At 44.0% G+C, this 57671-nt stretch carries 51 protein-coding genes, 1 tRNA gene and 1 pseudogene (1 of these 53 running past the window's edge); 28 read left to right on the top strand and 25 right to left on the bottom strand.

Translation table 11 applies throughout. The annotated features are described in order from the left end of the window. Both ABFW99_RS04395 and ABFW99_RS04390 read right to left on the bottom strand, forming a co-directional pair. A protein-coding gene (locus ABFW99_RS04395) for an oxidoreductase family protein (RefSeq protein ID WP_349353332.1) crosses the window boundary here: on the bottom strand, window positions 1–761 show its 5' portion. 208 nt of this gene lie to the left of the window's left edge; only the first 761 of its 969 coding nucleotides appear in the window; its start codon is at window positions 759–761; its stop codon lies off the left edge, out of view. A 49-nt stretch (window positions 762–810) separates the two neighbouring features. Next, complete coding sequence (locus ABFW99_RS04390; protein WP_349353232.1) at window positions 811–1248, bottom strand: hotdog fold thioesterase; 438 nt, start codon at window positions 1246–1248, stop codon at window positions 811–813. Between the two features lie 114 nt (window positions 1249–1362). Between ABFW99_RS04390 and ABFW99_RS04385 the strand changes: the two genes are divergently transcribed. From ABFW99_RS04385 to ABFW99_RS04370, 4 genes and pseudogenes are all read left to right on the top strand, one after another. After that, entirely contained in the window at window positions 1363–3156 is a 1794-nt protein-coding gene (locus ABFW99_RS04385) for an AMP-dependent synthetase/ligase (protein ID WP_349353233.1), read from the top strand. Window positions 3157–3167: 11 nt separating this feature from the next. After that, a complete protein-coding gene (locus ABFW99_RS04380; RefSeq protein ID WP_349353234.1) occupies window positions 3168–5513 on the top strand; it encodes a 3-hydroxyacyl-CoA dehydrogenase/enoyl-CoA hydratase family protein in 2346 nt (781 codons plus the stop codon). Between the two features lie 27 nt (window positions 5514–5540). Next, complete coding sequence (locus ABFW99_RS04375) at window positions 5541–6725, top strand: thiolase family protein (RefSeq protein WP_440707432.1); 1185 nt, start codon at window positions 5541–5543, stop codon at window positions 6723–6725. A 79-nt stretch (window positions 6726–6804) separates the two neighbouring features. Continuing rightward, a pseudogene (locus ABFW99_RS04370) lies at window positions 6805–7656 on the top strand (SDR family oxidoreductase). Window positions 7657–7673: 17 nt separating this feature from the next. Here the strand turns inward: ABFW99_RS04370 and ABFW99_RS04365 are convergent. The 7 genes from ABFW99_RS04365 to ABFW99_RS04335 all read right to left on the bottom strand — a co-directional run bounded on the left by ABFW99_RS04365 (window position 7674) and on the right by ABFW99_RS04335 (window position 12389). Continuing rightward, a complete protein-coding gene (locus ABFW99_RS04365; protein WP_349353235.1) occupies window positions 7674–7829 on the bottom strand; it encodes a hypothetical protein in 156 nt (51 codons plus the stop codon). Between the two features lie 41 nt (window positions 7830–7870). Next, on the bottom strand, window positions 7871–8272 hold the full coding sequence (locus ABFW99_RS04360) for a hypothetical protein (RefSeq protein ID WP_349353236.1): 402 nt from the start codon (window positions 8270–8272) through the stop codon (window positions 7871–7873). 97 nt (window positions 8273–8369) lie between these two features. Next, window positions 8370–9224: a hypothetical protein gene (locus tag ABFW99_RS04355; protein ID WP_349353237.1), complete on the bottom strand. Its 855-nt coding sequence runs from the start codon at window positions 9222–9224 to the stop codon at window positions 8370–8372. Between the two features lie 107 nt (window positions 9225–9331). Next, the gene (locus ABFW99_RS04350; protein WP_349353238.1) at window positions 9332–9514 is read right to left on the bottom strand and encodes a PspC domain-containing protein; all 183 of its coding nucleotides are present in this window, start codon (window positions 9512–9514) and stop codon (window positions 9332–9334) included. Window positions 9515–9658: 144 nt separating this feature from the next. Further along, window positions 9659–11455: a M56 family metallopeptidase gene (locus ABFW99_RS04345; protein ID WP_349353239.1), complete on the bottom strand. Its 1797-nt coding sequence runs from the start codon at window positions 11453–11455 to the stop codon at window positions 9659–9661. Between the two features lies 1 nt (window position 11456). Next, window positions 11457–11837, bottom strand: coding sequence for a BlaI/MecI/CopY family transcriptional regulator (locus ABFW99_RS04340; protein WP_349353240.1), 381 nt, complete (start codon window positions 11835–11837; stop codon window positions 11457–11459). A 69-nt stretch (window positions 11838–11906) separates the two neighbouring features. Continuing rightward, entirely contained in the window at window positions 11907–12389 is a 483-nt protein-coding gene (locus ABFW99_RS04335) for a cytochrome (protein ID WP_349353241.1), read from the bottom strand. 73 nt (window positions 12390–12462) lie between these two features. Here ABFW99_RS04335 and ABFW99_RS04330 point away from each other — a divergent pair, with 73 nt between their 5' ends. The 6 genes from ABFW99_RS04330 (at window position 12463) to ABFW99_RS04305 (ending at window position 19244) form a co-directional block, all read left to right on the top strand. Further along, window positions 12463–14028 (top strand): cryptochrome/photolyase family protein, encoded by a 1566-nt coding sequence (locus ABFW99_RS04330; RefSeq protein ID WP_349353242.1) that lies wholly within the window; start codon window positions 12463–12465, stop codon window positions 14026–14028. A gap of 59 nt (window positions 14029–14087) precedes the next feature. Further along, the gene (locus tag ABFW99_RS04325) at window positions 14088–14771 is read left to right on the top strand and encodes a hypothetical protein (RefSeq protein ID WP_349353243.1); all 684 of its coding nucleotides are present in this window, start codon (window positions 14088–14090) and stop codon (window positions 14769–14771) included. Then, complete coding sequence (locus ABFW99_RS04320) at window positions 14755–15459, top strand: hypothetical protein (RefSeq protein WP_349353244.1); 705 nt, start codon at window positions 14755–14757, stop codon at window positions 15457–15459. The genes ABFW99_RS04325 and ABFW99_RS04320 overlap by 17 nt, the downstream gene beginning before the upstream one ends. Window positions 15460–15502: 43 nt before the next feature. After that, complete coding sequence (locus tag ABFW99_RS04315; protein ID WP_349353245.1) at window positions 15503–16981, top strand: hypothetical protein; 1479 nt, start codon at window positions 15503–15505, stop codon at window positions 16979–16981. 113 nt (window positions 16982–17094) lie between these two features. Beyond that, the gene (locus tag ABFW99_RS04310) at window positions 17095–18459 is read left to right on the top strand and encodes a replication-associated recombination protein A (protein ID WP_349353246.1); all 1365 of its coding nucleotides are present in this window, start codon (window positions 17095–17097) and stop codon (window positions 18457–18459) included. 221 nt (window positions 18460–18680) lie between these two features. Further along, window positions 18681–19244, top strand: a complete 564-nt coding sequence (locus ABFW99_RS04305) for an NADPH-dependent FMN reductase (RefSeq protein ID WP_349353247.1) — start codon at window positions 18681–18683, stop codon at window positions 19242–19244. Between the two features lie 4 nt (window positions 19245–19248). Here ABFW99_RS04305 and ABFW99_RS04300 read toward each other — a convergent pair whose 3' ends face one another. From ABFW99_RS04300 to ABFW99_RS04280, 5 genes are all read right to left on the bottom strand, one after another. Beyond that, window positions 19249–19953 (bottom strand): response regulator transcription factor, encoded by a 705-nt coding sequence (locus ABFW99_RS04300; protein ID WP_349353248.1) that lies wholly within the window; start codon window positions 19951–19953, stop codon window positions 19249–19251. Beyond that, window positions 19943–21670 (bottom strand): sensor histidine kinase, encoded by a 1728-nt coding sequence (locus ABFW99_RS04295; RefSeq protein WP_349353249.1) that lies wholly within the window; start codon window positions 21668–21670, stop codon window positions 19943–19945. The genes ABFW99_RS04300 and ABFW99_RS04295 overlap by 11 nt, the downstream gene beginning before the upstream one ends. Before the next feature lie 152 nt (window positions 21671–21822). Next, window positions 21823–23832 (bottom strand): M1 family metallopeptidase, encoded by a 2010-nt coding sequence (locus ABFW99_RS04290; protein ID WP_349353250.1) that lies wholly within the window; start codon window positions 23830–23832, stop codon window positions 21823–21825. 54 nt (window positions 23833–23886) lie between these two features. After that, entirely contained in the window at window positions 23887–24273 is a 387-nt protein-coding gene (locus ABFW99_RS04285; RefSeq protein ID WP_349353251.1) for a response regulator, read from the bottom strand. Window positions 24274–24455: 182 nt separating this feature from the next. Next, window positions 24456–24543: transfer RNA gene (locus ABFW99_RS04280), tRNA-Leu, on the bottom strand. Between the two features lie 120 nt (window positions 24544–24663). On the opposite strand from ABFW99_RS04280, the gene ABFW99_RS04275 reads away from it, so the two are divergent. The 7 genes from ABFW99_RS04275 to ABFW99_RS04245 all read left to right on the top strand — a co-directional run bounded on the left by ABFW99_RS04275 (window position 24664) and on the right by ABFW99_RS04245 (window position 30806). Then, window positions 24664–25233 carry an outer membrane beta-barrel protein gene (locus ABFW99_RS04275; RefSeq protein ID WP_349353252.1) on the top strand — a complete coding sequence of 190 codons (570 nt, stop codon included), beginning with the start codon at window positions 24664–24666 and terminating at the stop codon, window positions 25231–25233. Between the two features lie 129 nt (window positions 25234–25362). Next, a complete protein-coding gene (locus tag ABFW99_RS04270; protein WP_349353253.1) occupies window positions 25363–27609 on the top strand; it encodes a RelA/SpoT family protein in 2247 nt (748 codons plus the stop codon). A gap of 166 nt (window positions 27610–27775) precedes the next feature. Continuing rightward, the gene (locus ABFW99_RS04265) at window positions 27776–28099 is read left to right on the top strand and encodes an HU family DNA-binding protein (RefSeq protein ID WP_255133106.1); all 324 of its coding nucleotides are present in this window, start codon (window positions 27776–27778) and stop codon (window positions 28097–28099) included. A gap of 19 nt (window positions 28100–28118) precedes the next feature. After that, the gene (gene ruvX, locus ABFW99_RS04260) at window positions 28119–28541 is read left to right on the top strand and encodes a Holliday junction resolvase RuvX (RefSeq protein WP_349353254.1); all 423 of its coding nucleotides are present in this window, start codon (window positions 28119–28121) and stop codon (window positions 28539–28541) included. 8 nt (window positions 28542–28549) lie between these two features. Continuing rightward, on the top strand, window positions 28550–29113 hold the full coding sequence (gene def / locus ABFW99_RS04255; RefSeq protein ID WP_255133102.1) for a peptide deformylase: 564 nt from the start codon (window positions 28550–28552) through the stop codon (window positions 29111–29113). A 2-nt stretch (window positions 29114–29115) separates the two neighbouring features. Continuing rightward, on the top strand, window positions 29116–30030 hold the full coding sequence (gene fmt, locus ABFW99_RS04250) for a methionyl-tRNA formyltransferase (protein ID WP_349353255.1): 915 nt from the start codon (window positions 29116–29118) through the stop codon (window positions 30028–30030). 80 nt (window positions 30031–30110) lie between these two features. Further along, a complete protein-coding gene (locus ABFW99_RS04245; RefSeq protein ID WP_349353256.1) occupies window positions 30111–30806 on the top strand; it encodes an ankyrin repeat domain-containing protein in 696 nt (231 codons plus the stop codon). 152 nt (window positions 30807–30958) lie between these two features. Here ABFW99_RS04245 and pruA read toward each other — a convergent pair whose 3' ends face one another. Then, window positions 30959–32575 carry an L-glutamate gamma-semialdehyde dehydrogenase gene (gene pruA, locus ABFW99_RS04240; protein ID WP_349353257.1) on the bottom strand — a complete coding sequence of 539 codons (1617 nt, stop codon included), beginning with the start codon at window positions 32573–32575 and terminating at the stop codon, window positions 30959–30961. Between the two features lie 236 nt (window positions 32576–32811). Here pruA and gap point away from each other — a divergent pair, with 236 nt between their 5' ends. The 3 genes from gap to ABFW99_RS04225 all read left to right on the top strand — a co-directional run bounded on the left by gap (window position 32812) and on the right by ABFW99_RS04225 (window position 35892). Next, on the top strand, window positions 32812–33810 hold the full coding sequence (gap, locus tag ABFW99_RS04235) for a type I glyceraldehyde-3-phosphate dehydrogenase (RefSeq protein ID WP_349353258.1): 999 nt from the start codon (window positions 32812–32814) through the stop codon (window positions 33808–33810). A gap of 150 nt (window positions 33811–33960) precedes the next feature. After that, window positions 33961–34968, top strand: coding sequence for an acetamidase/formamidase family protein (locus ABFW99_RS04230; RefSeq protein ID WP_349353259.1), 1008 nt, complete (start codon window positions 33961–33963; stop codon window positions 34966–34968). Window positions 34969–34998: 30 nt separating this feature from the next. After that, a complete protein-coding gene (locus tag ABFW99_RS04225; RefSeq protein ID WP_349353260.1) occupies window positions 34999–35892 on the top strand; it encodes a M28 family peptidase in 894 nt (297 codons plus the stop codon). A gap of 66 nt (window positions 35893–35958) precedes the next feature. Here ABFW99_RS04225 and ABFW99_RS04220 read toward each other — a convergent pair whose 3' ends face one another. Beyond that, on the bottom strand, window positions 35959–36129 hold the full coding sequence (locus ABFW99_RS04220) for a hypothetical protein (RefSeq protein WP_349353261.1): 171 nt from the start codon (window positions 36127–36129) through the stop codon (window positions 35959–35961). 106 nt (window positions 36130–36235) lie between these two features. Then, window positions 36236–36652 (bottom strand): OsmC family protein, encoded by a 417-nt coding sequence (locus ABFW99_RS04215; protein WP_349353262.1) that lies wholly within the window; start codon window positions 36650–36652, stop codon window positions 36236–36238. 406 nt (window positions 36653–37058) lie between these two features. On the opposite strand from ABFW99_RS04215, the gene hisG reads away from it, so the two are divergent. From hisG to ABFW99_RS04180, 7 genes are all read left to right on the top strand, one after another. Then, entirely contained in the window at window positions 37059–37940 is an 882-nt protein-coding gene (gene hisG, locus ABFW99_RS04210) for an ATP phosphoribosyltransferase (RefSeq protein WP_349353263.1), read from the top strand. 62 nt (window positions 37941–38002) lie between these two features. Beyond that, window positions 38003–39289 carry a histidinol dehydrogenase gene (hisD, locus tag ABFW99_RS04205; protein WP_349353264.1) on the top strand — a complete coding sequence of 429 codons (1287 nt, stop codon included), beginning with the start codon at window positions 38003–38005 and terminating at the stop codon, window positions 39287–39289. 129 nt (window positions 39290–39418) lie between these two features. Beyond that, window positions 39419–40462 (top strand): histidinol-phosphate transaminase, encoded by a 1044-nt coding sequence (gene hisC, locus ABFW99_RS04200; RefSeq protein WP_349353265.1) that lies wholly within the window; start codon window positions 39419–39421, stop codon window positions 40460–40462. 54 nt (window positions 40463–40516) lie between these two features. Next, window positions 40517–41401 carry an imidazoleglycerol-phosphate dehydratase HisB gene (gene hisB, locus ABFW99_RS04195; RefSeq protein ID WP_349353266.1) on the top strand — a complete coding sequence of 295 codons (885 nt, stop codon included), beginning with the start codon at window positions 40517–40519 and terminating at the stop codon, window positions 41399–41401. A 7-nt stretch (window positions 41402–41408) separates the two neighbouring features. After that, window positions 41409–42008, top strand: coding sequence for an imidazole glycerol phosphate synthase subunit HisH (gene hisH / locus ABFW99_RS04190; protein ID WP_349353267.1), 600 nt, complete (start codon window positions 41409–41411; stop codon window positions 42006–42008). Between the two features lie 261 nt (window positions 42009–42269). Beyond that, the gene (locus tag ABFW99_RS04185) at window positions 42270–44501 is read left to right on the top strand and encodes a TonB-dependent receptor (RefSeq protein WP_349353268.1); all 2232 of its coding nucleotides are present in this window, start codon (window positions 42270–42272) and stop codon (window positions 44499–44501) included. 3 nt (window positions 44502–44504) lie between these two features. Next, the gene (locus tag ABFW99_RS04180) at window positions 44505–44981 is read left to right on the top strand and encodes a thioredoxin family protein (protein ID WP_349353269.1); all 477 of its coding nucleotides are present in this window, start codon (window positions 44505–44507) and stop codon (window positions 44979–44981) included. A gap of 75 nt (window positions 44982–45056) precedes the next feature. Here ABFW99_RS04180 and ABFW99_RS04175 read toward each other — a convergent pair whose 3' ends face one another. The 5 genes from ABFW99_RS04175 to ABFW99_RS04155 form a co-directional block, all read right to left on the bottom strand. Then, complete coding sequence (locus ABFW99_RS04175; protein ID WP_349353270.1) at window positions 45057–45632, bottom strand: YdeI/OmpD-associated family protein; 576 nt, start codon at window positions 45630–45632, stop codon at window positions 45057–45059. Between the two features lie 162 nt (window positions 45633–45794). Beyond that, the gene (locus ABFW99_RS04170) at window positions 45795–49460 is read right to left on the bottom strand and encodes an ABC transporter permease/M1 family aminopeptidase (protein WP_349353271.1); all 3666 of its coding nucleotides are present in this window, start codon (window positions 49458–49460) and stop codon (window positions 45795–45797) included. Window positions 49461–49478: 18 nt separating this feature from the next. Continuing rightward, window positions 49479–50369 carry an ABC transporter ATP-binding protein gene (locus ABFW99_RS04165; protein WP_349353272.1) on the bottom strand — a complete coding sequence of 297 codons (891 nt, stop codon included), beginning with the start codon at window positions 50367–50369 and terminating at the stop codon, window positions 49479–49481. 82 nt (window positions 50370–50451) lie between these two features. Further along, window positions 50452–51090: a hypothetical protein gene (locus tag ABFW99_RS04160; protein WP_349353273.1), complete on the bottom strand. Its 639-nt coding sequence runs from the start codon at window positions 51088–51090 to the stop codon at window positions 50452–50454. Between the two features lie 117 nt (window positions 51091–51207). Further along, window positions 51208–52293 carry a TolB family protein gene (locus ABFW99_RS04155; RefSeq protein ID WP_349353274.1) on the bottom strand — a complete coding sequence of 362 codons (1086 nt, stop codon included), beginning with the start codon at window positions 52291–52293 and terminating at the stop codon, window positions 51208–51210. Window positions 52294–52420: 127 nt separating this feature from the next. On the opposite strand from ABFW99_RS04155, the gene ABFW99_RS04150 reads away from it, so the two are divergent. Further along, the gene (locus ABFW99_RS04150) at window positions 52421–52954 is read left to right on the top strand and encodes a transposase (RefSeq protein ID WP_349353275.1); all 534 of its coding nucleotides are present in this window, start codon (window positions 52421–52423) and stop codon (window positions 52952–52954) included. 1 nt (window position 52955) lies between these two features. Here the strand turns inward: ABFW99_RS04150 and ABFW99_RS04145 are convergent, their stop codons facing one another. From ABFW99_RS04145 to ABFW99_RS04135, 3 genes are all read right to left on the bottom strand, one after another. After that, window positions 52956–55442: a TonB-dependent receptor domain-containing protein gene (locus tag ABFW99_RS04145; protein WP_349353276.1), complete on the bottom strand. Its 2487-nt coding sequence runs from the start codon at window positions 55440–55442 to the stop codon at window positions 52956–52958. Further along, window positions 55420–56793 carry an HTTM domain-containing protein gene (locus tag ABFW99_RS04140; protein WP_349353277.1) on the bottom strand — a complete coding sequence of 458 codons (1374 nt, stop codon included), beginning with the start codon at window positions 56791–56793 and terminating at the stop codon, window positions 55420–55422. The genes ABFW99_RS04145 and ABFW99_RS04140 overlap by 23 nt, the downstream gene beginning before the upstream one ends. Before the next feature lie 3 nt (window positions 56794–56796). Continuing rightward, on the bottom strand, window positions 56797–57671 hold an 875-nt coding region (locus ABFW99_RS04135), incomplete at its 5' end, for an imelysin family protein (protein ID WP_440707431.1).

Genomic DNA, 57671 nt, shown 5'->3' with positions numbered 1-57671 from the left:
TCCAGAATTTTTTCCTCGAGAGCTTCACACTCATCCTCATCCAGGCAGCTTCCGATAAAATAGGCCAGATCTTTCATCCCACAGCCTCCGCCCACATACTGAAAGTCGACAGCTGCAACCTCGCTTTGCTCTGAAAAACAAAAATTGGCCAGTTTTGCATCTCCGTGGATAAAGGTTTTAAATTTGCAGGTCTTCAGTTTTTCGTCTATTAATGGTGCTGCCTTTTTCAGGCGTTCATCCTTTAGTGCTTCCAGCTCCTGAGGGCGGGTTTTCAAATGCCAGTAAGTCCCCTGATCCCATAAGCCTTTAGGTATCTCACCCAGAAAGCTGCCATGAAAATCCGCCAGCCATTTTAAAATAGGAGTGATTTCTTGCCAGCTTACAGAACTTTTTCGGAGCGGGTAACCGGAAGCATTCAGGTCTTCAAGAACCATGAGTACCTCATCGTCCAGATGTTCAATGGTAAGGCAGCGGGGAAGCCGGGCTTTGGATTGATGGCTGTACTGTTCATACCAGTTGGTTTCCACTTCGTATGATTTGAGCTTGCGCTGATGGCCGATATCGGTGTTCCAGCCCCGGGGATGGCCTTGGGCTTTCTCTGCCTGAACGTGTTTGACAACCACGCTGGAAAATGAGGCCCCTTCCAGATATACGCGAAGGATCTTGCCGTAGCCACTCCATAGTTCCTGTATGACTTCCTGATCACATATGGAGGTGGCACCGGTACACTCTAAGATGACAGCCTTAAACATTTCATTCATAGAACGGAAAGATAGCAAAGATTTAGCTGTGGATTGAAGGGGAGATAGGTCAATCCCGCGGCCGGTTAATCACTGCCAGGGTACACCTCGATGTACATACCAGCTTATCACGCTCATCCCTGAGTTCACATTCCCATACCTGAATCTTCCGCCCAACATTTACCGGCTGTGCAGTACCGGTTACTTTGCCTCCCATTTTCACAGATCGAATATGATTTGCATTTATCTCAACCCCAACAACCGTTTTTTGTATGTCATCAAGATTAAACCAGCCGCCTACTGAACACAAAGTCTCGGCCAATGCTACTGAAGCTCCGCCATGCAATACTCCGAAAGGCTGAACTGAATTCTCATCAACGGGCATGGTTGCCACTATTTTATTTTTGGCCACATGCTGAAACTCAATCCCCAAAGCATCACCCATATGTTTATGGGAGTAGTTGAAGTAGATTTTAGCTTTCTCTTTTAATTCCTCTTCGATGAACATAGAGTTGAATTTGATTAACAGTGTTAAGTTATTAAAATAGTAAGTGGAACCGCTTTCAAATGAACAGTGAAAGTGTATATTAGAAAATACACGCAAACATGATAGGAAAATAATATGAAATACGAACCTACCACGATTTTGTCTGTCGTCTCTGAGGGAATTGAAAAGAATAAAACAGGGATTTATTCAGCTGTGAAGCGGGATGGGGAATGGATTGAAACAAGTATTGATGATTTTAACCAGATGGTGCACGATCTGGCCATGGGTTTGTATGAGCTGGGTGTTCGCAAAGGAGATAAGGTTTCGTTGCATGCGGAAAACAGTACCGAGTGGCTGGTGATTGATCAGGCTATTCTATCTTTGGGAGCAATTGTGGTACCTATCTATACCACCCAGCCCGGCGAGCAGATCAAATACATCCTGGAGAATTCCGAGGCGAAAGTTCATTTTGTATCGAACGACGAGGTGTTTGCAGAAACCAAGCCGCTGATTAAGGGTGTCGAAAGCGTGAAGGCGATCATCTCCATCCTCGGTTCAAACCATAACAAGCTCAAGACTTTTGAAGATATCCTGGAAATGGGTCATAAGAAGGGGGAAGAAGACCCGAATCTGTTTGATAAGCTACGCAGCGATGTGCAACCCGATGATCTTGCCACGCTGATTTATACATCAGGGACCACAGGTGTTCCCAAAGGAGTGATGCTGACCCATAACAACATAGCCGGAAATGCCCTGGCTTCACACGAGATCTTTCCTTTCAACCCCGCAGAACACGATGAACCCAAAGTGCTTTCCTATCTTCCTTTAGCTCATATGTTTGAACGAACGGCTTCTTATATATTTGCCTACGTAGGTGTGCCTCCTTATTACATTGATCAGGTGGAAGATATTCGGGAAGATTTTCAGGCTATAAAGCCGATCTACATGGTTACTGTGCCACGGCTTTTGGAAAAGATTGTCACAGGAATAAAAGTAAAGGGACAGGAGTTCAGCGGACTGAAGAAACAGCTGTATTACTGGGCGGTTAATTTAGCGGAAGAGTATGATCCGGAAGATCCACCGGCTTCCTGGAAGTGGAAGATTGCGGATAAGCTGGTGTATGCTAAAATCCGGGAGATGTTTGGTGGTAACCTGGTTGGCCTGAATGTAGGCGGTGCTGCACTTTCACCCAATATTGCCCGCTTTATGAATGGAATCGGAATTTACTGCGGACTCGGTTATGGGTTAACCGAAACTTCCCCGGTACTAACCGGCCCGCCGGTAGGTGAACTCAGAATTGGTTCCTCCGGGAAGCCCCTGGTAGACGTGGAAATTAAAATTGCCGAAGATGGTGAGATTTTGGCGAAAGGCCCGAATATCATGAAAGGCTATTACAAAATGCCGGAAAAAACGGATGAAGCTATCGATGAAGATGGTTGGTTTCACACCGGGGATATTGGCCACCTGGATGAGGATGGTTGGTTATTTGTGACTGATCGGAAGAAGTCCCTTTTCAAACTTTCGACGGGTAAGTATGTAGCTCCTCAACCCATAGAAAATGCACTGGTTAATAGTGGGTTCATTGAACAAGCTGTGGTTGTGGGAAGTGAGCATAAATTTTGTGGTGCTCTGATCGTCCCGAACTGGGAAAACATGAAAAAGCGATTTAAGTCAAAGGGATACGATTTTCCTGAAGAGAATCTCACAGAGAATAAATATGTCATCAACCGAATTCAGAAGGAAATTGATAAGGTGAACGAGGAGCTTTCTAAATGGGAGCAAGTGAAGAAGTTCAAGTTGCTGAAAGATCAGTTCACGATTGATGACGGCGAGATCACACCTACACTTAAAATTAAAAGAAATGTGATCAACAAAAAATATAAAGAGCAAATTGACAGTATTTACGCAGAAGAAGAGGAAGAATCTTAGGATCTAAATTTATGAGCAATAGAAAATATTCAATCAGGAAAGTAGCTGTATTAGGGTCAGGAGTGATGGGAAGTCAGATTGCTGCACATTGCGTAAATGCCGGGCTGGATGTGATTTTACTGGATCTGAAAAGTGATGACCCGAACCGCCCTGACAAAGCCGCAGAAGAGAGCTTGAAAAAAGCATCCAAAATGAAGCCTGCTCCATTCGGAAAGCCGGAATTTGCGAACCGGATTGAAGTTGGAAACTTCGAAGATGATTTCGACAAGCTGAAAGAAGCCGACTGGATTTGTGAAGTTATCATCGAAAAGATGGACATCAAGAAAGACATGATGTCTCGCATAGAAAAGATTCGCAAGCCGGAAACCATTGTCAGTTCCAACACCTCCGGGCTACCAATAAGTGAGATTTCTGAAGATTGCAGCGATGAATTCAAAGCTCATTTCCTTGGCACTCATTTCTTTAATCCTCCCCGGTATATGAAGCTGCTGGAGGTCATTCCAACTTCAACGACTTCAGGTGATGTCACCGAATTCATGCATCGCTTTTGTGAGAAGACACTCGGCAAAGGCGTGGTAATTTGCAAAGACACACCAAATTTCATTGCCAACCGGATTGGGATTTTCTCCATTGCCAACATCATGCCTTACTTCTTTGACGGCGATTTCCGTGCCGAAGAAATTGACGTACTGACAGGGACCCTTACCGGTTATTCCAAAGCGGCTACTTTCAGAACAGCAGACATGGCAGGGCTTGATGTAACCAATCATGTGGCTAAAAACCTGTATCCGTCTATTCCCCGCGATGAAATGAGGGAAACCTTTAACCTGCCCGAAGAGTTTTCAACGATGGTGGATGAAGGGATGATCGGAAACAAAGCGGGAAAAGGGTTTTACACTAAGAAGGATGGGGAATATTTGGTTCTCAATTCAAAGACGTTTGAGTATGAGTCGCAGCAAAATCTGGAAGATCCGGTTTTGGATGAAGCCGGAAAAATTAAAGACACAGCTGAAAGACTAAAGTTCTTGGTGTTCTCCGGGGAGAAAATCGGCGACTTCCTCTGGAATGTGCATCGGGATTTACTGCTTTATGCTGCCAATAGAATTCCTGAAATAACCGACTCACCACTTTCTATCGACCGTGCCATGCAATGGGGTTTTAACTGGGAGATGGGCCCTTTTGAGCGATGGGATGCCTTAGGACTTGAAGATATGGTAGAGCGGCTTGAGAAGGAAGGGGCTGACATCCCTGATTTAATCAGTGAAATGCTGGATGCCGGAATTTCATCTTTTTATGAGGATGGGAAAGTATATGATCCTCAATCCAAGTCTATGGTAGATATCCCGCCTGAGGCTGAAGGGGAAATTAAAATTCATCAACTCCGCAAAAAGAAGGCTCCTGTTATGGAGAACGACAGTGTTTCCCTCCATGACATGGGAGACGGAGTTGCCTTATTTGAGTTTCATACACCAAATTCAACGCTGGGAAGTGAGTTAGTGCAATCCCTTTATAAGTCGCTGAATTTGATCAAAGACCAATTTGATGCGTTGGTCATTAGTCATGATGCCAATAACTTCGCTTTTGGAGCCAACCTGAAAGAAGCACTTGTTGCCAAACAAAACAACGATTGGGACAGTGTGGTAGAAGCTGTTGAAAACTTCCAGAAAACTGCGGTAGCCTTACGATATGCACCATTTCCGGTAGTAGCTGCTCCGTTCGGAAAGACGTTGGGCGGCGGTGTGGAATTTTGCCTGTATTCAGATAAAGTGGTGGCTCATCATGAATTGTATATGGGCCTGGTGGAAGTTGGTGTTGGGTTGATTCCGGCCGGAGGTGGAACTACAGAGTTGCTTCGTAGAGCTATGGCCAAACTGGAAGGAGATGCAGATCCGCTGCCGTTTATACGCGAAGTGTTTAAGACTATCGGGATGGCAAAAGTTTCAGAAAGCGCTCACTTGGCACGAGAACTTGGTTTCATGAGGACTTCCGATACAATTGTGATGAATAGGGATTTATTAATAAAAACCGCCAAAGATGAAGCGCTGAATTTGGCGCAGGCAGGTTATCAGCCGCCGTCCGATTCACCCATTAAAGTAATGGGGAAAACGGCTCTCGCCGCTATGAAGCTGATGTTACATGTAATGCATGAAGGGAAGTACATCACTGATTATGATAAAGTTGTAGCCGAACGGGTTGCCGCTGTGTTAGCGGGTGGAGATTTAAGTGAAGCCCAGGAGGTTCCGGAGTCCTACTTACTGAAAATGGAAAGGGAAGCCATCCTTGAATGTCTGCAAGACGAGCGAACCCTGGACCGAATGGAGCACATGCTGAAGAAGGGAAAACCGCTTAGAAATTAAAAATTTAAAATTTAGGAATTTAAAATTATGTCAGACAGAGATGCCTATATAGTCGCGGCAGCACGAACAGCTTGTGGTAAAGCTAATAAAGGATCACTGCGGTTTACAAGGCCGGATTCGATGGGAGGGGCGGTGGTAAAAGACTTGCTCGACAGGACCAAGGGCTTAGAACCTGACCAAGTGGAAGATGTAATCATGGGATGTGCCTTTCCGGAAGCTTCTCAGGGGCTAAATGTTGCCCGACAGATTGCTTTGTTGGGTGGATTGCCAGACTCAGTTCCAGGTGTTACCGTTAATCGATTTTGTTCATCAGGACTGCAAACCATATCTATGGCAGCGGAACGGATCATGGCCGGTGGTGCCGATGTGATTATTGCCGGAGGTGTGGAATCCATGAGCTTGGTTCCGATGGGAGGAATGTCGGTTCAACCCAATCCTGAGCTGGTTGATAATAAACCCGGAGTGTATGTGAGTATGGGTATCACGGCTGAGAATGTAGCCGATAAATACGAAGTAAGCCGGGAAGATCAGGATAGATTTGCATACCAAAGTCATCAGCGGGCGATAAAAGCCTGGGAGGATGGTAAATTTGACAGCCAAATCACTCCTGTAGAGGTTCAGGAAAAGATAGTCACGGCTGAAGGAGAAGTAGTAGAAGAATTATTCACTTTTAAAAAGGATGAAGGCCCCAGAAAAGATACTTCGGTTGAAGCATTGTCAGGATTACGGCCTGTTTTTAAAAATGGAGGGAGTGTAACGGCCGGTAACTCATCACAAATGAATGATGCTGCAGCCGGTGTTGTGGTGATGAGTGGAGAGATGGTTGAGAAGCTTGGCCTGGAACCCATGGCCAGATACGTTGGATTTCAGGTTGCCGGTGTAGCCCCGGAAATCATGGGCATTGGCCCGATTGAAGCTGTTCCAAAAGTGTTGAACAAAACCGGATTGAAGCTATCTGATATTGACTTGATTGAACTGAATGAAGCCTTTGCATCACAGTCTCTGGCGGTAATTCGTAAGCTTGGGTTAGATCAGGAAATAACGAACGTAAATGGAGGTGCCATTGCCATGGGGCACCCGCTTGGTTGTACCGGGGCTAAGCTCACTACTCAAATTCTCTACGAGATGAAGGAACGCAATTCAAAATATGGGTTGGTAACTATGTGTATAGGTGGTGGAATGGGCGCTGCCGCAATTTTTGAAAATCTTTAATTAAGGACGATCAATGACAAACGACAACCGACGGTTATCGGTAGTCCATTGTCTATGGTCGCTCGACAAACAGGAAAATATGTTCAAAGAAGACACACTATCAGGACAAACAATCTTAATTACAGGCGGGGGCAGTGGCTTGGGGCTTTCTATGGCTAAGGGTTTTGCCCGTTGTGGAGCAGATATCGCCATCTGTGGGCGAACGGAAAAGAAGCTGGAAAAAGCTGTCGAAGAGATAGAAAAAGAGAGGGAGGGGACTGTTGCCCGACATTATCAATGCGATGTAAGAGATTATGATGTCGTAACAACGATGTTTGAACAAATCATAGATGATTTCGGCTCTGTTACGGGTTTAGTGAACAACGCAGCAGGGAATTTTCTATCAGCTTCAGAGGATCTGTCGCCCGGAGGGTTTAAGGCGGTTGTAGATATCGTGCTACACGGGAGCTTTAACTGTACACATGTGTTCGGTAATTACCTTATTGATAATAAAAAGAGGGGAATGTTCTAAACATGGTAACCACATATGCTGAGGGAACAGGGTGTGGGTTCGTATTGCCATCGGCCTGCGGAAAGGCAGGTGTATTAGCTATGACTCGTTCTCTCGCCTTTGAATGGGCGACCTATGGGATTAGATTAAATGCTATTGCTCCTGGTCCTTTCCCCACGGAAGGTGCATGGTCAAGATTGGTACCTAAAAAAGTACTGGAGAAGAATTTCAAAAATAAGATTCCTGCAAAACAGATATGGCGAGCATGAAGAGCTCGCCAATCTAGCAATTTTTCTTATGTCCGATCTGGCTCCATATATAACCGGAGAATGTGTGGTTATTGATGGAGGAGAAAGGCTTCAGGCCGGTCAGTTTAACTTTGTGGACGGGTTAATGTCGCGCAGTAAACTGAAAAAATTGTTCAAAGCAATGAAGCCTTAATTATTGATATAGCCTTATCAGGATAAGGCGATACCTAATGCGAGTACGGTAACTATTAGTGCATAATAGAACCGTTTTACATTTTTATCGGGTTTATGAAGCCCAAAAATGTTTTTAAAAATGTAATAATCAAATCCCAGTTTATAATATTTCTCGTATAACTTAGCTCTCATAATAGCACCTCCTCTTTTTTTTTGGTGCGGTTATTTGTTGTTTAATTTTCTTTCAAATCAGCCAGTCTCTTTTCCAGCTGGTTTATTTTTTGTTCAATTTGTTTGATTGCAAGCTGTTGTCTGTCAGCTTTTACTACTTTACCGTCAATAACGGTTTCAACAGAAACTCGCTCCCCCTTATTAAATGTAGAGGTGGTTACGATGTCTCCGTTGATGGAGGAAAAAAGAGCCCATTTTCCGTGTGGCTTAAATGACTCGCCATGTTTCCAATACTGTCCTTCCTGAACAAGTGTACCGTCAGCATCATAAAATTTCACATTGAAAATGTTGTCTTCAGCATGTGTAAGTACACGTTGATGTTTTTCATTGACAATATTCTGCTGGGCAAATAACCCGGTAGAAAAAACAGCTACTAACAGTATGGGTAATATTTTAGTCTTCATAGATTTCCTCTTGTAATGTCCACTCCAATGTTAAGGAATTGTTAACTTAAAGTAAACGATCTGTTAACGAAAAGTTAACATTAAGTTAACATAGTGCTCAGAGGAACTGTGAGAGGCGTTTTTCTATACTTTCAATTTGCAGAGAAAGTTGATAGGCATCATAGGCAGTATAGGGTGTCTCTCTGTCCATTTGAATAGATTTTAAAAACATGAGGGCTGTTTTCTCAGCTGACTTTGCCGGATCAAAGCTTTGTTTTTCAAAAAAGAGATGGTTGCCTGAGTTAAGTCTGCCTATACGTATATCCTGAGAAGAAACATTGCATTCCAGAATTTCTTGTTTAGAAGAGGTAATACGTTTGTGAGTATTTTCGGCTGCTCCGGTATAGATTCGAATATCGGCTGTAGATCCATTATCAAACCGAATGAAAATATGAATTGCAACGGGATGTTTACCGTCAAGGTTAATGGCCTTTGCCTCTGCATGGTGAATGCCGCTATCGATCCATTTCATGCATAGTCCAAGTTCATCAATCCAGAAATGACGAAACTCTTCATCAGTACTGATGAATTGAGTATGATTGACTTCGCGGGTGATACTTAAAAAAACCGGGCGGGACATGCGGTCCATCATCCATTGTGTAGCCGGGGCAAGGGTTGGCCAGTGGGAAAATTGAACATGGACTCCAGCCTCCCTGGTGGCACGATAGATTTTTTCGAGTTTTGGGGTGTTGGTAGGCTGGCGGGAGATAAGAAAGCAATTCAACCCTAATTGTATGCCTTCCAGCAGAATATCAAGATTCTTTTCCGTTTCATCGATTAAAAGGCAGGCATCGACTTTACCGACTTCTCCAATACTCGGGCAAAGCTCTACTTCCTGAACAATCCGGTGAGGGCGTAAATGTTGTTCCCATGCTACTGCCCGTTTGGCATCTCCTACAATTCCAACTTTCATAAGCAATTCATCCCCATTTAGTTGGGTTTCAAGATGCTAATGAGAGGGGAATTTTACAACAAGGCAGAATTTGGGGTGTGTAAGTGGCTAATCTATGATAAATAGCTTTAGTCGGGCATTACAATGGCAAGAATAAAATAAGCCAAAACAGCCGTTCCAAAACTGGAAACCAGAATAATGGCAAAAATAATACGGATGAGTGTTGGATCCCATCCGAGATACTCAGCAAAACCTCCGCAAACGCCGGCAAGCATTTTGTCTGTTCTTGATTTTCTTAATTTAGCTGGCATGTTGATGTAGTTAGTTTGATTATAATCTAACCTTTCAGTACGCCATCTGAAAAAAGATGTTTCAAAAAAGTCCAAATAAAAAAAAGCGGAGCCATTAGCCCCGCTAATCTACTATGTTTAAGATTTTTGAAGTTATGCTGTATTCTACCCCTCGTTACTTTCTACCTCTGATTTTTTAACGGGTGGAGGTGGAGTTGAAAACTCTGAATTTTCTAACCTGAAATTGATAGATAAAGCATATTGAACGCGAACGAGTCTGCCTCTTTGAACGCCTGGTACAAACTCAGCATCTTGGATAACCCGCAAAGCTTCCTCATCAGCGCCCCCACCAATGCCACGAACAACCTGGGCATTTTCTACATTTCCTTGTTCATTTACAATGAATTGAACGGTTACGCGACCTTCAATACCTGCTTTACGAGCGGCTTCTGGGTACTCCACTTTAGATTGTAATGCAGCCATCCCTCCTTTAAGTTTCGGCATTTCTTCAACTACAAAAAAGTAGTCTTCTTTTTTAGAGGCTTCGCTATCATGAACTGAGATATACTCATCTAATGGGGTGTTAGCGGATGCGACTCCGTGAGAAAAGCCTGTGGTTTTCTTTGGAGAATGTTGTACCCATACCGAAGTTTTGTCAATCCCGGTAAGAATTGGGATGCTTGATGTAATGCTGACATCCATTTCATTGATGGTAAAATTCAGTTCTGAACCATCAATATTGCCGGCATTGATTCCACCATCAAAACGAGCAGGAGATATTTTAAATACTCCGTACTCTTTTGCATTTAGGAAAAAGGCACTGAGTCCGGTTGAAGCAGCCCCGGCCTCACCCTCCATATTAACAACTTCTTTTCCATTGATAGTCATATTAATATTTCTGAATTCGTAAGAGGCTTTTTCAAGCTCTTCAGGTGATGCCATTTCCGGCCCTCTTAAATCAGAGCAGGCAATGGGCAGGGTAATCCCCAAAATCATCAGGAAGAGAAAGAAGATGCTTTGCCGAAAAGATGCTTTATGTAGTTTGTGATATTTCATGGTCTTAATACGTTTTTTGAGTGTTGAATTTTTGACTGCCATACTCACCGAGAGTTTTCCAACACCGGTGCTGAGTGGCACTAATTCATACAAGAGATTGGCATAAGACTTAATGGAGAAATCGGATTTGGAAAGGACCTCCTGATCGCAACTTATTTCGCGATAGGTGTCGATCTCCTGGTTGCCGTATCGGATTAACGGGTGAAACCAAAACAGAGATTCGATCATGGACAACGCCAGCTGCAGCAAATAATCACCCCGTTTAATGTGGATGAGCTCATGCTGCAGGGCCATGTCCAGTTTTTCCGGTTCATGTTGCAGAATTTTTGGAAGGACAATCACCGGTTGCTTCCATCCAAATGTGAATGGAACCAACGGATGATCATGAAATACTAATTTTACCGGTGTGTTAATGGCCGGGTTAGCTTCATGAGGGACTTCCTGCAATTCCGTAAGACTTAAATTTTTGTACAGAGATTTCAGTGCCACATAGTTACTGATTAATCTTCCTATCATGAAGATTGAAATCAGGCTGATTAACAGGGTAGCGGCACCTATAAAAAAGGAGGGTTCCTGCCATTGTATTGCAGAAATTTCAACAGAAGAGGGATTGGCACCAGGTACTATCTCAATAGGATTTTGAACCACAAAAAAAGCGGTCTCCAGGCTTGATGAAGAAAACCATTTGGGAATTTTACTCATTATAGCAGCAATAGCGATACCCAACGGAAGGGATAGGATGGCTGCTGTTCTCAGGTGATAATGGAACAGCGGGTTTAGCTTTTCCCGGGATTTCAGAAGTAAAAAAGCAAGTGCACAACAAATGGTCCATATCATGATGGGGAACCAAAAAGTATCCAGGCTTACATTTCCAATTAGTTTGATAAGTTCGGTGAGTTCATACATGTTACTTATCCTCCATATTGTCAATCATGTCACGGAGTTCTCTTAATTCCTTCTCGCTAATGTTTTCTCTCTTAACCAGCGTCTGTACCAGGGCAGAGGTTGATCCCTTAAAAACTTTGTCAATCATTCCGGATACCAGGCTCGACTGCACCTCTTCCGGTTTTTTGCGGGCGCTATATACATAGGTCACGCCGTCTTTGCGGTACTTTAAATATCCTTTGTCGTTTAAATTCTTCATGATGGTCATGACGGTGGTATAAGCTACTTTTCGTTCCTTCAGGATTTCTTCCTGCACCTGAGCAACGGTAGCTTCCCCCATTTCCCACACGTGGTGCAGGATTTCCATTTCCGATTCTCCAAGGGGTGTCAATGATTTTCTCATACGTCTAAGTCTGAATTAGTTAATACTAATATAATAGTATTAAGTTAAAGTTCAAGATTTAATTTCTAATCAGGTATCGAGATGGTCCGTGATTTCTTCGGTGTTCTGTAGAATGAACAGTTTATTATGCCCAAAGCTTTTGAAGAACCCGATGGCGTCATCCCGCTGATTGATTAATAACACTTTTTTTTCTGCCTTGATTGCAAGTGCTATTTCTGAAGCCGTTCCCGGGCCGATACCAATCCCAATTATAATATCAGCGGTCAGCACATTGATATTATTCCGGGCACTTCCCATTCCTGTTTTGATTGGGATCTCCACAAAATCAGATAGATCCTTTCCATCTTCTGAAGGCAGGATACCAATGGTAGTTCCACCGCCTGATTTGGATCCTTTCATAGCGGCTTCCATCACTCCGGAGGCCCTGCCACCGGTTAACACATAAAAGCCTTTCTCTGCTACTATTTCTCCAATCTTAAACGCTGCTTTGAGGTCATTTTCGGTTGCTCCCGAGCCGGGGCCCATAATCCCAATAATCTTTTTCTTTTCCATGGTGGATGATACTCGAAAGCGGGATAAGATTCGAGTAAGGAACGTTTCGGCAGCAAGAACTCATTTCTTTGGCATGAGCAGAACTTATTTATCACACATCGATTCTTCCATAGAAAAAGTAAATCCCGGAAACTACCGGAAAGCTGTATTCATTCTGCATGATCAGCTGAATCTGGATGCATGGCCCAGTTGGATTCGGGAAGAAAAACCGCTCCTCATATTTATAGAGTCAGCCGAAAAAGGAAATTCGCTGCCCTATCACAAGAAAAAACTGATTTATCTGCTGAGCAGTATGCGACATTTTGCACTTGAGTGTGCAGAAGATGGCTTTCCCGTTCTTTATCACACAACGGAAGAACATTATGACGATGCTTTGCAGGAAATTCTTTCAGAAAACAAAGACCTCGGGCTGACCTTTATGACTCCTTCCGAATGGGACTCCAGAGAGCGGCTTCGTGAGGTAAAAGATTCATTCGAAAAGCGAGTGGAAGAAATTCCCAACAACTTCTTTTTGGCGGATGCCGAGGAGTATAAAGAGAAAGTTGCCGGTGGCTGGGTGATGGAGTATTTCTATCGGGAAATGAGGCGGAAAACCGGTTACCTGATGAACGGTGATCAACCCGAGGGTGGCGAATGGAATTACGATGAAGAAAACCGTGAGAAGCTTCCGAAAAATCATCCGATACCAAAGATTGCAGAAACGGAAGTGGATGAAGTAACACAGGAAGTAATCGATATGGTGGAAGAATGGTTTCCGGATCACTTCGGAGAAAGCAATAATTTCACCTATGCGGTAACCCGACGGCAGGCATTATATCGGTTAAATGAATTCATCGATGAGCGGCTGGATGAATTCGGTCCTTATGAAGATGCGATGGCCCAGGGCGAATACGATCTGTTTCATTCCCACTTGTCCTTATATATGAACAACGGACTCATTCTTCCCAAAGAAGCCTGCGATAAAGCGGAAGAAGCTTATGAGAATGGAAGTGCCCGTTTGAATTCGGTAGAGGGTTTTATCCGGCAGATTATCGGCTGGAGGGAATATGTGCGGATTTACTATGAAGGAATGATGCCGGAGGTCAGGGAGGCCAATCACTTTGACTTCACCAACAAGCTCCCGGAAATGTACTGGTCGGGCGAGACCAAAATGAACTGCATGAATGAATGCCTGAAGCCGGTTATCAAAAAAGGGTATTCGCATCACATTCCGCGGCTGATGGTACTCAGTAACTTTAGTAACCTCACCGAAACGGATCCGCGGGAATTGAACCGGTGGTTTCATCTCGCCTATGTGGATGCCTATGAATGGGTAGTCTTGCCCAATGTGCTTGGGATGTCCACTTTTGCGGATGGAGGAGTACTGGCATCCAAGCCGTACGTGAGCAGCGGGAACTACATCAACAAAATGAGCGATTACTGCAAGCATTGTGAATATAAAATCAGTAAGAAAACCGGTGAGGAAGCCTGTCCATTTAACTATCTCTACTGGAATTTTATCGATAAGCAGCGCGATACCTTCACCGAAAACGGCCGGGCTAACTTTATGGTGAATATGTTTGATAAACGGGACGAGGAGGACAAAAAGGCGATTTGGGAAAGTTCAGAGAAGTTCCTGAATGAATTAAATCGATCTTAATTTTTGTATTTATTAGCGAGTTTTTGCTTATTCCATAACACACTAATAAACGGGGTTTTATGGAAAAAGAAACCAAGCTCTTGATCGGGGCAATACTATTTGGGGCTATTGCCTTTTTTATACCGCTTTATTTTGGCAAAGCCTGGCTGGCGCTCTTCAATGTTTTACTGATTGGTATTCTGTTTTTAGGAAGACTTGTAAGTCGGAGTAAAGAAATATTCGAATCAAATACTGCCTATCGGATTGTATATGGATTGGTAATTCTCATCGTCCTATTTAATGCCATCTCTTTTGCTCATGATTATGGAAGGCGGGATTTTCAAAAAAATATTCTTCTTGAAATCAGGAAGACTATAGATACCGGAATTACCAAAGCTGATGTACATGAAAAACTGATTTACGTTTTGGGACAATATCATCAAAACGATAGAGAGTCGGTTGTGGAAACTTTTCGGGACCAGATGTCGGATAATTTGGGAGATGATGGAATTTTTCTGGCGGATTTTGATCTCAGAAAAGCCGGCAAGATAGACTCAGGTTGGGGTGTAAAAAAAGATGATAGTGATCAAATCAATCACTTTTATACCATAGATGAAGAGAAGGATGAAGTGATAGTGCGGGTAGTAGCCGAAGTATCATTAGGTGAAGATCCTGAATATCAAAACTTTGATGGACAGACGGGGAAGTTTGAAATGATGTTTACGCTTAATGAAGAGGGGGTACGCTATGAAGTTCTCAATTAGAAGATTTAATGAATGGCTGATTGTGGTTCTGTTTGCGATACTTGTGCCCGTTTTATTTTCATTTGTACGTGGAGGAGATTCTTTACTGCCTTATAATTGGCACTATATTTTTAATCCTCACCCATCAACTGTTTTGATTGGTTTAGCTGCGGTAGATGCCATTGAAATGTTTGGGGGAGGTAAACCGGCAGGCTTTTCGATAATCTGGGAGACCGCATCCATGTACCTGAATGTGGTGCTGTACTTAATGATAGGTCCTTATTTACTTCTAATGGGATATCGTAAGGCTATACTAAATGAGAACCGATCTAAACCCTGGTATTGGTACATCGGGGCTGTAATTTGCATAGGGTCATTATCTGTCATCCCCACAGAACTTTTAAAGCAAAAGGTGTTTTCGAATACAAAAGAAAGTGCAGCCGAAAGTCGTACCAAGGATCTTATGAGAGCAGAGCTGGCAGAAGTGGGTTTTGCCACGGCTCAGCACGAAATTCTTCAGGATGGGGTTGATGAGTCATTCCAGGTAGAAGACCTGAACATGGAAGGACTGAAATTTCAGCATGAAGTGGAAAGTGTGCAATCTGATACCCTCATAACATTGGTGGCATCCACACCGGAGCAGCCCGACTATCAGGTTACCATGGAAGTGAGGCCATATAACCGGAGCGTATTGAAACAACGGAATTAGTTGACCTTCAATTTGGTTTGCCGAAGCAGAAAGCAAACCGATTATGAAAAACATCAACAGCTACCGAAAATTTAAGCGCAACGACAAAGAAGTGAACCCGGAGGGAGAATACATCCTGTACTGGATGCAGATCAACCGCCGGTTTCATTATAACTATGCCCTGGAATATGCCGTGGCCCTTGCCAATAAGTATGAGAAACCGCTCTTAATTTACGAAGGTCTGAATGTGGACTATCCCTGGGCTTCCGACCGGATGCATACGTTTATGATGCAGGGAATGAAGGAAAACCTTGACTATGCAAGGCAGAAAGATCTCAACTACTTCAGCTACCTGGAGCCGGAACCCAAAGCCGGAAAAGGTCTTTTTTACGAGCTGGCAGATAATGCCGCTGCCATTGTTTCGGACGAATATCCTGTCTTTATCATCCGAACTCACAATGAGAACGTAGCTGAAAAAGTGGATGTGCCTTACATTACCATTGACTCTAACGGAATAATTCCGCTGGGCGTCACGGATAAAGATCCGTATTCAGCTTATCTGTTCCGCAAGGTAATGCAGGAGTATTTTCTGGAAGCTTATACGCATCCCCCCAAGAAAAACCCGATCGATGATTTGGAGATTCAGGAAAGAGTGGAGCTCCCAAATACTTTTCTGAAGAATTATCCCCCCGCAGATGAGAAACTGGAAAATATTGAGCAAACGATATCAGATTTATCTATCGACCATTCGGTTAAACCGTCTGATTTAACCGGAACCCGCAAGGCTGCTTTAGGAAAATTAGGGCATTTCGTAGCACATAATCTCCATCAGTATGATGAGAAGCGAAACGACCCGGATGCGAAAGCTTCCAGTGGATTAAGTCCGTGGCTACACTTTGGGAAAATCAGCGAATATGAAATTGTGAAAGCGGTGCTGGATCATCAGCCGGAGGACTGGGACCTGGATTCCATCACTCCTAACAACGGGAAGAATTCCGGCTTTTTTAATGGCGATCCGAATGTAGAAGCATTTCTGGATGAAGTAATCACCTGGCGGGAAGTGGGTTTTCATTTTGCTCATCACCGCCCGGATTATGATCAGTTTGAAAGCCTGCCCGACTGGGTGAAGAAAACAACCCGAAAGCATGAAAGTGACGAACGCGAATGGATTTACACCCTGGAAGAATTTGAGCAATCCCAGACGCACGATGAAATCTGGAATGCAGCCCAAACCGAGCTCCGTGAAACAGGGGTGATGCATAACTACCTGCGTATGCTCTGGGGGAAGAAAATCATCGAATGGACGCCCGACTACCGCACGGCTCTGGATTACATGATCGAGCTGAACAATAAATATGCCCTTGATGGAAGAGATCCCAACAGCTATTCCGGGATTTTCTGGTGCTTTGGTCGCTTTGACCGAGCCTGGCAGGAACGCCCTATCTTCGGTAAGCTCCGGTATATGACCAGCGACTCCACCCGCAAAAAAGTGAAGCTTCAGCAGTATTTAGATAAATTTGGAAACCAGAAATCGTTGTTGTAGAAGGAGAAATCAGGAATGAGAACTCAGAATACTGACTCCTGAATTTTGAACACTTCTTTCCTTTAAAACACATATCTTACACATACTTCTTTAATTCATCTCGTACTTCATCCATGGATCTCTTCGAAGAAAAAAAATCCGGTGGTTTTCAATCTTCTTCCCCAAAAGAAAATCCGCAGTTTAGCGAGCCTTTAGCTACACGGATGCGTCCGCAGTCGCTGGATGAGTTTGCCGGGCAGGAGCATTTGGTTGGTGAAGGGAAGATGCTGCAGCGGATGATTGATACCGGCATTATTGGTTCATTGATTTTTTACGGACCGCCCAGTTCAGGAAAAACAACGCTGGCTCATGTAATCTCCCGGGAAATCAAAGCCCAGTTTGAAGTGATCAATGCCGTGCTGGATGGAATCAAAGAGCTGCGTAATGTGGTGGATAAAGCCGAAAAGCTGCGAAAGCTGAACGGGAAGAAGACGATTCTGTTTGTGGACGAGATTCATCGGTGGAACAAAGCTCAGCAGGATGCACTGCTTCCCCATCTGGAGTCAGGAATTATTACTTTGGTTGGTGCAACAACGGAAAACCCATTCTACTCGCTGGTTAATCCTTTGCTTTCCAGGTGCCAGTTATTTGAACTACACCCATTGACAACCAAAGATGTCCGGCTAATGTTAAACCGTGCCCTCCAGGATGAAGAGCGTGGTCTTGGGGATAAAGAAATTGAAGTCGCAGAAGATGCTTACGATCATTTGGCAGAAATGGCAGGTGGAGACATTCGAAATGCTCTCAATGCTTTAGAAGTGGCCGTTCTCTCCAGTACTCCCGATGAAGGTGGAAAGATTCACATAAGCCTTGAAGTAGCTAAAGAAAGCATCCAGCGAAGAAATGTGCGCTACGACCGTACCGGTGACGAGCATTACCATTATGCCTCTGCCTTTATCAAATCCATGCGCGGTTCTGATCCAGACGCGGCCTTATACTGGATGAATGCCATGCTGGAAGGCGGAGATGATCCGAATTTCATATTCCGGCGTATGTTTATTTTTGCCAGTGAGGATGTGGGGCTCGCCGAGCCAAATGCTATTACCATTGTCAATTCCTGCCAGGAGGCGTTTATGAAATGCGGAATGCCCGAGGGAATGTATTTTCTTTCTCACGCATGTTTGTATTTGAGTCAGTGCCCGAAGAGCAACAGTACCAAGGCTATTTTTGAAGTAAACCGGGAGATCATCGAACGAGGAGTTAAGGACATTCCACCCTATCTAAAGGACAAAACGGCCAATAAGAAAGGGGCAAAATATCTGGGCGTTGAGAATGCTTCCGAGAACTATAAATACCCGCACAGCCATCCTAATAACTGGGTAGATCAACAATACCTGCCGGATGAACTGAAAGACAAGAAATGGTACGAGGCGGGCACCCAGGGAAGGGAAGCCTTATTGTGGAAGAAATGGCAGGAAATCAAAAACCAGGGAGAATGATTTTAAATGAAACGTAGAGACACAAAACGTTGTGTCTCTACGTTGGTTTGGCATTAAACATTTTTTCCATGGTTTTCTGATGCAGATCTAAATCGTCCTCATCAAATAAAACAAACCGGATGGTTTTCACATGTTTTTGTCACGAACTACGAAATGGAATGTTTTTTTAAAGGAATTGGTATGTTGAAAGTGAATACGAAGTCAGTTTTAAAACAGAATTAATGAATCTAAAAATTATTAGCAGTACCGACCGTCCCAGCTCTAATGCACTTAAAGTATCCCGCTATGTGAAGGGGTTGTATGAGAAAAAGGGAGTGGATACAGAGGTAATCAGCCTGCAGGACTTTCCTTTGGAAGAGGTGGTTGGTGGCAGATACGGTAAAAAGTTACCGGCCATAGAAGAATTCAGAGAACCTGTATTGAATGCAGACGGACTGGTTTTTGTGATTCCCGAATACAACGGCAGTTTTCCCGGTATTCTAAAGATGTTTATAGACTACCTGCCATTTCCGGAGGCCTTCGAGAAAATGCCTATGGCTTTTATAGGGGAGGCGAACGGTGCATTTGGCGGGCTGCGTGCCGTTGAACAATTTCAGATGGTAGCTAATTACAGAAATGCACTCCAATTCCCGGAGCGGGTATTTATACCGCGGGTAGAAAAAGAATTCTCGGAAACTGAAGGAATCAAGGATGACTTCAAGCAAAGCCTGCTCGAATCACAGGTGGAAAATTTCGTGAAGTTTGTGGAATCCGTGAAACAAAAAGAAATGGATCAGCTGGTCTGATTGGTTATCCATTTCTTAACATGTAACCAACTCCGTGCAAGGTAATCAGGTAGCGGGGATCGTCGGGATGTACTTCGATCTTGGCTCTGAGCTTTGAAATGTGAACGTCCACCGTTCGGGTGTTTGTGCTGAACTCATAACGCCAAACTTTTTCCAGCAGCTCATCCCGGGATACCGGTTCGTTGGCGCTTTTCAGCAGGTAACGGATCAGCTCCACTTCCCGCGATGTCAGCTCAAGTTCTTCCCCATCCGGCCGATGCACCACAGATTCATGTAAATCTATCTTTATCGAGCCCAACTGCAGGATGTCCACTTCACCGGAGGTGGAGTAGGTGCCGGCACGACGGAGCCGGGCTTCAATGCGGGCAAGTAGTTCTTTTACGCCAAATGGCTTGGTCAGGTAATCGTCGGCGCCGAGATTCAGTCCCTTTACTTTATCAGGCTCCTGATCTTTGGCTGTCAGCATGATGACGGGGAAAGTGAATTTGTTGTCCCGGATTTCTTCCAGAATATCATAGCCGCTTTTACCGGGAAGCATAATATCAAGAATCATGATATCCGGCTTATGTTCTTTCACCATTTCAACGGCTTGAGTACCCTCTTCGCTTACTAAAACATCGTACCCTTCACTTTCCAATGTATCCCGAAGTGTGAAAACAAGGCTTGGCTCGTCTTCCACAACGAGCACTTTCATGCGTTTATCCGACATAATGTGTGTGCTTACTTAAATTTTCTGTTGGTGAGGATCCGGTATGTACGTTTTGCAGCTGCTCTTTTGAAACATCATTCTTGTCCAATTTAGGAAATCTTACAATAAATGTTGTGCCTTTGCCGGAACTACTTTTTACTTCAATTTTCCCGCTATTCAGGCTAACCATATTTCGCACGATACTTAATCCCAATCCATGCCCTTTAATTTTGGTGCTCTTTGAATCGGAATCGTCAACCCGGTAAAACTTTTTGAAGATGCTTCTTTGTTCTTTTTTAGGAATTCCGATTCCCCGATCCGAAATACTGAAAAATACATAGTCCTTGTTAGATGAAATCTGGTACTCGATGCACTTTTCATCTTTGCTGTATTTAATGGCGTTCTCCGTCAGGTTATTGACAATGGTTTCAAAGCTGTCACTGTCAATCATGCACAAAGCTTCTTCAGCAGAAGATTTAAACTTCACTTCAAAGCCTTTGTTTTCGATATACTCCCGGTTTTCGTTCAGGAATTTATTCATCAGGTTATGAATGCTGTATGGAGCGGCTTTGATCATATTCTGGCCGGAGTCAACACGGGCCACATCCAGAAGTTTCTCAATCATGCTCCTCAACCGGATGGATTCATTATAAATATGCTCGCCATACTGCTTCAGGCGTTTGGGTTCGGTAACACGGCCATCCGAGATATTCTCACCGGCTGCCTGCATTACAGCCAGTGGGGTTTTCAATTCGTGCGTTACGTTGGCGAGAAAGCTGGCTTGCCGCTGGGCAAGGTGGCGTTCACGCTGAGCGGTCACAAACATAAAGATCAGCGCTCCCCCCAGAAACAGAACAGCCACGCCAAGTACGATCAGGTTTTTGATCAGGGTTTCGTTATACGCATTGGTAACCGGCGCGTCCAGGAAAGCAAGATTTAACGACCAGTTGTCGAAGAATCCGGAGCCGGAAAAGCCCATTACATGATCACGCAAGTCACGGTCGTATTCAATGGTCGTGTCGTTAGTAGCCAACACCCGGTTGTTGGTCCAGTCGCGAACCCAAACCACTATCCCGGTCTCTTCACTTTTGCCGAAATAGTTTGTGAGAATGGGAGGAAGGACTTCATCTACGATATAATCCTCATTTAATGTGAGGGTGATGTATCCTATCATCCGGCTTTCAGAAAGATTGATAAGGCCAATATTCAGGCTGCGATGAGTATCAAACTCAAAGTTATTATTCCACCGGTAGTTGAAATCGTTAAGTTGAATTTTGGTTTTGGTACGAGCCAGCCCCACCCCGTCACAAACTAAATCCGGATAGTTATCGGTAGGAGTGATTTGATTGTTTGCAGCATCGTATTCGTAAATAGAGTTATTGGAATCGCAGGGATCTACATTTTCAGGGGTAAAATAAATGCTGTTAATAAATGGGCTTTTGGATGAGCGGGCGAGTACTTCCTGAATGTTGTCGGGGAGCTGTCCGGTTTGCTGCAGGGAGCTTTCGATGGGCTCAAGCTCAATCCGATACAATCCTCTGAGGGGTTCGAGAATTTGGTTTCTAACCGTATCGTTGATTTCATCCAGCTGATCAATTCGGCGTTCCTCTTCACTTTCAACCATACGGTCTCTGAGGTCGTATAGCGACAGCACATTCATTCCGGTGAGGGCAATGATTGCCGAGAGCCCGAGCATCAATAAAATCCAGCGAAAAGCTCTGTTTCTTAAAATTTTCATATAGAATGGTTGTGAACCTTAACGCCCTGAATATAGCATTTAGTCATTTTGCAAGAACTCAAATTTGGTAAAAATAATCACCAATAAAAAAGCCCTCCGGTATGAAGGGCTTTCTGATTTTCAAATAACAGATGTTATGTTCATTTACCTGTCTATCGCACCCAAATGTTATTCTCACGGTTTGTATCAGGGAAATAGTGGTCAGCATCAATTTCAACTCTGGTAACTCCAGCCTGTGCATCTAAAGTAACAGAAGTAGTACGTTTGCCCATCATCCAGTCATCAACATCAATTCGTGTGGTTGTTTCGGAGCCATCTTCGAAAGTGATGGTGAGATCTACGGGCATCACTGCTTTTCCTAAATCTTCTATGGTTATAGTTACCCGGCCACCGTCTTCAGTGACATCTGCAATAGCCTGATCCAGGGTCCAGGTTTCAAAATACCATGACCGCCAGAACCAGTCGAGCTCTCTGCCGGAAACATCTTCAAAGGTGTTGAACATGTCATAAGGTGTTGGGTGTTTGTAGGCCCAGCGATCCATGAACCTCGTCCAGGCTTCTTTAAACAAGTCATCACCTAACACACCCTGCAAGGCAATTAGAACCGTAGCAGGTTTGGGGTAAGAAGCGACGCCGTATGCCGGACCCGGATAGTGATAATCGGACCATCTCATAATTTCACCTTCCAGGTAGCTGCCCGCAATAGGAAGATAACTGTTGAATTCATCCAGCCGGCTGAAACTTTCGGGAAATTTATCCCAGCGGGCGTGGGCTTCATGAAAAGTGGTAGCTCCTTCATCCATCCAGGCATGCCGGCGTTCATTGTTGCTCACAATCATCGGGATCCACATATGGGCAATTTCGTGAGCAGTTACATTATACAGAGCCTGTCTCTTTTGGGATAAAGGGATATTCGGGTTTGGGTTGTTATAGCTTCCCATGACCGTCATCATCGGGAATTCCATTCCTCCACCAATAATACCGGCTCCCTCTACGGAAGTCATATGAGGCCATGGATAAGGAATGCCTGTATAATCTGATAAGAAAGAAATAGAGTGGGCCGTGTAATCAGCGGCTTCTTTCCAAAGAGGAGCTGATTCTCTCCAGAAGGCATTAATGGTGGAATAATTTTCATTGCCGTCACCGTCAACATCTCCAACAGGAGTACGTAATGCATCCCACTGCGACTGGGAGGTGGCACTGAAAGCTACATCGCGGACTTGTTCAGCCTTAAACCGCCAGGTAAGTGTTCCATCTTCGCTTGACGTCGTTGAGCTTCCAAAATCATTGATTTCAACAACTGAAACCACAGTGTCAGATTGTTGGGCTGTATTATATTTGTTGAGGACAGCAGGGGCCAAGACTTCCTCCGGGTTCAAAAACTCACCGGTACTCATTACCAGCCATTGTTCAGGGGCTGTAATATTAATTTCGTAGTCTCCAAAGTCGTGGTAAAATTCTGCATTTCCGGTAAAATCATCTCCAAACCATCCGTGAACGTCATCATAAGTAGCTATATGCGGGAACCAGTAGGCAATGAAGTAGAGGTTATTCCGGCTGTACCCCATACGTCCGCTTGCACCTGCTTGCGGAACTTTAAAGTTCCAATCAATTTCGAGTTTGGTAGTCTGACCCGGCAAAATCCGCTCATTCGGATAAACGACCAGGTTTGTGCCCTGTTCCACATACGTTGGGCGACTTCGTTTCATTCCGGCAATGTCTTCACCACCAATGGAAACCCGCGTGATATTAACGCCACCGGTAATCTCCACGATTTCCTTACGGGGCACTCCTTCTTTATGGAGGTTCTGAGCCAGTTCAAAAAGAATATAGTTTAAAGTATCAGGCGAATTATTGATGTAGGTGATATCTGCTTCACCATATAGCATGGTGTCGGCGGGTACCAGTTCGGTATCAATTTTATAGGAATAGGTATTGGTGAAATAGTTTATACCGGGAGTACCGTCAAAGGACCGGAAACCATCTTCAACGGCTTTCTGAAAGTCCCAGGGTTCTTCAATCTGGTAGGGAATGGGCCGTTCCGGCTTGAAATTTTGTTTCTCAGTAGGTGAGGTATCAGGTAAAGTCGTGGTTCTTGATGGCGAACATGCCGCTAATACGGCGATTGTTATAATCAGGAATCCCGAAAGCGATGATTTCATAATGTGGTATAGTTTGGTTGGTCAAAAAGGAAGCAGATATGAAACGGGATAGATCTATTTGTGAATTTTCTTATAATTTCTCTCAATAGAATCTTTCAGGTCGTTAAATTCAATGGGCTTAACCAAATAGTCAAGATACTCGGTTTCTTTAGCTCTTTGAACATGATGAGGGTCGGAATTTCCTGTAATGTAGATAACAGGTACGTCTGAAAATTTACGGATTTCCATCATGGCGTCTATACCGTCAATTTCCCCTTCAAGAGAAATGTCCATTAAGATGAGGTCCGGTTTAATCTTCTGAGCTACTTCGATGGCTGTTTTACCATATACGAGTTCCCCTTCCGCGTCGTAACCCAATTTTTCCAGGTAGCTTTCATACAGAAGATTCAGAATCAGATCGTCTTCAACGATCATAACAGTTTTATTCTGTTTCTTGTCCATCTCGTTCCATTAATTTTCATTGCCTTATAAGCAACAGGGCAAATAATAACATGAATTAATATTAAACGAAATTTTCTAATAAAAAAATTTAGTGGTTAAATAAAGTAAACAGTCAATTTATGGCATATAAAGGGGGGATAAATAAAAAAAGCCTGCTACTCTGTTCTGAGAAGCAGGCTTTGTACCGCCGGTCGGACTCGAACCGACACGGGCATTTTAATACCCATTGGATTTTAAGTCCAACGTGTCTACCAATTCCACCACGGCGGCTTTCCGGTAGGCGCCAAATATACGGCTTTACCTTTCACTACTTCAATAAAGAATTAAACAAATATTGAATCCACATCTGCGTTTCGTAACTTTGGGCAAATAACAACTAAAAGAGAAGCTATGAGACGTTTTATACCCCTTACTATTTTAATAGCCGTTATTTTTTCAGCCAGCTGTTTTGCTCAGCTTGAGTTAGGAGCTTCCTATGAGCTCCGAGATGAAAAGCCGAAAAACGGCTTTGGCCTCAGAATCGAAAAAGGAATTCTTGAAAAACTTCCGGTGGTGAATTTGTCACTCAGAGTACATGGAAGTTATTTTAGTGAAGAAAATAATGTGGATCCCAACAATCAAAGCTTCTCTTACTCTGAAGACCTGACTAATTATGATGTGGGAGTAGCACTCATTGGTGGTGTGTCGGTTGGACTTCTTGAACCCTATGTTGGATTGGGGCTTGGTACCGAGAATTACGAAAAAGCCGTTAAGGATTACAACGGCCTTCCGGGGAATCGACCCGAAGAAGGAAATGAAAGCAACCTCTACTGGAATATGTCGGTGGGTGCCAAGGTAACTGTCATACCAATTTTAAAACCATTTGTTGAATATCGTTATTCTAACAAAGAGCTTGGTGAGCCTACCCTGGCGGATGCTCAAAACGGAAGAATTATGTTTGGTGTTTCTTTAAGTTTTTAAACAAAATCAGTTAATTGTAATAAAGCGGATGTGAACTCCATATCCGCTTTTTTTGTACGAAAGAATAGTAAGCAAGTGCTTTAAACGAGGGTTATACCTACATTTAAAGGAAGTTGGCTGGATGATATTATGAGTGATACTGCTTCCATAGATAAATATGACCTTGAGGGTTATAAATTAAAAAAGGCTCAGAAAGAAGATCTGAAGCAGTTGCTTACCGTGTGCCGTGATCATATTGATTCGGTGGATGAAGAAGCTGTGACCAAGGCATTTAAGCTTTGCTATATGTCGCACGAGGATATGAAGCGGGCATCGGGGGAGCCGTACTACTACCATCCGGTAGAAGTGGCTAAAATTGTAGCCAGTGAAATCAATATTGATGACATCTCTGTTATTGCATCTCTGCTACACGATACAGTTGAAGACACCAATGTAACCCTGGATGATATCCGACACTGGTTTGGGGATGAAGTGGCCGTCATTATTGATGGGGTTACCAAGATTACCGGTGTATTTAAAAGCAGGGATAGCAAGCAGGCTGAGGCATTTATGAAGCTGCTGCTTTCTATGGCAGAAGACATCCGGGTAGTGCTTATAAAATTCGCCGATCGCATGCACAACATGCGAACCATACAACATCTGAAGCGGGAAAAACAGATTAAGATTGCTTCGGAAACTATGGACTTGTATGCTCCGCTTGCCCACCGTTTTGGGCTGTTCCGGATTAAGAATGAGCTGGAAGACTTATGCTTTAAAACCATTGATCCTACTTCCTTCAAGTTTGTAGCCCGGAAGCTTCGGGAGAAAAGGGAGGACCGGGAAGAGTTCATTAACGAGTTTATGCAGCCCATTCAGAATGAGCTGACCAAAATGAGCTTTAAGTTTGAAATTAAAGGGCGACCCAAGCATATCTTCTCCATTTACCGCAAAATGCAGCGGCAACAAAAACCTTTTGAAGAAATTTACGACCTGTTTGCCATCCGGATTATTCTGGAAGGTCAGCATACTAAAGAAGATTGCTGGAGGGTGTATTCCATCATCACCGATTGGTACACCCCAATTCCGGAAAGATTCCGGGACTTCATTTCCGTGCCCAAAGCCAATGGGTATCAATCACTCCATACTACGGTAATCACAAATAAAGGCCGAAAAGTTGAGGTTCAAATCAGAACCCGCAGGATGGATGATATTGCAGAGAAAGGCTTAGCCGCTCACTGGAAGTATAAGGAAGGTGCCCAGCAAGGGTCAGATACCCTCGATAAATTTGTGAATTGGGTACGGGACGTTCTGGATAACCCCCGCCCGGATGCCGCTACCGATTTCGTAAAGGACTTTCAGCTGAACCTGTATAAGGACGAGATCTATGTTTTTACTCCGGACGGTGAATTGAGAACCCTGCCGCGGGATGCAACACCTATCGACTTTGCTTTTGAAATTCACAGTGAAATCGGTGAACGAGCTATGGCTGCTAAGGTAAATGGGAAGATGGTGCCGTTGCGACAAAAACTGCAGAATGGGGATCAGGTTGAAATTATTACCGGTAACAAGATCAATCTCAATCCTGATTGGATTGATGATGTGGTTACCCATAAAGCCAAGTCCAGGATTCGCCAATTTATAAAGCAAAAGCAGCGTAAAGTTGCTGAAGAGGGTCGCGAAATCTGGAACAAAAGAGCTGCCCGGGGCAACATCGAAATTTCAGAACAGGAGCTGAACCGCTTCGCTAAAAAATTTAAATACGAATCTACTCAGGAGCTTTTCTTTGATATCGGGTCTGGTGCTTTTGACGTAAGCGAGTTATTGCATGAAGTTAAGAAGTTCAAGAGTACAGGCCGGCTGGAAGAGAATGAGCATGTGGAAGTTAATCCTATTACAGAGAAGGAAATCCAGGATAAATACATTAGCGAGGCAAGGTCGATAGGTGACGGGAAGTCGCTTTTTATAAATGGCGAACTCAGCAATATCAAATACTCCTATGCAAACTGCTGTAATCCTATTCCGGGTGATGATGTTATTGGCTTTATAAGCCGAACCGGTGATATCAAGATACACCGAAGTATGTGTAACAATGCACAGCATCTGTTAAAGACGGAGGCAGAGCGTATTGTGGATGTGAACTGGGCTAAAAATATTGACGTCAAATTCCTTGGTGCTATAAAAGTAATCGGTGGCGATCGGGTGGGAATGATTAATGATATTACCGATGTGTTGTCGAAGTCGCTTGAGACCAATATGAAAAGCATTAACGTAAGTAGCGACAGCGGAATGTTTGAGGGGATAATCACTCTTTATGTTGATGGCATCTCCCATCTCAGCAAGATTATGAAGCGCCTGGAAAAAGTGGAGGGTGTAAAAAACGTATTACGCTACGAGTAGCCTTTCTAATGCAGTTTAGGTAGATTTTTATTAAAGTTATCTTTACAATACTGTAAGATTATTCGCTATAGGTTAAACAGCTTAAGGAAAACAAAGTTGCGAATAATTATGGAAGGACAAACGTGCCATAATTAAATAACAGGCACATAATAAAATCAATAAAATTATGATGACTTACACAAAACGAGACGTCGTACGTCGGGTTGCGGAAGCAATGGATGAACCTATGATTCAAGCAGAACCGTGGGTTGATGCTGTGATCGTAGCTTTACGAGAAATTATGATGTCTGCTGATACAGAATGCAGAATTGAAATTCGTGACTTTGGAGTCTTTGAAGTAAAAGAAACCAAGGCTAAACCAAAAGCCAGAAACCCAAAAACAAACGAAGTTATTTATGTGCCTGCGCATCGTAAAACACACTTCAAGCCAAGTAAGCTAATGAAGAAGTTTTTGCGACAGCCTTTAGAGGACGTGAAAAAGGATAAATAATTCAGGGGTAAATAAATAGTTGCAGGAATATGCACGGCTTATCGGTATTGATGTTGGGAAAAAAAGAGTAGGTATTGCACAAACCGACTTACTAAAAACCATAGCATCACCGGTAGGCACTTTTTCCCCGGAGGAAGCATTATCTGAGATTAAAAAAATCACAGAAAACGCATCCGTAGATAAATTTGTTGTTGGTTGGCCTTTGTCTCTTAAAGGAGAAGAAGGGTCGGCCACACAAATGGTTAATAATTTTATAAAAAAACTGCGCCACTCTTTCCCAAACATAGACATTGCAAAAGTTGATGAGCGATACACCTCAACCCAGGCGCGCAGCCTTATGATAGAGGCTGGAGTTCCTAAAAAAAAGAGAAGTGAGAAGGGACGAGTTGATCGTATTGCTGCGGCCATCATTTTACAAAACTACTTAGATTCGAATTCTTAATATAACATATGCCCATATTACCAATTGTAACGTACGATGATCCGGTTTTACGGAAACAAGCAGATGAAATAGAAGAAGACAGCCCGGAACTGCAAACCCTGATCGATAACATGCTGGAGACCATGTATAACGCTGATGGCGTTGGTTTGGCTGCTCCACAAATTGGACGGTCTATCAAATTATTTGTGATGGACACCGACTCTATGATTGAAGATGGAGAAGTTCCCTATGGCCCAATGGTATTTATCAATCCATTGATTTTGGAAAAAAGAGGGAATAAGGTGCCACTGGAAGAAGGCTGCCTGAGTATACCGGAAGTGAACGACAAAGTATTTCGCCCGGAAACAGTAATCATCGAATTTTTTGACAGGGATTTTAACAAGCACCGACTGGAAGCCGGAGGGTGGACCTCACGGGTAATTCAGCATGAGTACGATCATCTGGAAGGCGTTCTATTTCTGGATTACCTGAGTGCTTTCAAAAAGAGAATGCACAAGAAAGAGCTTAAAGAGATTGACGAAGGCAACAAAAAGGTGAAATATCCGGTAGTCCCCAAACAGGAAGAAGCATAGCGATGAATATTGTTTTTATGGGTTCACCCGAATTTGCCATTCCAAGCCTGGAGCAAATTCACCAATCTGAACATACCATAAAAGCGGTGGTAAGTAACGTGGACAAGAGACGTGGCCGTGGTTCAAAAAAATCACCTACGTTAGTAAAAGCCAAGGCACTGGAACTGGGTCTTCCGGTAATTGAGGCAGACGATCTTTCATCCCCGCAATTCGGAACACAGTTACGAGCACTGGAAGCAGACCTCTTTGTGGTTGTAGCCTTCCGTATTTTACCAGCTTCTGTTTTAAGCATCCCCAAAAAAGGCTCTGTTAATTTGCACGCCTCCCTGTTGCCCAAATACCGTGGGGCTGCTCCAATTCACTGGGCTATTATCAATGGTGAAGAAGAAACCGGGTGTTCCGTTTTTTTTCTGGATGAAAAAGTGGACACCGGCAATATCATCCTTCAAAAAAAGGCAGAAATCGGAAATAATGAAACGACCGGTGAATTGTACAACCGGCTCAGGGATATGGGGAGTGAGCTGCTGTTGGAGAGCATCAACAAAATAGATTCTGGGGATTATACCTTATCAGCCCAGGATCATACCAAAGCCACCCCGGCGCCCAAGCTCTTCAGGGACGATTGCCATATCGACTTCAATAAACCGGCAGCAGAAGTTCATAATAAAATCAGAGGTTTGAGCCCGTTCCCGACTGCCTGGGCTAACTGGAATGGAGAGAAGTTCAATATGTACCGGTCTCGCTTAGGAATTGCTGCAAATGTTGATCCCGGAGAACTGATAGTTAAGGATGATAAGCTGCTTGTCGGATGCCTGGATGGAACGGTAGAATTAACCGAAGTACAGCTTCCCGGCACAAAAAGGCTGACAGGAGAGGAATTAATTAGAGGCTACGACGTTGAGGGAGTGCTGAATTAATTTTCTTGAAGAATTAATTTGAGATATACGTTCGGTTTTTTATCATCACGCCAATTGCAAAGCTAAAATCATAGCATATTATGGAGCAATCAGAATTTTTTGAGGCAGCTAAGGCCGGTAATCTGGAAGAACTGAAAAAGCTTTTGAAAGGTAAGAAGGCTATCGATGAAACCAACAAAAGTGGTGCGTCTGCTCTCATTTTGGCCTCTGAAAAAAACCACACCGAAATGGCCAAGTTTCTGGTAGAGGAGGGAGCTGATCTGAATATTGAGACCAAAATGGGAGGTACAGCTTTAAACCGTGCAGCTGAAAATGGTAATCTTGAGCTGTTGAAATATTTCCTCGATAAAGGGGCCAATATTGGGAATCTTGCTCTGATTGCAGCCGCCCGTGTTGGTAATCTTGAAGCTGTAAAATTACTGGTAGAGGCCGGCGCCGATGTGGATGCCCAGCAACGATGGGGGCACACCGCGCTAATGCTTGCTGCAAAAGAAGGCAATACAGATGTAGTTAAGTATTTGATTGATCAGGGTGCAAATGTGAAATTACGGGATAAGAATGGGGATACCGCCATGATGATTGCCATGGATAATGAGCAGGACGATGTTGCTTTACTTATGAAAAGAGCCGGAGCTAAGCCCGAATCTAAACCCAAGAAAGAAGTAGCTCCTGTTACAGACGAAGATGAGGATGTGGACCTGGACGACACTACCGATGTGGATGAACTGGTATCCGATGACGACGATGCCCCAGATGATGTAGATTTAGACGACTAATTCTACACTCCTGAATCTTGGGTAGAAGGATTTTGGGTTACCCATTTGACTCAAGTTTGCTTATTCAAAGGCCTTACCAAGTAACAGATATAAAAAAGCCCCGCACATATTTGATGAGCGGGGCTTTAATTTTATAAGACAGATGCGATTGATTACTTATTTGCAAACTCAAAATCTTCGAGTTCATAATCAACACCATCGGCTGGTCTCAGGGTGGTTGATTTCGGCTCAAGGAAATACTTGAGATAATCACGCCCGCCGGCCTTGGCGTCAGTACCACTTAGTTTAAATCCACCAAATGGCTGAGCTCCAACAAGAGCTCCGGTACACTTACGATTGATGTACAGGTTACCTACCCGGTATTCTCTCAACGCACGGTCAATTTTCTTAGGATCCTGCGAGAAGTAAGCTCCGGTTAGTCCGTAGTCAACACCGTTGGCAATGCGTAAGGCATCATCGGTATCTTTGGCTTTAATAAATGCGGTTACAGGGCCGAAAATTTCTTCCTGGGCCAGACGATCGTCTTCACTGATGTCAGCAAAAACGGTAGGCTCAATGTAGTAACCCTCATTCTCTGTCTCGGCACGCTTGCCTCCGGCTACCAGTCGGCCTTCTTTCTTGCCAATCTCAATATAGCTCATGATTTTATCAACAGATTTTTGGTTGATAACCGGGCCTGAAATATGGTTTTCCTTGGAATCTCCTACAGAAAGAGCTTTCGTTTTTTCTGTAACTTTCTCAAGCAGCTCATCATAAATATCCTGGTGCGCAATTACGCGGGAGCTGGCGGAACATTTCTGTCCCTGGAAACCGAAAGCACCTTTCACAATCTCAGTAGAAGCTTTTTCAATATCGGCATCAGCATCTACAACAGTAGCGTTCTTGCCGCCCAGCTCACAAACCATTCGCTTCAGGAACTTTTGTCCGTCAGCTACTTCAGCTGCAATTTTATTCAGGTGCAGACCTACAGCTTTAGACCCTGTGAAGGAAATAAATCGTGTTTTAGGATGCTTGGCGAGGTTCTCTCCAACTTCAATATCACCGCCGGGTACAAAGTTGAATACGCCTTTTGGGAGACCTACTTCTTCAAAAATCTCGGCAAGGATGGAGCCCATTCGGGGAGTGTCGGGAGCAGGTTTAGCTACAACGGTGTTACCTACAGCAATAGGAGCAACGGCCATTCCCACAAAAATAGCGAAAGGGAAGTTCCACGGAGAAATCGAAACTCCGGCACCGATAGGCATGTAAATAGTTCGGTTGTAATCGCCCCAGGTTTCGGAAAGCACATCCATTCCGTCGTCGATGCGAAGGGCTTCGTGTGCGTAATAATCTATAAAGTCAATGGCTTCGCAGGTGTCGGCATCGGCTTCAAGGTAGTTTTTGCCGGCTTCGCTAATCATCCAGGCATTGATTTCCAGCCTTCGGCGACGAATTACATCGGCTGCTTTAAACAGATATTCTGCTCTTTTTTCAGCAGATACATGTTGCCAGCTTTCGAAAGCATCCCACGCTTTGTCCAAAGCGTCAAAGGCCTGGTCTTTGCTGGCCATTTGAAATGTTCCAATAGTCTCAGAAAGGTTGGATGGGTTCTTACTTTCAAAAGTACCGGCATCACCTTTCACAAATTCGCCATTGATGTAAAGGTCATACTCCTGGCCAAAATTGGACCGGACTTCTTCGAGTGCTTTCTTTTGAGCTTTATCGTTAGTGGGATCAGAAAAATCTAAGTACGTCTCATTTTTGTACTTTTCTAAGGTCTGGTCGGGCATGGTTTTGAATTATTTTTTGATGAATTTTAAGCTTTGTTACACTAAAGATACGCAGAAAAGCGCTCCCAATTCAAAGGGGATGAAATTAAACCTCTCAGGTAGCCGAAAACATTGAAAATAGGGCGCGATAATGGTAGCTTTCAACGATTCAACAGAACTTTACAAGTCTGTTTTACATTCTTACTTAGTGAAGTTAGAAGAATAAAAACTCAATTCAATTATAAACAGGATTCGAAATGGCAAAAATTAAAGTGGGAATTAACGGGTTTGGCCGTATTGGCAGAATGGTAACCCGTTCAATCCTAACTAATCATAAAGATACAATTGAAATTGTTGGAGTAAATGATCTGACAGACACCAAGACTCTGGCGCATCTTTTTAAATACGATTCAGCCCAGGGCACGTATCCCGGAGATGTTTCTGTGGATGGAGACAAAATGACCATCGATGGAATGAGCTTTGAAGTGAGTGCTGAGAGAGATCCGGCGAATCTGAAATGGGGAGACCTTGGTGCGGAAGTTGTAGTTGAGTCAACCGGTTTTTTCCGTGATGCAAAAAGTGCCGGTAAGCATTTGGAAGCAGGAGCCAAAAAAGTGGTTATTTCAGCCCCTGCATCCGGCGATATTCAAACAATCGTTCTTGGTGTAAACGATGAAAAGATTGCTGATGATATTGAGATTTATTCCAATGCAAGCTGTACCACCAACTGCCTGGCTCCAATGGCTAAAGTAATTGATGACAACTTCGGGTTGGTAAAAGGCTTTATGACCACTATCCACTCTTACACCGGTGATCAGCAATTAGTTGATGGACCCCATAAAGATCTTCGACGTGCACGTGCTGCTGCCGCAAACATTGTACCTACCACAACTGGTGCAGCAAAAGCAGTTGGACTGGTTCTTCCCGAGCTTGATGGGAAACTTGATGGCGGAGCTGTTCGTGTTCCAACCCTGACCGGTTCATTAACTGATTTAGTTTGTGAAGTTGAAAAAGAAACCACCGCTGAAGAAGTGAATGCTGCTTTTAAGAAAGCTGCCGAAGGCCCTATGAAAGGAATCCTTGAGTATGCTGATGTGGAGCTGGTTTCTTCTGACATTGTTGGAAACCCACATTCAAATATTTACGACAGTCAGCTTACGAAAGTAGATGGCAAACTGGTTAAAATTATCGGGTGGTATGATAATGAAGCCGGCTATTCTGCTCGTACAGCTGATCTGATTACCAAGATTGTATAATCTTTAGTAATAGTGAATCACATTCACTAAGCATGCTATTAAATTGAAACTCCTGCTATCGAAAGAGAGCAGGAGTTTTTTATATCCATTCACTTGTAAAACTGCGCTGATCTCCTCACATTTCTGCACACCAAAAAATGAGGAGAAATTATGTTTAGGGTATCATTCTATTATTTATCTGCATTGTTAATATTGGGAGCTTCAGGTTGTGTTGAAGTTGAAACGGAGAAAAAGTCGCATATTCAAACTCCTGAAGTTGACTTTGAACTGACATCCGACCAAACGCACAACCGATGGAGCAGTACCATTGAGCCGGTATTGACGGTTCCATCCGGTTCGGTCATAAAAGTCGGAACTGAAGAAGCTTCAGATCAACAGCTGGATGTAAATTCCACCCTCGAGGATTTAGCCAATTTAAGTTTTGATCCTATCCATCCGTTAACCGGCCCGGTGTATGTGGAGAATGCCGATCCCGGTGACGTGCTGAAAGTAACGCTTCATAAAATTGAGATGGGTGATTGGGGGTGGACCGCCATCGTGCCCGGGTTTGGGTTTCTCGCCGATGAATTCACCGAGCCCTACTTGAAGACATTCGAGCTGGGTAAAGACAAAAAAACAGCGAAATTTTCTGAGAATATTGAAATCCCGTTAAAACCGTTTCCCGGAGTGATGGGAGTGGCCCCTGATACCGAAGAAATGCTTTCCACCATTCCTCCCCGTGAAAATGGAGGGAATATGGACGACCCGAATATCACTGAAGGCTCCGTGGTTTATTTCCCGGTATTAGTGGAGGGAGCGTTGTTCTCGATTGGGGATACCCATGCTGCCCAGGGACACGGAGAAGTTTGCGGTACGGCAATAGAAGCGCCTATGAATATCATTTATGAAGTAGAAGTAATAAAGGGTGGAAGAACGATTAGCGAACCCCAATATGAAACCGAAGACTATTACGCGGTTACTGCTTTTGCTACCACCATCGATGAAGCAGCGAAGAAAGCGACCCGCTATATGATCGATTTTCTGGAAGAAGAGAAAGGCATGGATCGTCAGGATGCATACGCGCTTTGTTCGCTGGCCGGAGACCTGAAAATAGCAGAAGTTGTTGATGTACCTCATATGTTAGTTTCCATGCACATCCCGAAGAATATTTTTAAATAAAACAGATACAACCCAAAATTCAGAATTTAGATGAAGAAATCCCCCTTTTTAATAGCTGTATTATTTGTATTCAGTTTAGGCTGTACAACTCAGCAGCAACAGGCAACCTTAGACACAGAACAGCTTATTGAAGATCTTCGCGTGATTTCTTCCGATGAGATGGAAGGTCGCCGAGCAGGTACCGAAGGTAACCGCAAAGCCCGGGAGTACCTGGTGCAACGATTTGAAGAAGAGGGAGCTCAACCGTTTCAGGATTCCTACACGCACGAGTTCTCCTTTACCAACAGAAGCGGTGAGGAGATGATAGGAGTGAATGTAATCGGGCAAATCAAAGGTAAAACGGATTCTTTGATGGTGGTTACAGCTCATTATGATCATCTGGGTATTCGCGATAGCTTAATCTATAACGGAGCCGATGATGACGCTTCAGGAACGGCAGCACTTATAGCTTACATCGATTATTTTAGTCAAATTCAGCCTAATCACACGATGGTCTTTGCGGCATTTGATGCTGAAGAAATGGGATTACAGGGAGCAAGAGCTTTTGTAGCAGATTCTGTTTTCTTTGAAAAAGTGAAGCTAAACATCAACCTGGATATGATTGCTCAAAATGATTCAAATGAAATCTATGCTGTTGGCACCTATCATTATCCGGAGCTAAAGCCGGTTCTTGAAGAGATTGAAACCGGTGATATCAATTTACTGTTTGGACACGATGAACCAGACAGCGAACTGGACGACTGGACTTATTCATCAGACCACGGCCCGTTCCATCAACAAGGTGTTCCCTTTGTGTACTTTGGCGTGGCAGATCATGAACACTATCATCGCCATACAGATGACTTCGAAACCATTCCCCGGGAATTCTATAAAGGAAGTGTTCGAATGATCCTGAATGCTATCCTGGCTTTTGATGAGCGGTAGAATCTCAAAGCATAAAAAAAGCCTCACCAAACGGTGAGGCTTTAAGTGTTCTACAAAAAAGTGGTTCTAAAATTTCCGCAGGTAACTGGTGCATTCGTTGCAATCTTTCCCATCTTTGCGGGCGTCTTCTTCTTTTTCAAAACTTTGACTTGAAAAGGCCTCAATATCTCCGCTTTTAGAGACTCGTCTCCATCTCCATTCGCCTTTAACGTCTTTGTATAACTCGCATTTAGCCATAGGTAAGTATCTGATTTATTGGTAATTAACTATCACTTAATATAGCCAAAATGCTGCTTTTAAGCAATTCTGAGCGGTTTCGGAATGAAAAATTCAAAGTTAAAGATTACTTGATTTCATAGTCGTAGCTTATTTCGGAGCCTTTTTCCAGTGCCTTGGAAACCGAGCAGTATTTGGTGATGGACAAATCTAGGGCACGCTGAACTTTTTTGGGGTCTAAATCACCGGAGAGAATAAAATGCAGGTGTATGGTCTTGTACTCTGAATAGCCGGCATCCAGTTTTTGCTTATCGGCATCCACTTCAACTTTAAGGTCCGTGAGGCTCTGTTTCTGTTTTTCAAGGATCGATATTACGTCGATAGCGCTGCATCCTCCGATACCGGCAAGTAACAATTGCATGGGGCTCAACCCGCCTTCCAATCCGCCAATGTCATTTTTGCCATCAATTCGGATTTTTCCGTCAGTATCATTTTCTGCTTCCATGTGGAAGTCTTTGCCAAGCCAGGTTACGTCAATTTTCATAAGTATTAGTTTGGTTCATTCGCTTTGATGGAAGGTAAAGAAATCATGGGGCTTGAACCATGATTCTTAAGATCAGGGGATTAACGTGATAAGAAATAATCAAGATTAGCAAGAAAATCCTCTAAATCACGGGTCAGAATTCAAAACAATGTGCGCCCGTATGAACGAAATGAGCAAACAATTCAGTTTGATTATCAAATTATTAAAACGAATAAAATAGTTGACCCAATAAGAAAGCTTTCCCTATATTTGCACCAATGAAAGACGCATTCCTACATATCCATCATCTTTCTCTAGATGTCCATCATGCCCATCGCGGACATCATCATATCCATGTGCATTAATTGCACCTTTCTCGACCTTTTATTTACCTATATCTAATTCTTACCATTTACTTATTAATTTCATGAACAGAACAAAAGATTCTTCAACCTCTTTACGTATTGCTATTCAAAAAAGCGGCCGCCTGACGGATAAGACCATTGATTTACTTGAAGGTATCGGAATAGAGTTTGACAACTACAAACGGAACCTGATTGTTAAAACCCGAAATTTCGATGTCGAGCTTTTATTGCTTCGTGACGATGACATCCCAGAGTATGTGCAGGACGGGGTGTGCGATTTGGGTTTTGTAGGAGCTAACGAGACACAGGAAACCGGCGCAGACGTAACCCCGATACGGGATCTTCAATACGGGAAATGCAGACTTTCATTAGCGGCTCCTAAGGATGGGGATATTCAGTCAGCACAGGATTTTGAAGGAAAGAAAGTAGCAACAAGCTATCCTAATTTAACCCGCCGTTTCTTCGAAGAACGTGACATAAATATTCAGATTGTTGAGATTTCGGGAGCGGTAGAAATTGCTCCTCAACTTAAAGTAGCGGATGCCATTGTTGATCTGGTTTCAAGTGGAGGCACGCTGAAAGCAAATGGACTGGTGGAGCTGGATACTATTCTGCACTCACAAACACAGCTTGTTAGAACCAATAAAGAACTTTCGCCCGGTAAGAAGGAACTGATTGATCGATTCTTGGTGAGAATGGACGGCTATCAAAAAGCGGCCAAAAGCCGGTATATTATGATGAATGCATCTACATCGAATGTCGAAAGAATTAAGGAGATTATTCCTTCTATGAAAAGTCCTACGGTGATGCCATTGGCGGATAGTGACATGGTAGCCATCCACACGGTAATTCCTCTGGATAAATTCTGGACAGTGATGGAAGAGCTTAAAGAAGCGGGCGCATCTGATATTGTTATGCTGCCTATTGAAAGTATGATTTTATAAAAGCTTAAATCACAAATTCCAAATACCCGTCTTGGTTGTTGGAATTTTTAAACTGGAATTTCATGAAGACTTATAGGTATTCGGATTTATCATTTGAAGAACTCAATGCGCTTACCAAACGGCCTAAGATTGATTTTGCTTCTATTTTTGAAACCGTTCAGCCCATCATCAACGAAGTAGAAGCGAATGGAGATGGTGCGGTAAAAAAGTTTACGGAGAAATTCGACGGGGTGAGTCTGGATGTCATCAGCATCAATCCGACGGAGCAAGAGGTTAACCTTTCGAATGAGATACAAGATGCCATCGATACGGCTTTTAACAACATCTATAGTTTTCACAAAGCCCAGGTTCAGGAATCTTTGGTAGTTGAAACTATGCCGGGCGTACGCTGCATGAAGGTAGCAAGACCCATCGAGCGGGTGGGCTTTTATGTGCCGGGTGGAACTGCCATTTTACCTTCAACAGCAATGATGCTGACCATACCTGCGATGATTGCAGGATGTACAACTAAAGTACTGGCAACTCCGCCTCGCAAAGACGGAACTATAGCCCCGGAAATTATCTACATCGCTCAGAAAGCCGGTGTTGATACTATTCTGAAAGCAGGTGGAGCCCAGGCGGTTGCAGCTATGGCTTTAGGTACGGAGTCGGTTCCTAAAGTGGATAAGATATTTGGTCCGGGGAATCAATATGTGACCGCAGCAAAAATGATTCTTCAAAATTCAGAAGCACAGATCAGTATTGATATGCCGGCCGGGCCTTCTGAAGTATTGATCATAGCGGATGGGCAAGCCAAGCCTGCTTATGTGGCTGCTGATCTGCTTTCACAGGCCGAGCACGGCAAAGACAGCCAGGTAGTGCTGGTTGCCACTACTGCTTTTGATATGAATAAACTGGAGAATGAATTAGAAAGTCAGCTACAAGAGCTTCCACGAAAAGACATTGCCAAAGAAGCGCTTATTAATAGCTTTATACTGACAGTAGATAAACTGGAACAGGCTTTTGATTTTTCAAACCAATATGCTCCCGAACATTTAATTGTGAATGTGGAAGATGCGGAGAGCCACACAGAGAAAATTATGAATGCCGGCTCTGTTTTCCTGGGACAACTCACCCCGGAAAGTGTGGGTGATTATGCCTCGGGTACTAATCACACCTTGCCGACCTACGGGTACGCACGGATGTATAGCGGGGTGAACCTTTCAGCCTTCCAGAAATCAGTAACCATGCAGGTGCTGAATAAAGAAGGATTAAAAAAACTGGGACCCACGGTGGAAAAACTCGCAGATTTGGAAGAGCTTCAGGCTCATAAAAATGCCGTAAGTATCCGGTTAAAAGACATACAATAAGTAAAATTTAATAAGTGCCACACAGGGTGAGTACGAAGAACCTTTTACAGTGAACTATTTGCTAAGCAATTCAGAAAAAGGTTTGTCGGAAGTGCCCAAAAATAACTTTCAAATCACATGAGCCAAATAATGAAGATAGAAGCCTTAGTGCGGGAGAACATCCGAAACCTGAAGCCTTACCGAAGTGCACGGGACGATTTTGACCGGGGGATTTTGCTGGATGCCAACGAAAACAGCATGGGAGCTCCCTATCAGGACGACCTTGAGCTGAATCGGTATCCTATGCCGTACCAGGAGGAATTGCGTGAAAAAATAGCCATCTTCAGGGAGGTGGAGAAACAAAATGTGTTTGTAGGAGTTGGCAGTGACGAGGCGATTGATTTACTGTTCCGGATATTTTGTAATCCTGGCAAAGACCGTGTAATTGTAAACCCTCCTACTTATGGGATGTATAAAGTATCAGCGAACATCAACGACATTCAGGTAGACGAGGTACTGTTGACCGAAGGATTTCAGCTGCAGCCACAGAAAATTTTGGAAGCGGTTCAACCCGAAACTAAAATCATCTTTATTTGCTCTCCCAACAACCCAACGGCAAATAGCATGAATATAGAGGATGTGGTGAAAGTGCTGGAAGGATTTGACGGGATTGTAGTAGTGGATGAAGCCTATATCGACTTCAGCGGGCAGGAGAGTCTGGCAAAGAGTATTGAAAACTTCCCAAATCTTGTAGTGCTGCAAACCATGTCGAAGTCATTCGGGCTGGCTGGAATTCGCCTCGGTATTGCTCTGGCCAATCCGGAGGTTATTTCCTACATGATGAAGGTTAAGGCTCCCTATAATGTGAACAAACTAACCTCCAAAGTAGCTATACAGTCATTCTCGATGCTCGAGAATATCACCTCAAATATTAAGTCCATTTTAGAAGAAAGGCAGCGGGTGATCTCCAAACTGGTTACCTACGAGTCGGTGGATTATGTTTATCCAACCGATGCCAATTTCATACTTTTTAAAATTAAAAATGCTATGGATGTTTATAAAAAGCTGGCAGAAGAAGGAGTCATTGTCCGTTACCGGGGGAATGAACCACATTGTGAAGACTGTTTGAGACTTACGATTGGAACTCAATCAGAAAACGACCGGTTTTTCGAGGCTTTGGAGAACATCCGGTAACATAAAATTGACGCTTTTGCGTACTGTTGTAGATTCAGATTAAAAATTGAACATATGTTAGTAGCTATTACCAAAGACGTACTTACCGATCCTGAGAAGAAGTTCAGATTCAGGAAGAATTCTATCATCTCGTTGAAAAGAATCTTCGAGGCCGGCCATAATCTATTGATAGAGCAAGGGGATATTTCCGAAGATCAGGATTTGATATTAGCCCAGGAGCAAATTCCTTATGAGACAAAAGGTGAAGCTGATTTGATAATCACCGGTTCCGGACAGCAGCTCCAACTACTTAAAAAGGAGAAAGAGCTTTTGTCGGCTGAAGGCTGGGTGTCTGTTGTGGAATTCATTACACAGAAAGCCCGAAAAGCATCTATTGAGCGAAAGACCAATGAAACGGATATCAGTATAAACATAAATCTGGATGGAACCGGAAAGGCTGATATTTCAACGGGTCTGAACTTTTTCGACCATATGTTGGATCAGATCGCCCGCCACGGATTGATAGACCTTAAGCTGACGTGTAAAGGGGACCTGGAAGTGGATGAGCACCACACCATCGAAGATGTAGCCATAGCATTGGGGGAAGTAATCACCAAAGCCCTTGGAAACAAGAAAGGGATTGAACGGTATGGGTTCGTTTTACCGATGGATGAAGCACAGGCTACAGTAGCATTAGATCTGTCCGGGCGCCCGTTTTTGGTGTTTGAGGGAGAATTTAAGAGAGAGTATGTAGGCGATATGCCAACCGAAATGATCAAACATTTTTTTTACAGCCTGGCAATGAACCTAAAGGCAACGATTCATGTTAGCTTTTCAGGTGATAATGATCACCACAAGATAGAAGCTTGCTTTAAGGGTTTAGCCCGGGCTTTAAAGATGGCTATAGAACAAAACGGGCGCATCAAGAATCTTATCCCAAGTTCAAAAGGGACGTTGTAGATATTTTATGATAGGAATCATCAAGTATAAAGCAGGAAACACTGCTTCTGTAGCAAATGCAGTAGACAGACTGGGAGCTAAATTTTTCTTTGCAGAAACACCGGAAGAATTAGAAAAAGCCGATGCAGTTATATTTCCGGGGGTTGGACATGCAGCTACTGCCATGAAATCGCTCAAAGAAAAGGGTGTGGATGAATGGCTGAAGCTTACCGATAAACCGGTTCTCGGTATTTGTGTAGGAATGCAGCTCTTATTCGAGTCCTCGACTGAAGGCGATACCATTGGACTCGGAGTCATCCCCGGCTCACTTAAAAAATTCGATGAATCGAAGGCGAAAGTACCGCATATGGGTTGGAACAAGCTTCACGATTCCAAAAAACATCCGATCCTCAAGAACCTGATCGACAAACATTACCTTTACTTTGTGCACAGCTATTACGCACCGGTAGGGGAACATACCCTGGCAACTTGCAATTACATTAGCGACTTCTCAGCTATTGTTGCCAAAGACAACTTTATTGGCGTTCAGTTTCACCCCGAAAAGTCAGGTAATATAGGCTCCATGATTTTACAGAACTTCCTGGATATGGTGTACTCTACAGAATAAGCGAATATCTGATCAATCATAGTGATCGCTTATTTCAAGTTCTTCGCTTTCTTTTCTTAAGAACAACAGCCGGTGCATTTTAACGCTCCTTGTTTACAGAAGAACTCAACAACATAGCTCTGATTGGTAAAGAGCGGGCATTATTAAGAATTTAGCCTTAGCTAATAAATTTGTTTATCTACTTAAAAAATTGTTGCAGAAAAGGTGTTTATATCCTTAATTTTAGCTTAAGCTAAATAATTAAGTAGTCATAAATAATAAATGCGAAAAGTAACGCTTATAACAGCCGTTTTTTTCTGTTGTAGTTCACTCGTTTTTGCCCAAACGGATGTTGGATCAATCACCGGAAAAGTAACCTCGAAAGGAGAGCCTGTAGTTGGGGCAAATGTCGGGATTCCGGAAATTCAGAAAGGGAGTCCTACGGATGTAAATGGATCGTTTGAAATAAAAAAAATACCTGCAGGAGAGTATAAGCTTCTAATATCAGCGGTTGGTTTCGATAAAGTAACAAAAAAGATAATCGTGGAGTCCGGCAAGTCTATAACTGTAGTCATCAGGATGAATGAATCGCTGTTGGAGCTCGATCAAATGGTGGTAACCGGTACTATGCGGCAAACCTACGTAAAAGAATCGCCGGTAAAGGTAAATGTGGTTAAAGCCGAACAGCTTCAGCAGGGCAAAACCAGTTCCAATATTATGGACCTGATCAGCAGTGTAAACGGACTTTCAACCCAATTAAACTGTGGCGTTTGCGGAACCAATGCCATCCGGATTAACGGGGTGGAAGGGCCAAATACAGCGGTTCTGATTGATGGAATGCCACTCATGGGAGCACTGGCTTCGGTGTATGGCTTGAATGGAATCAGTCCATCTATTATCGATCAGGTGGAAGTAATCAAAGGGCCGCAATCTACTTTGTATGGAACACAGGCTTTGGGTGGAGTAGTAAATATCATCACCAAAAACCCTGCCATCACTCCAACCTTTACGGCCGATGCCTATGCCAAAAGCACCGAAGAGGGAAATGTCAATATAGCCTACTCACCAAGATTTGGACAATTTGAAGGCTTTATAAGTGGCAATATCCTCAGGCAGGAAAACTTCTTTGATGAGAACGGCGATAACTTCAACGACCTCGTCAAACAATCGCGGGTTTCTCTTTTTGGAAAAGGAACACTGCTGGGGAAGAATATGGAGCAGCGTTTAAATATTGCCATGAAGTACTACAGTGAAAACCGAACCGGTGGATTAGAGGCGTTCAGTGATGACCTTCGCGGTTCCGATCAAATTTACGGGGAATCCATTTATACAAATCGCTTTGAGTTTATGACCGAATACCGGCCCGCCGGTTTGAATGAACAGCTTCGGTTAAGCGGCGCCGTCACCTATCACGATCAGGACAGTTATTACGGAACCGATTGGTATGATGCACAGCAGGGTATTGTATTTGGTCAGGCTACCTGGGACCAGGCCATTGGTTCAAATTTTCAGCTTCTGACAGGAACCACCATCCGTTACGAAAACTACAACGACAACACACCTGCTACATCCGACGCCCCGGACAAGAGGTGGATTCCGGGACTGTTCTCTCAGGGTGAGCTAAAAGCCGGCGATTTTACTTTCCTGGCCGGACTTCGTATCGATCACCATTCCGAACATGGTTTTGTAACAGCTCCCCGATTGTCATCAAAATTCAGCCCGCATAATATGACCACCATAAGGCTCAGTGCCGGCACAGGGTTTCGGGTGGTGAATGTATTTACGGAAGATCATGCTGCACTTACCGGTTCCCGTAAAGTAGTGTTTACGGAGAATCTGGAGCCGGAGGAATCTAAAAGTGTCACGGCCAGCCTGGAACAAATCATCCCCTTTGGTACAAATCCAATGACGTTAAGCCTGGATGGATTTTATACTCACTTTTCAAATAAGATCATCCCGGGCTATGATCAGGACCCTGATTTGATTGTATATGAAAACCTGGATGGACACTCAGTAACTCAGGGTTTCTCGGTAGGACTGGAACAGAACTTTACGGCTTTACCAGTTACCTACAATGCCAGTATTACCATCATGGATGTATATACGGAGGAAAACGGACAAAGAAGAGCTCTTACGTATGCCCCGGAATACACAGGAGTGTTTGGCGCAACCTACACCTTCCGTTCGCTGGATCTTTCATTGGGGTATAGCGGGAATCTTACTGGCCCGAAACGCATGCCGGATAACTACGCAGATAATTTTGGGAGATCATCCCGGTCACCGGCCTATTCTACGCATGATATAAAAATCACCAAGGAGTTCTCCAATGTGAACAGCGGGCAAGGTATAGGTTTCGAAGCGTATCTCTCGGCAGAGAATATTTTTAACTACAGGCAGGGCAGTCCTCTGGTTGGAGCCGGTAATCCTTTCGGGCCGGAGTTTGATACCATCTACACCTGGGGACCGATTATTGGACGTACATTTTCTATTGGTGCCCGTTTAAACCTGAGGTAAAACATGAAACTGAATACATTCTTATATCTTAGTTTGATGCTGGCTTTGCCTTTCCTAGGTATAGTAACATCAGTAAACGCCCAGGGCACAGAGTTGAAGTGGTATGGTTTTGAACAAGCAATGGAGCTGGCTGAAGAACAGGATAAACCCATCATGGTAGATGTGTGGGCACCGTGGTGCGGCTGGTGCAAAAAAATGAAGAAAGAAGTGTACCCGGAACTTGCGGAAACTCTGGGTAAGGACTTCGTGCTTACCCGCCTGAACCGCGATGACAATCAGGACAAAACAAACTACAAACAGTTCAGGTTAACTCCATTACGGCTGGCTCAGAAGTTTGGTGTGCAATCCGTTCCTGCAACCGTTTTCTTATCACCGAAGGGAGAATACCTGTTTCATATTTCGGGGTTTATGGAAGCAGATGAACTGAAAGAGGTGTTGGGGTATGTGGTTTGGGGTCAAACGGAAAATCTGGTAAGATAGGACTCTGCCCTAGTTCCGCACGCTCTGCGTCGGAACGATATTTTAGACGCTCCGACGCCGAGCGTCAGAGCGAGATCAACCTGGTTTTTCTTCACGGGCGAGCATATCCATGAATTTTTTAAATCGCCTCTGCCTGGTTTCGGGCTTCTTCGCTGATGCCAATCCGTAGGCGATGTGATAACGACCCGACTTATTAAGCGTTTCAAAGAACTGTTTTGCCTTTGGCTTTTTTTGGAGTGCTTCCAGAAAATCCGCCGGCACTTTGAATTCACTTACTACATATGCCTTCTCCCATCGGCCATCTGATTGGGCTGCACGAACCTGACTGAGGCCGGGTTCCATCATCCGCCCCTCTTTGATTAAGCGCTCGGCATGCTCTCTGTTTCTTTTTGACCAATTGCTTCGGGCTCTCCTTGGGGTGATCCGCTGGAGATAAGCCTGCTCATTTAATGACTTCCTGATGCCGTCGATCCAGCCCCAGCACAGCACCTCAATCACTACATCATCCCAGGTCACACTTGGAATCCCGGTCTTCTTCTTGAATATTTTCACCCACAGTTCATCCTCAGCAGCGTGATTCTGTTTCAACCATCGCCCGAGATCTTCAGGCGATGCAAAGGGCAGGATTTTTGTTGGATCGGGTTCAGGCATGAAACTGGATTATATTCGATATAACGGCCTGATGTTTAAACAGCGCAGGATCCTGGCTTTTGATGAAATAACTGAATAGTTATATACCAAACAAGCTTGTGTATAGCTTCCGGGAGGGCGTTCCACAGGCGACCTGCGGAACGAAGTTAAAAAATTTAAATCTTAATCACTTTCTTCCCGGGAAGGCGGTCTTCTGTTATCATTCGAAATAGTATCAATCAGTTTGTTAAAGGGATCGATACCGGCTGAAGTGGGTTCTTCATCCACGGTGATGGTCAGATCATTCAGGATTTCAGTGAACCTATGCTTTTTGAAATACAGCACGGTTTCCTGCCCCAGGGAATCGGTTCCGAATACACCAACATCCACCCAGTCTTGCAGGGGCAATGACTTAACCGGTAGCCGTCGATCTTCAATCTCAATGGCCAGGCTGTCGCCCGCTTCATCGGTATAAATTCGCTTGCCGGTTTCCCCCGTTCTGTATTTGCTAACCTGCAGCGTCAGGTTCACTTCATAGGTGCTGCTGTCCAGCTCGGTGTAGGCAGCATCTTCCACCCGGTTATCATACAGGGTAATGGTCTCAAACATATCCTTGATCAGGTACTGAAGAGAATCCGGCGTTGCGGCCTTCAGGTATTCAAGCAATTCCAGGGAAGTGGTATAAGGAGGTTCCTGAAAGGCGACTTCATCAATATAGTCGCTGAGAGCCGCATTCAATTTGTCCTCGCCGATGTAATCACTCAGGGCATAAAACACCAGCGATCCCTTGTTGTAATGGATGTACTGCTGGTTTTCGTTATAGACAAGAGGCAGTTCTTTCTTGGATTCCATCGTACGGCCGATAAGGTATCGGTCCAGGGCATCCTTCAGGAACACCCGCATCTGATTCTCCCCATGTTCCTTTTCCAGCACTTTCAGCGAGCTGTATTCGGACAAGCTTTCGGAAAGCATGGTTGCGCCCTGTACATTCGCACCAATCACCTGGTGTGCCCACCACTGATGTGCCACCTCATGGGCGGTGATACTGAACGGATAATTCAGGCCATCTTCGTTGGTGGTATCCACTTCAGCTATAAAACCAATAGCTTCAGAGTAAGGTATGGTGTTGGCGAAGGACTGTGCAAAACTTCCTCCTGTTCGCGGAAACTCGATAATGCGAACCTGCTGGTGCTGATACGGGCTGTATTCTGATGTGTAATAGTCCAGCGACTTTTTCATCCCGTTCATCATGTGATCCAGGTTGTAATCGTGCCCTTTGTGGTAGTAGATCTCAAGGGCCACATCATTCCAGGTGTCTTTAACCACCTCAAATTCAGCGGAAATGAAGGAGTAAAAATTCACCATGGTGCTATCCATTTTGTAGTGGAAATAGCGGCGGCCGTTTTCTTCCCATTCATCCTGCAGGTACCCCGGGGCAATGGCAATTTGCTCAGGCGAAGTACTGATGGTCGTTTCAAATTCAATCCAGTCGGCATCGCCGGAGATGTAGTTATTCATTCGTGCGGCACTGTCGGTGGGTGGAGCCATACGTTCTTTAGGAGGCAGCCCATATCGCTCTCGGGCATCTGACCCTGACAGCTCCATCGACTCCTGATATCCCAATCTCGGAAAGAGGGTGTTGTTGATAAAGGTACCGTTATGACGAACCGGTGAATTGTTTCTGAGGATTTCATTCGGTTTGTTTGAAATCGCGAACGAAAAGAGCAAGGTATCGCCCGGGAGCATAGGTTTATCCAAACGGTAGATATCATAGTTCATGGAGTCATCTTCCATCACCAATGTATAAGGCTGATTGAAGCTAAACGAGCTGATAAAATTGTTGTGATCGATGTGGATGGAATCAATCGGGACGTTCGTTTTATTCTTCAGAATGTAGGTTCCGGCAGCTTTGAAGTCCCGCGTTTCGGGCACTAAATCCAGATTGATGGTTGATGAAATGATACGAGGCTGAGGGATGCCTTTGAACTTCCCGTAATTCTTTTCCCACTGAGCAGCCCTTTGTTCTCTTTCTTTGGAGGAAAGCCGTTCGTATTTGATGTTATCCACGTAGTAAATCCAGCTACCGATAGAGAGAAATCCAACCAGCGAAAGGGTAAATGTGGCTTTCAGAGCCGGAGTGAATTCCCGCTTCGCATTTTGCAATCGCTCTTTGATACTGCCGGGTAAGCCTCTTCGGAAAAGAATAATGGAGAGTACATAAAAGGCGATTCCCAACAACAGCCAGTATGCTTTGTACACATAATATTCAGCAAGTGATGAACCGTATCCGTTCATGTCGGAATATTGGGTACCTGGTCCCTGATTGTATTTAAAGATATCCTGTTCGATGCCTATGCTGCCGAGGAATGAAATCCCGATGGAGATCAAGAGCAAGAGAATAAAGCCAATGTAGTAGTTCTTGAAAAAGGTGTGGAAGAGGATGGCGAGTAATCCCCAAATTACTACATGAACCAGTGATATAGCATATAGATCAAACAGGTACAGCCCGATTTCGAAGTTGTAGTACCAATTGAAAAGCTGTACGCCTATTCCGGCAATCATAATGATGGACAGCAGAATAACCTGCATTTTTACCAAGGCAATAAACTTGGAAAGCAGGATGGTCCAGTTGGGCGTTGGGGTCACATGCACCAGCTGGTCGATATTGGAGGTGCGGCTGCGGTGAATCAGCATTCCGGCATAAAGGAAAGTCAGGATATTGATAAACAGGTTGAAGAAAGTGCCCGGCAACTGCAGCATCTGCCAGGTAACAGGGAGGGTATCAGTTCCGAAAATTTCAGCACCAAGCAGAATTACGCTTAATGAAATCAGCAATCCCACCAGCGAAATTATAATAAATGCCCAGCCTTTAATAATGTATTTCAGGTCAATATCAGAAAGAGTCCAGGCCAGCTTCAGGTTTTGGGTCCAGGAAAAATCAAAATCCACTTTGGGAAGTGAGACCGTAAGAATACTGCCAAAGTTTTTCTTGGTAACCCGTTCGCTTTTCTTACTTCGGAATAAGCTAAACGAAAATGCCTCCTGACTGAAACTAAAGGCGCGGTAAACAAGAGCGAAGATAGCTATACCCAAACCCGACCAAAGGAGGCGGTTATATAAAATAACTTCACCCCAAGGGAGTGGGTTCTGGTTGCGTTCGTAGATGGTCCAGTACTCCGTGTAATAGGCGTTGGCTTGAAAGCCGTATGGATCCAGCAGGGCGGCCAGCATCTTGTTGTCAAGATCCTGGGTTAGGTTGCCTGCGAAAATCTGGATCAGGAAAAGGGCTAAAATGGTAATAAAGCCTACATTGATATTTCGCGTAAATGTGACGACAGCAAAAACAATAGCCCCGAAGAAAATCATATTGGGGATGATATAGTAAAGAAAAGGCTGGGTGTAATTAATCAGCTTAAAAGGCCCTAAAAGATCGGGATTAGTGCCGGGGAAAATACTTCCCAAAAATACCCCAAAAGCAGCGGCTACTACAACCAGTGTTGCTATACAAATTCCAGCCAGAAACTTAGCCAACAAGTATTCCCACTTGGTAAAAGGGTAGGAGTACAGTACGGAGTGCATCTCGTGCTTGTAGTCTTTATAGATCGTTCCTCCAATAATGGCCGGAAGCAGAAAATAGACGATAACGGCCATCTCATTCAGCAACCCATTAATGGACGAAGCCGAGTTTACAATGGTGATTGAGTTGATGCTGACGGTGATGCTTTCAAATAAACCTGCGGCCGTTGCCATGGTAAACAATGACAACAAAAACAGGATGCCCGAGTACACATAAAAAGAAGGCTTGCGCAACCAGTACCGCAGTTCGAATGTGAAGATGTTATAGAACATAATAAAAGATATTTGGGCTTAAGCGGCTACGACTTCTTTTTCTTCCCGGAGGGTGACGAAGTACACGTCTTCCAGTTCAGGACTTTTAGCTTCGAAACTTTCATCAGGTTTTTCGTTGCTGTGAACACGGATGTTCAGCGTATTATCCTGATTGAAGCTGGATGAAATCACGTTAAACTTAGCCTCATGCTCGTCAAGGGTATCACGTTCGATGTTCTTGGTCCACATTTGTCCTTCAAGAGCTGTAACCGCTTCTTCTGGAGTGTGGTGACTCAATATCTTCCCGCCATTCATAATCGCCATGTCAGTACAAAGTTCTTTCACATCATCCACAATATGTGTGGAGAAAATCACAATATGGTTGGTTCCGATTTCGCGGAGAACGTTCAGGAACCGGTGCCTTTCGGAAGGATCGAGTCCGGCCGTAGGCTCATCCACAATAATCAGTTTTGGATCGTTGAGCAGCAGCTGGGCTATACCAAAACGCTGCTTCATACCACCGGAGTAGCCGGCTACACTTTTGCGCCTGACTTCCATCAGGTTGGTTACTTCAAGGGCGGTATTCACCATTTGGTTTCGCTGATTTTTATCTGCGATGCCTTTTAGGCGAGCAAAATAATGAAGCAGGTCTTCGGCTGACATTTTCGGATACACTCCAAAAGATTGCGGCAAATAGCCCAGTACTTTCCGCAGGCTGTTTTTGTCGTTCAGTATGTTGATATCATCCAGGTAGGCAGTCCCGGCGTCGGGCGCCTGAAGGGTGGCGATGGTTCGCATGAGGGTGGATTTACCGGCGCCATTTGGCCCGAGCAGTCCAAACATCCCCGACTCAATTTCTATAGACACATTATCCAGTGCCTTAACCCCGTTTTTATATGTTTTTGAAATATTGGAAAGTGATAGCTTCATTTTTTGGCTGATTGAATAAGAGTAACAGGGAAGAGTATAAGTAAATCGGGGCGTATTCACCGAATAAAATTCACCTTAAAAATCAGGAAGCTTTTTCTTGAGGTGCGATCAATACAATATATTTATCAAACCGAAATTCGATCAGGTTTTTACTTATCCCGATCTGTATTACTTTCTGGTAGAGTTCCCGGGCGTCTTCAAGGGTACGGTCGCTCTGCTCAATCTTGTCGAGTTTACCATCGGCATCCATATCAAAGAATAGTTCGTTTTCACCGGTGATGATATTGGCGATTTCGAATCGGTTATACAGCAAGTCACTATAAAACCCGATGGTTTCAAGGGTATATTTAAGGTTGGTTTCTGTGTGGGTGAAGATCCTTTTGTCTTTACGGGCTTTAAACTTTTGCTGCGCTATAGCCTGCTGAATTCCATAGGTATAGATTTTATTAGCTTCGTTCAGTGATATCTCGCCATATTGAACAAGGTCCAGAATCCCATCCTGGTTGGTATCCATAGAGCGTAATACAGATTCATTACCCTCATATTGAATCAGATAATTATATCCTTCACCATCGGGAGCTGATATACTTATGATGTGGTAGGTTTGACGGTCGAACTCAAAAGAGAAATCGGTACGTATTGGTAAATCTTTGGAGGAGGAGCATCCCAACATAGACAGTCCGGATAAAAGTAGAAGTAAGAATTTTGCTTTGTGCATCATACTGCCCCGGGCTGTTAGGGAATACTAAATAGTAACTAATCGGGGCGGTGATTCAAAGTAAAAAAGCTCGATTCAGTATTAGAATCGGGCTTTGTAATACCTGTAAACTGTGATTTTCTAATCTACCCAGTCAGCAACAAATACGTTCGTTGAGCGGTCTCCACCATTATTTCGGTTAGAGGAAAACACGATTTTTTCACCATCCGGAGAGAACATCGGGAAGGAGTCAAAAGCCTCGTCAAATGTAACTTGTTCAAGCCCGGTTCCATCCACATTGATCATGAAAATGTTGAAAGGGAACCCGCGCTGGGATTGGTGATTGGAAGAGAATACAATCTTCTCACCGGAAGGATGGAAATAAGGAGCCCAGTTGGCATTCCCCAGGTCGGTTATCTGGCGGAGTCCGGTTCCATCCACATTCACAATAAAAAGTTCCATGTTGGTAGGTTCAACCAAGCCTTCTTCCAGCAGTGATTTGTATTTGGCGATTTCTTCATCTGTTTCAGGTCGGGAAGCACGGAAAATAAGCTGGCTGCCATCGGGGGAGAAGAAAGCCCCGCCGTCGTAACCGAGTTCATCGGTAATCTGTATTACATTTGATCCATCGGTATCCATGATGAACAGTTCCAGGTCCCCGGTTCGGGTAGAAGTGAACACAATTTTGTCTCCTTTTGGGGAAACGGTAGGTTCGGCATCATAGCCGGGTTCGTCGGTTAGCCTGGTAATGATATTTCCGTCCAGGTCAGCTTTGTAAATGTCGTAACTGTCGTAAATCGGCCAAACATATGCTCCGCCTGCTCCTCGTTCAGGTGTGGCAGGACATTGCATGTTTTCGGCATGGGTAGATGAATATACAAAGGTGGAATCGCCGGGTAGAAAATAGGCGCAAGTAGTACGTCCGTTTCCTGTACTGACCATAGGTGGCTCAAACCCGGGTTCTTTCCCGGAAATGTCCATGTAAAAGATCTGATCACATTCTACGCCCCATTCCGGGTTGTTGGACTGGAAGATCAGTTTTTCGCTGTCATAGCTCCAGTAGGCCTCGGCATTGTCGCCGCCAAATGTAAGCTGCTGAACATTGCGTAGATGAACTTCCTGGGCATATTTCAGGGTGTCAGCTTCCGGGTTATATGGTTTCTTTTCCGGGGTGGATGTACAGGAAATTGCAGCAAGAGCTACAATAAGAACAGAAATGAATTTCATGAATAGTTGATTGAGTTTTCTAAAAGCATGAAGAAGATAAGGAAAAAGGGAACCCGCCTCACAGAAATAATTCTGTAAGGTTTTGGGGTGAAGGGGCTCTTACTGTAAATAAAAATCATCTGTAATTATGCAATATTGGCAAAAATCACTTCGATTGGATGGCTGGGATTATAGAACTCCATGGTTTTATTTTATTACGGTATGTACAAAAAACCGAAAGTACTATTTAGGAGAAATTAAAAATGGAAGAATGGGGCTGTCGGAACAGGGATGTGCGGCCTGGTTTTTTTGGAATCAGATTCCTAATCACTTTGATAAAGTTAAGTTAGATTCATTTATAGTGATGCCCAATCATGTCCATGGTATTATCCAGATATTACCAGATGAAAATGGTCTAAATCCTGTGGCATCTTGCAATTGCAAGATGCCACAGGAAAAGATCAGGGAATTTGGTAAGCCAAAGGCCGGATCTCTATCTATGATCCTGAATAATTACAAAGGTGCAGTTACAAGATGGTGCAACCTAAAAGGCTACGAATTTAAATGGCAACCCCGGTTCCATGACCATATCATTCGGAATGAAAAATCCCTGAACAGAATCAGGGAATACATTGAATACAATCCCTTAAATTGGGAAAAAGACTCCAAAAATGTGATGTAATTTACTTGCCAAACTGAAGCTGGATGGTAGCATAATATGTGCGGGGAGGAGATGGGATGATACCGGGACCCGGATAGCCGGTTGCCCTGCGGGTGAAGTACCAATCGTCTAATACATTATTAATACCCGATTCCAGGGTGAAATTCTTATACGTCCAGGAAAGAGACAGGTCCAGCACATCATAAGCTGGAATAGCCCCCCGGATACCGCTTTGGTTATCATTGAAGTTTTGCTCGGCATTGGAAGCATCGGTGTATTGGTCAGATATGTAGGTGTATTGAACCGAGCCGACCAAATTTTTATAGCCAAAATTAACCCCGGTCTTCATATTAAGCAGCGGTACAAACTCAACCTCATTGCCTTCAACCCCGGGAACCTCAGAATCTATATATCTGGATTTGGTTAAGGCCGTATTGGCAAATACGCTTAACTTTGTATCCCGGTTTTCAGTACCAAAAAGAGGGAGGAGATTTACCTCAACCAGACTTTCTATTCCATACATGAAGGCCTGACCGATATTGCCCCGATAGCGAACCACCCGTCCAGTTTGCTCTTCTTCTCCTTCAGCATTGATTCGGGTTTCTGCTCGTAATACTTCTCCGATCCGGTTGTCGTAAAGCAGACCGAAGCCTCCGATGTCATACGAAACGCTTTCGCCAATTCTGCCCCGGAGTCCAACATCTGAGGTGAACCCGCTTTCATCGGTGATGTCCGGATCAACTTGAAAAGTAGGATTCACAATGCGAATATCATTAAAGGTAACCGAGCGATAGTTCTGGGAAAAGTTACCGTATAGTTCGGTTTGACTGTCAGGCAAGTAGCTTACCCCGGCTCCCAATAGCAGGAAGTGGCGCTCAAAAGTGCGGTCGTCTTCGAAGGTCTGGTTTTGGATGGGGTTTCCGGCGAGGTCGAAATTCACTCGCTTAAAAGTACCGCGGCTCTTTGTCCGGATGTACTCAAAGCGGAACCCCGGAGTAATGGACAGGTTATCCTGCAGGTAAAAGATGTTCTCCCCAAAAAAAGCAAGGTTTCGGTTTGGAAAGGTGAAATCGGACTGGTTCGGATAATTTGGAAATTGTTCGTTTGCCAGGGTAAAATCGGGTTCGCCGCTATTGGTTCCGGGGCCCTGAATCGAAGTATTTTTGGATTGATACCATTTACTGCCGATTAGAAAAACAGCATTTTTGTCGGCAATTTGATAACGATTTAGAAAGCGGACTTCGGTTCCCCAGTTATTGAAGTCTCCAAGAATAAGGTCCCGGGGTTCAGCAGGGTCATCCTCCTGAGAAACTCGATTGGTGCGAAATCCTACAGACTTACGGGAAGCATCCAGTCCATATACAAGAAGGCTGAGTTTGGTTCTATAGGTAAACTCATGTTCCACATTTAACGATGCCAGCTTCCAGTCTACCTCGAACCAGTTACGGGTGCGATTGCTGACGGTCGGATCACGGTAAAACTGAGCATCGGTCAACCCGCCCGGCTGCTGAGCAAGGTAATTCAGGTAGGTGAAGTCGAGAGCAATGTGGGTTTTCTCCGTTAATTGGGCATCAGTGTACAAGTAAAGATTGTCAGATTCGAACTCTGAATTAGGCCGGAATCCGTCGCCGTTTTTGTAGTTATAGTATCCGTAATAGCCAACCTTTCCGGAAGTCCCGCTCACACTATTGAAGGAAGTAAAAAGAGCGTTGGAACCAACCGACTGACGGGAAGTGAGCTCAATTCGCTTGTCATCGGTCGGTTTTTTCATTTTGAAGTTAACCAACCCGCCAAACTGGGTTCCGTATTGAAGAGAAGCGGCTCCCCGTATTACCTGTATTTCTGCTAAACCTTCAGCCGGAGGGGTATAATAACTTTCGGGATAACCAAGTACATCGGCACTGATGTCGTAGCCGTTCTGTCGGATATTGAAATTGGATGAGCGATTGGGGTCGAGTCCGCGACCGCCGATATTCAGCTGAAGCCCGGCATCATTCGACTCAAAAATGTTGAGCCCTGATATCTGACCATAGATTTGCCGGGCATTATTGGCTGAAGTATTTGCCACCATTTGGTCGAGGGCAATTACTTCATTCTTTTTGCCGGCATAAATAGAAGTGCCTTCAACTTCACGCAGCCTTTTTATGGCAAAAACCTTGTCCCGTTGGTCAATGACGGCAATTTCTGACATCTCCTCTGAAAGTTTTTCAAGCTCAATGGTGATGGGGGCATTGTTGGCATCCGGCACAAAAGTGCGGTTTATGATCTTATAACCAAGCTTGAAGAAAAACAGGTTCAGGTTGCCATAGGCAAGGTTGTTGATCTCGAAATAACCATTTTCATCCGTGATGTAGGACTTGCCCGCATCATTATTATAAATATCGACCCCTTCAACAGGCTCTCCGGTTTCCTTCTCTACTACATATCCCGAGAAGTTAATCTGGGCGGTGGCAGGCAGAGCAATCAACATACAGAAGGCAAAAAAACTAAAGGCCTTTAATTTCATCATCAAAAGGGAGTAACCAGGTTCGGTGTTTTAGTGAGGGTTGAATTTCAGTGAGGTCCACATTCGGGTTTACATAGCGCTTACTGCTTCGTCCGTTTAAGGCCACGTAGCTGTCAACATAGATTTCGGGATCATCAATTCCATGCTCTTCCCGGTAATGATCTTCCAGAAAGTGGGCATATTCCAGAATGAAGTCGGGCTGAAAGGACATCTGTTTTTCCTGGAAACGAGTGAGGAACTCAGTATTGTCCACATAAAAGCGTTGGCCGGAATCAGGGTTTACAACTTTGAAGTTTGCATAACCTGCCTTTTCCATCAGCATAACTCTCCACGAAAAACGGTATCCTTCTTCGGTCCAGAATAATTCACCCGGGTACATCATATACCGGAAGGGGATGAGTAGCTGAAGCACAAAGAATACAGAAACAACACTAATAGAAGCTTTACGAACCCATTTTTGGGGAAATGTGTAGGTGCTGCCGTTATCAAAAAAGAATTTAGTGATGTTAAACCATTTTGAGAAATAGTCCAGTATTCGGTTGTGTAATGCGGAATCAAAAAATATGAGGGTGCTTACAATCATGATGTAAGGAAACATCCCAATCGGGAATAACACCCGGGTGAGTACATGGAAAATGACTACCAAGACAAAGGCAAAGATTCGTGTTTTCCGGATCAGCAATAAGAAAGGAATGGTGAGGTCGTAAATGGCACCGGCCCAGGCAAAGGCGTAGTGAGTCCAGGTTTGCTGGAGCAGATCTCCCAGCAGCGGAAGTGCATACTTGGAAGGCAGCCAAATTTGTAAAGGCATCGCTTCAATCAGCCAGTCAGAATTGAGTTTGGCCAATCCCGCATAGAAGTAAACAATAAAGAGCAGCAGCTTGATGGAATCGATGGACCACCCCGGTACTTGTTGTGATCTCAGCCGTTCATTCTTTCGGGCATCCACGGAATAGTAGGCGTGTGCTGGCAGAAAGATCATCAAAAAGCTGAGGATGCTGATAAAGTAATAGTGATTGAGATAAGTGGTTTTATCCATCAGCTCTATGTAGGTGAAGCTGAGAAAAAAGACGACGATCGAAAGCCGGTATTTATACCCCATAGCTACAAAAATGGACGAAAGCCCACAGATAATAAAAATAAGATAGGTCCAGTCTCCAAGAGGCTGAACCCATTCAAATCCGTAGTAAGAGAAGAAAAATTGTGGTTCTATATAGAGCTTTTCAATCCAGCCATTGGCAGCAAACCGAACAATGCTGATCAGCATCAGCAGCCCGAATAACATCCGGAATACAGCCAGCGGAGCAGCATTGGTTGAGGTATTCAGATATGATCGGATTGAAGATTCGCTCACCGCTTAATCACCATCGGCATCAACATAGTCCACGTTTATATTCAGCGCCTGCAACATATCTACTTTCATATAAACCACATTCATCTGGAGTTCATCGTAGGTTGCAAGCATAGCTGTGTTGTTTGTTTGAATCTGTCCTGCGAAACTCTTTTTGAGTGATGAAGCCTGCTGCCGGGCTGCATCAAACTGGTTATTTATGAGGGTGGCGAGATCTGTGCCTTCCTTTTTGGTTTGTAGATAATCAAGGTAGTTGTTCAGGCTTTCCCCACTTTGGTTTGGCTGATTTACATGTACACCATTAAAAAAGTTTTGGGTAGCATCCAGCGATGCATTGAAAAGCTCTTTAGAGAAATCATCACGGTAATAAGCTTCCACATGCGTGCTTAGCGGTGATCCGGAAAATACACCTGCAGGAATACCGATTTTACCGGCTCTAAGGTGTTTTTCGTAGTAATAGATATAGTCATTTACCATCATATCGAGCGAGGAATTGGCACCGTTTCCGGAGTTACTCACAAACTCATCCCGGTAGTTGGAAGTCCAGTCGCTGAGTACCAAATCAGTAAGAGAGTCAATGCGGGAAGTCAGATCAGTCAGGTACTGCTGATAGTTTTCAGCATCAGGATGTGTGGAATAAAAAGTCAGGACCTCGGTGTCATTTTCACCCAATCCATTCAATAAATAATCCAAGGCTGGAAATCCCTGACTGTTATTCAGTGAAGGAAGTTCCAGGTTATAAGACCCGGATTGAATGTTATTTTCAATTTCGGTGGTGTCTGTCGGGTAAATATTCAGGTTGTCCCGAAAGCGAAGTTCCATGGGTTTACCAATCTCAAACATAGAAACGGACTGAAAAGCCAGGTAAGCGGATTCCAGGT

Origin of the sequence: Gracilimonas sp. BCB1 (genome assembly GCF_040117685.2) — a bacterium.
Taxonomy (GTDB): domain Bacteria; phylum Bacteroidota; class Rhodothermia; order Balneolales; family Balneolaceae; genus Gracilimonas.
Note: the sequence above shows the minus strand (reverse complement) of the source record. Positions and strands in the feature narration are given on the sequence as shown.

What these genes read in the sequence shown, in the direction of transcription:
- hisD (WP_349353264.1), top strand. Translation starts at nt 38,003, where the DNA reads ATGAAGACTTATAGGTATTCGGATTTATCATTTGAAGAACTCAATGCG.
- hisB (WP_349353266.1), top strand. Translation starts at nt 40,517, where the DNA reads ATGTTAGTAGCTATTACCAAAGACGTACTTACCGATCCTGAGAAGAAG.
- pruA (WP_349353257.1), bottom strand. Translation starts at nt 32,575, where the DNA reads ATGCCCGACCAGACCTTAGAAAAGTACAAAAATGAGACGTACTTAGAT.
- ABFW99_RS04245 (WP_349353256.1), top strand. Translation starts at nt 30,111, where the DNA reads ATGGAGCAATCAGAATTTTTTGAGGCAGCTAAGGCCGGTAATCTGGAA.
- ABFW99_RS04185 (WP_349353268.1), top strand. Translation starts at nt 42,270, where the DNA reads ATGCGAAAAGTAACGCTTATAACAGCCGTTTTTTTCTGTTGTAGTTCA.
- ABFW99_RS04340 (WP_349353240.1), bottom strand. Translation starts at nt 11,837, where the DNA reads ATGAGAAAATCATTGACACCCCTTGGAGAATCGGAAATGGAAATCCTG.
- ABFW99_RS04270 (WP_349353253.1), top strand. Translation starts at nt 25,363, where the DNA reads ATGAGTGATACTGCTTCCATAGATAAATATGACCTTGAGGGTTATAAA.
- ABFW99_RS04155 (WP_349353274.1), bottom strand. Translation starts at nt 52,293, where the DNA reads ATGAAATTCATTTCTGTTCTTATTGTAGCTCTTGCTGCAATTTCCTGT.
- ABFW99_RS04385 (WP_349353233.1), top strand. Translation starts at nt 1,363, where the DNA reads ATGAAATACGAACCTACCACGATTTTGTCTGTCGTCTCTGAGGGAATT.
- ABFW99_RS04150 (WP_349353275.1), top strand. Translation starts at nt 52,421, where the DNA reads ATGCAATATTGGCAAAAATCACTTCGATTGGATGGCTGGGATTATAGA.
- ABFW99_RS04300 (WP_349353248.1), bottom strand. Translation starts at nt 19,953, where the DNA reads ATGTCGGATAAACGCATGAAAGTGCTCGTTGTGGAAGACGAGCCAAGC.
- hisH (WP_349353267.1), top strand. Translation starts at nt 41,409, where the DNA reads ATGATAGGAATCATCAAGTATAAAGCAGGAAACACTGCTTCTGTAGCA.
- ABFW99_RS04145 (WP_349353276.1), bottom strand. Translation starts at nt 55,442, where the DNA reads ATGATGAAATTAAAGGCCTTTAGTTTTTTTGCCTTCTGTATGTTGATT.
- ABFW99_RS04230 (WP_349353259.1), top strand. Translation starts at nt 33,961, where the DNA reads ATGTTTAGGGTATCATTCTATTATTTATCTGCATTGTTAATATTGGGA.
- ABFW99_RS04275 (WP_349353252.1), top strand. Translation starts at nt 24,664, where the DNA reads ATGAGACGTTTTATACCCCTTACTATTTTAATAGCCGTTATTTTTTCA.
- ABFW99_RS04335 (WP_349353241.1), bottom strand. Translation starts at nt 12,389, where the DNA reads ATGGAAAAGAAAAAGATTATTGGGATTATGGGCCCCGGCTCGGGAGCA.
- ABFW99_RS04380 (WP_349353234.1), top strand. Translation starts at nt 3,168, where the DNA reads ATGAGCAATAGAAAATATTCAATCAGGAAAGTAGCTGTATTAGGGTCA.
- ABFW99_RS04350 (WP_349353238.1), bottom strand. Translation starts at nt 9,514, where the DNA reads ATGCCAGCTAAATTAAGAAAATCAAGAACAGACAAAATGCTTGCCGGC.
- hisG (WP_349353263.1), top strand. Translation starts at nt 37,059, where the DNA reads ATGAACAGAACAAAAGATTCTTCAACCTCTTTACGTATTGCTATTCAA.
- ABFW99_RS04390 (WP_349353232.1), bottom strand. Translation starts at nt 1,248, where the DNA reads ATGTTCATCGAAGAGGAATTAAAAGAGAAAGCTAAAATCTACTTCAAC.
- ABFW99_RS04220 (WP_349353261.1), bottom strand. Translation starts at nt 36,129, where the DNA reads ATGGCTAAATGCGAGTTATACAAAGACGTTAAAGGCGAATGGAGATGG.
- ABFW99_RS04330 (WP_349353242.1), top strand. Translation starts at nt 12,463, where the DNA reads ATGAGCAGAACTTATTTATCACACATCGATTCTTCCATAGAAAAAGTA.
- fmt (WP_349353255.1), top strand. Translation starts at nt 29,116, where the DNA reads ATGAATATTGTTTTTATGGGTTCACCCGAATTTGCCATTCCAAGCCTG.
- ABFW99_RS04315 (WP_349353245.1), top strand. Translation starts at nt 15,503, where the DNA reads ATGAAAAACATCAACAGCTACCGAAAATTTAAGCGCAACGACAAAGAA.
- ABFW99_RS04345 (WP_349353239.1), bottom strand. Translation starts at nt 11,455, where the DNA reads ATGTATGAACTCACCGAACTTATCAAACTAATTGGAAATGTAAGCCTG.
- ABFW99_RS04375 (WP_440707432.1), top strand. Translation starts at nt 5,541, where the DNA reads ATGTCAGACAGAGATGCCTATATAGTCGCGGCAGCACGAACAGCTTGT.
- def (WP_255133102.1), top strand. Translation starts at nt 28,550, where the DNA reads ATGCCCATATTACCAATTGTAACGTACGATGATCCGGTTTTACGGAAA.
- ABFW99_RS04160 (WP_349353273.1), bottom strand. Translation starts at nt 51,090, where the DNA reads ATGATGCACAAAGCAAAATTCTTACTTCTACTTTTATCCGGACTGTCT.
- ABFW99_RS04365 (WP_349353235.1), bottom strand. Translation starts at nt 7,829, where the DNA reads ATGAGAGCTAAGTTATACGAGAAATATTATAAACTGGGATTTGATTAT.
- ABFW99_RS04325 (WP_349353243.1), top strand. Translation starts at nt 14,088, where the DNA reads ATGGAAAAAGAAACCAAGCTCTTGATCGGGGCAATACTATTTGGGGCT.
- ABFW99_RS04295 (WP_349353249.1), bottom strand. Translation starts at nt 21,670, where the DNA reads ATGAAAATTTTAAGAAACAGAGCTTTTCGCTGGATTTTATTGATGCTC.
- ABFW99_RS04305 (WP_349353247.1), top strand. Translation starts at nt 18,681, where the DNA reads ATGAATCTAAAAATTATTAGCAGTACCGACCGTCCCAGCTCTAATGCA.
- gap (WP_349353258.1), top strand. Translation starts at nt 32,812, where the DNA reads ATGGCAAAAATTAAAGTGGGAATTAACGGGTTTGGCCGTATTGGCAGA.
- ABFW99_RS04180 (WP_349353269.1), top strand. Translation starts at nt 44,505, where the DNA reads ATGAAACTGAATACATTCTTATATCTTAGTTTGATGCTGGCTTTGCCT.
- ABFW99_RS04360 (WP_349353236.1), bottom strand. Translation starts at nt 8,272, where the DNA reads ATGAAGACTAAAATATTACCCATACTGTTAGTAGCTGTTTTTTCTACC.
- ABFW99_RS04290 (WP_349353250.1), bottom strand. Translation starts at nt 23,832, where the DNA reads ATGAAATCATCGCTTTCGGGATTCCTGATTATAACAATCGCCGTATTA.
- ABFW99_RS04320 (WP_349353244.1), top strand. Translation starts at nt 14,755, where the DNA reads ATGAAGTTCTCAATTAGAAGATTTAATGAATGGCTGATTGTGGTTCTG.
- ABFW99_RS04175 (WP_349353270.1), bottom strand. Translation starts at nt 45,632, where the DNA reads ATGCCTGAACCCGATCCAACAAAAATCCTGCCCTTTGCATCGCCTGAA.
- ABFW99_RS04310 (WP_349353246.1), top strand. Translation starts at nt 17,095, where the DNA reads ATGGATCTCTTCGAAGAAAAAAAATCCGGTGGTTTTCAATCTTCTTCC.
- ABFW99_RS04265 (WP_255133106.1), top strand. Translation starts at nt 27,776, where the DNA reads ATGATGACTTACACAAAACGAGACGTCGTACGTCGGGTTGCGGAAGCA.
- ABFW99_RS04170 (WP_349353271.1), bottom strand. Translation starts at nt 49,460, where the DNA reads ATGTTCTATAACATCTTCACATTCGAACTGCGGTACTGGTTGCGCAAG.
- ABFW99_RS04225 (WP_349353260.1), top strand. Translation starts at nt 34,999, where the DNA reads ATGAAGAAATCCCCCTTTTTAATAGCTGTATTATTTGTATTCAGTTTA.
- hisC (WP_349353265.1), top strand. Translation starts at nt 39,419, where the DNA reads ATGAAGATAGAAGCCTTAGTGCGGGAGAACATCCGAAACCTGAAGCCT.
- ABFW99_RS04285 (WP_349353251.1), bottom strand. Translation starts at nt 24,273, where the DNA reads ATGGACAAGAAACAGAATAAAACTGTTATGATCGTTGAAGACGATCTG.
- ABFW99_RS04215 (WP_349353262.1), bottom strand. Translation starts at nt 36,652, where the DNA reads ATGAAAATTGACGTAACCTGGCTTGGCAAAGACTTCCACATGGAAGCA.
- ABFW99_RS04165 (WP_349353272.1), bottom strand. Translation starts at nt 50,369, where the DNA reads ATGAAGCTATCACTTTCCAATATTTCAAAAACATATAAAAACGGGGTT.
- ABFW99_RS04355 (WP_349353237.1), bottom strand. Translation starts at nt 9,224, where the DNA reads ATGAAAGTTGGAATTGTAGGAGATGCCAAACGGGCAGTAGCATGGGAA.